Source organism: Streptomyces sp. NPDC045778 (assembly GCF_056431945.1).
This window is the reverse complement of record NZ_JBWKJZ010000019.1, coordinates 114,510-172,180: the sequence shown is the minus strand read 5'-3', so window position 1 is coordinate 172,180 and position 57,671 is coordinate 114,510. Positions and strand designations below refer to the sequence as shown.

Genomic DNA, 57,671 nt, shown 5'->3' with positions numbered 1-57,671 from the left:
CGGGCTGGCCGCCGACGGCCGCTGCAAGGCCTTCGCCGCCGCGGCCGACGGCACCAACTTCGCCGAGGGCGCGGGAGTCCTCGTCCTGGAACGGCTCTCCGACGCCCGGCGCAACGGCCACCGGGTGCTGGCCGTCGTGCGCGGCACCGCGATCAACCAGGACGGCGCGAGCAACGGCCTCACCGCCCCCAGCGGCCTGGCCCAGCGCCGGGTCATCCGCCAGGCGCTCGCCGACGCCGGAGTGACCGCGGCCGAGGTCGACGCCGTCGAGGCGCACGGCACCGGCACCCGCCTCGGCGACCCCATCGAGGCCCAGGCCCTGATCGCCACCTACGGCCGCGACCGCGCGCCCGGCGCACCCCTGTGGCTCGGCTCCGCCAAGTCCAACATCGGCCACACCGGAGCCGCCGCAGGCGCCGCGGGCGTCATCAAGATGGTCGAGGCCATGCGCCACGGAGTGCTGCCCGAGACCCTGCACGTCGACGAGCCGTCGCCGCACATCGACTGGTCCGCGGGCACGGTCCGGCTGCTGACCGAACCCACGCCCTGGCCGGAGACCGACGGGCGGCCGCGCCGCGCGGGCGTCTCCTCCTTCGGCGTCAGCGGCACCAATGTGCACGTCATCCTGGAACAGGCGCCCGCGGCCGACGAGGAGACGGCGGAGCCGCCCGCCGCCGAGTCCCCGCACGAACGCGGCGACACCCCGGTGACGCCCCTGGTGATCTCGGCGAAGAGCGAGCCGGCGCTGCGCGCCCAGGCCGGGCGCCTCGCGGACCTGCTCGCCGCCGGTGCCGCCCCGTCGCTGACCGACGTCGCCTACTCGGCGGCCACCACGCGCGCCGCGCTGCCCCACCGTGCCGCCGTGGTCGCCGCGGACCCCGCGGAGGCGCTGCGGGCCCTGCGCGCCACCGCCGAGGGCGCCGAGACGCCCACGGCGGCGCGCGGGACCGCGGGCCCCGGCAGGCTCGCCTTCCTCTTCACCGGGCAGGGCAGCCAGCGCCTCGCCATGGGCCGCGGGCTCCACCGGGTGAACCGGGTCTTCGCCGAGACGCTGGAGGAAGCCGCGGGCTACCTCGACATCCAGCTCGACGTCCCCCTCCTGGAGGTCCTGTTCGCCGCCGAGGGCACGCCCGAGGCCGCCCTCCTGGACGAGACGGCCTACACCCAGGCCGCGCTCTTCGCCGTCGAGGCGGCGCTGTCCGACGTGCTGAGGTCCTGGGGCGTCGTACCCGACTACGTGGCCGGTCACTCGGTCGGCGAGCTGGCCGCCGCGTACGCGGCCGGAGTGCTCTCCCTGGAGGACGCCGCCCTGCTGGTCGGCGCCCGCGGGCGGCTGATGCAGGACATCCCCGAAGCCGGAGCCATGGTCGCCCTGGAGGCGGCCGAGGACGAGGTGGTCCCGCACCTCACGGACCGGGTGAGCGTCGCGGCCGTCAACGGCCCGAACTCGGTGGTCCTGTCCGGCGACGAGGACGCGGTCGAGCGGATCCTGGCGCGGTTCGCCGGCCGCAGGTCCAAGCGGCTGCGCACCTCGCACGCCTTCCACTCGCCGCTGATGGAGCCGATGCTCGACGAGTTCCGGCAGATCGCGGAGGCCATGCACCACCGCGCGCCGCGCATTCCGCTCGTCTCCGACGTCACGGGCCGGCCCGTGACGCCCGACGCCGAGTACTGGGTCCGGCACGTGCGCGAGACCGTGCGCTTCCACGACTGCGTGCGGTGGCTGGAGGCGGAGGGCGTCACCACGTACCTGGAGCTGGGCCCGGACGCCGTACTGTCCGCCCTGGGCCGGGACTGCCTCACCGCCGACAGCGCGGACGCCCTGTTCGCGCCGGTGCTGCGGGCCGGCCGCGACGAGGAGCGCGAACTGGCGGCGGCGGTGGCCGCCGCCCACGTCCGGGGGGTGCGCGTCGACTGGGAGGCGTTCTTCGCCGGGCACGGCGCTCACCGGACCGAGCTGCCCACCTACGCCTTCCAGCGGCGACGGTACTGGATCGACGTGGGGACCGGCGGGGACGTCAGCTCGGCCGGGCTCGGCCGCCCCGACCACCCGCTGCTCGGCGCCGTGGTGGGCCTCGCCGGAGCCGACGGTGTGGTGCTGACCAGCCGCCTCTCGGTCTCCTCCCACCCGTGGCTCGCCGACCACGCCATATCCGGGGTCGTCCTGCTGCCGGGCACCGCCTTCGTCGAGCTGGCCGTCCGGGCCGGTGACGAGGTCGGCTGCGGCACGGTCGACGAACTGACGCTCCAGGCCCCGCTGACGCTGCCCTCCGGCGGCGCCCTCACCGTGCAGGTGGCCGTCGGACCCGCCGAAGGACCGGGCCGCAGGCCGGTCGACATCTACTCGCGCGCCGAGGACGGCGAGCCCTGGGTCCGCCACGCCACCGGCGTCCTCGCCCCCACCGAGGAAGCCCCCGCGGCCCCGCCGGCCGCGGCCGACTGGGCCGACCTCGCCTCGGCCTGGCCGCCCCCGGGCGCCCGCCCGGTCGACATCACCGGCCTCTACGCCGAACAGGCCGGGCAGGGCTACGGGTTCGGCCCGACGTTCCAGAACCTGCGCGCCGTCTGGAGGCGCGGCTCCGACGTCTTCGCCGAGGTCGCCTTCGCGGAACGGGCCGAATCCCAGGCCGAGCGGTTCGGGCTGCACCCCGCGCTCCTCGACTCCGCCCTCCAGGCCATGGCGTTCCTCGGCGACCGCGAGACGGACGGCGACGGCGAGGGCGAGGGCGACGGCGACACCAGGATCCCCTTCGCCTGGAGCGGCGTCTCCCTGCACGCCCAGGGGGCGTCCGCGCTCCGCGTGCGGCTCTCCCCGACCGGCCAGGACGCGGTCGCGGCCGTCATCGCCGACCCGACCGGCGCACCCGTGGCCACCGTACGTTCCATCACCGTGCGCCCGGTGAGCGCCGAAGCGCTCCAGAGCGCCCGGCAGTCCCGGTACGAGGCACTGCACCGGGTCGCGTGGGCGCCGGCGGGCCGGGCAGCGGACACCGGCCACGGCCGGCTGGCGGTGCTCGGCACGGCGGGTCCCGCCCTGGCCGGGGCGCTGGGCGCGCAGGACGGCGTACCGGCGTACCCGGACCTCGTCTCGGTCGGCGAGGCCGTCACGGCCGGTGCCCCCGTTCCCGACGTGCTCCTTGCCGCCTTCGGGCCGTCCGAAGGCGCTCCGCCCCAGGCCGCGCGGGACGCGGTCAAGCGACTGCTCGAACTGCTCCGCCAGTGGCAGGAGTTCCAGGCCGACGAGCGGTTCTCCACGACCCGGCTCGCCGTCGTCACCACCGGCGCGGTGGCCGCGGGACCCGGCGAGCGGGCCGAGCCCGGCAGCGCCCCCCTGTGGGGGCTCCTGCGCGCGGCCCGCGCCGAACAGCCCGACCGCTTCGTCCTGGTGGACCTCGACCCGGACGACAAGGGGGCCCCGGCGGGCCCGCTGCGCGGCGGACTCGCCTCCGGGCACCCCGAGTTCGCGCTCCGCGGCGGGACGGTCCTGGTGCCACGCCTTGAACGCGTGCCGGTGCCCGCGACCGTGGCACCCTCGCCCTGGGACGCCACGGGCACGGTGCTGATCACCGGCGGCACCGGAGGCCTCGGCGGCCACATCGCCCGCCACCTCGTCACTGCCCACGGCGTCCGCCACCTGCTGCTGGCCGGCCGCCGCGGCCCCGAAGCCCCGGGCGCCGACCGGCTGCGCGCCGAGCTGACAGACCTCGGCGCCGAGGTCGACGTCGTGGCCTGCGACGTCTCCGATCGTGACGCGGTCCGGCGGCTGCTGGCCGCCGTGCCCGCCGACCACCCCCTGACCGGCGTGGTCCACACCGCGGGAGCGGTGGCCGACGGCCTGGTGGGAACCCTGACCGACGAGCAGGTCGACACGGTCTTCGCCCCGAAGGCCGACGCGGCCTGGCACCTGCACGAGCTGACCCAGGACCTGGACCTGTCGGCCTTCGTGCTCTTCTCCTCGGGCGCGGGCGTCCTCGACGCGGCGGGCCAGGGCAACTACGCCGCCGCCAACGTGTTCCTCGACGCCCTGGCCCAGCACCGCCACGCGGCCGGGCTGCCCGCCCTCTCCCTGGCCTGGGGGCTGTGGGGCGGCGGCGACGGCATGGGCGGCCGGCTCGACGAGGCCACGCTGCGGCGCGCCGACCGGTCGGGCCTCGCCACGCTCTCCGCGGCCGAGAACCTCGCCCTCTTCGACCAGGCACTCGGCCTCGGCGGCGAGGCAGGGGCCGCCGTGCTGCCGATCCGGATCGACACGGCCGCCCTGCGCGGCCGCACCGACGGCGTTCCCGTGCTGCTGCGCGGCCAGGCCCCCGCGCCCACCCGCCGTACGACCGCCGCCGCGACGGCCGCGGACCAGGGCTCGTTCGCCCGGCACCTCGCAGGCCTCTCCGGGGCCGAACGCGACCGGTACGTACTCGATCTGGTGCGGGCCCGGGTCGCCGCGGTGCTCGGGCACGACGGCGTGGCGGCGATCGACCCCGGCCGGGCCTTCAGCGAGACCGGCTTCGACTCCCTCGCGGCGGTCGAACTCCGCAACGCGCTGAACTCCGCGACCGGGCTGCGGCTTCCCTCCACCCTGGTCTTCGACTACCCCACACCGCACGCCCTGGCCGACTTCATCCAGGCCAAGGCGCTGGACGCGGGTGCCGCCACCGCTGCGCCGCTCCCGGCGGTGCCCGGTGCCGACCTCGCGTCGGAGCCGGTCGCCATCGTCGGGATGGCCTGCCGCTACCCGGGCGGAGTCACCTCCCCGGAGGACCTGTGGCGTCTGGTGGAGCAGGGCGAGGACGGCATCTCGCTCTTCCCGGACGACCGCGGCTGGGAGGTCGAGAAGCTGTACGACCCCGAGCCGGGCACCCCGGGCAAGAGCTATGTCCGCGAGGGCGGATTCCTCCACGACGCCGCCGAGTTCGACCCGGCGCTCTTCGGGATCGGCCCCCGCGAGGCGCTGGCCATGGACCCGCAGCACCGGCTGCTCCTGGAGACCACCTGGGAGGCGGTGGAGCGGGCCGGCATCGATCCGACCTCGCTGCGCGGCAGCCGCACCGGCGTCTTCGCCGGTGTGATGTACCACGACTGGGCCACCCGGCTCGCGGCCGCTCCCGAGGAACTCACGGGCTATCTCGGGATCGGCAGCGCCGGATCCATGGCCTCCGGCCGACTCGCGTACACCTTCGGCCTTGAGGGGCCGGCGATGACGGTGGACACGGCCTGCTCGTCCTCGCTTGTGGCGCTGCACCTGGCCGTGCAGGCGCTGCGCTCGGGGGAGTGCTCGCTGGCCCTCGCGGGCGGTGTGACCGTCATGTCCACCCCGAAGACGTTCGTCGACTTCAGCGCGCAGCGCGGTCTGGCCGCGGACGGCCGGTCCAAGTCGTTCGCCGCGACCGCGGACGGCACCAGTTGGAGCGAGGGCGTGGGCATGCTCCTGGTCGAACGGCTCTCGGACGCCGAACGGCTGGGGCACCCGGTGCTCGCGGTCGTCCGGGGCACGGCCGTCAACCAGGACGGCGCCTCCAACGGCCTGACCGCGCCCAACGGCCCCTCCCAGCAGCGGGTGATCCGGCAGGCGCTGGCGGTGGCCGGTCTCGAACCGGGAGACGTGGACGCGGTGGAGGCGCACGGCACCGGCACCAGGCTGGGTGACCCGATCGAGGCGCAGGCGCTGCTCGCCACCTACGGCCAGGACCGGCCGCAGGACCAGCCGCTGTGGCTGGGCTCGATCAAGTCGAACATCGGCCACACCCAGGCGGCCGCGGGCGCGGCGGCGATCATCAAGATGGTCGAGGCGATGCGCCACGGCGTGCTGCCGAAGACCCTGCACATCGGAGAGCCCACACCCGAGGTGGACTGGTCCGAGGGCGCGGTGGAACTGCTGACCGAGGCGCGCCCGTGGCCGGAGCACGGCCGCCCCCGCCGGGCCGGGGTCTCCTCCTTCGGCGTCAGCGGCACCAACGCCCACATCATCCTCGAACAGCCCGCCGCCGCACCCGCCGACGAGCCCGGACCGGACGCCGCCGACCTCGGCAGCGCCGCGGGACCGGTGCCCTGGCTGCTCTCCGGCAAGACCGCCGATGCGCTGCGGGCACAGGCCGCGCGTCTGTGGTCGCACCTGGGCTCGGACGAGACGGACGTCGCCGCCGTGGGCCGGTCCCTGGCGACCGGACGCGCCGCGCTCGACCACCGCGCGGCCGTCGTCGGCACGACACGCCAGGACTTCGTCCGAGGCCTGGCGGCGTTGGCGGAGGGGGCGCCGTCGGCTGGTGTGGAGCGGGGCGTGGTGCGTGCTGGTGGTGCGACCGCGTTCTTGTTCACGGGGCAGGGTGCGCAGCGGGTCGGTATGGGCCGTGAGTTGTACGAGGTGTTCCCGGTGTTCGCCGAGGCGTTTGACGCGGCGTGTGAGGCGGTGGGTCTGGATCGTTCCGTCTTCCAGGACGCAGGTCTGTTGGGTCGTACGGAGTTCACGCAGTCGGCGTTGTTCGCCGTGGAAGTGGCGTTGTTCCGTTTGGTGGAGTCCTGGGGTGTGGTGCCGGACTTCGTGGGCGGGCACTCGGTGGGGGAGTTGGCGGCGGCTCATGTGGCGGGGGTGTTGTCGCTGGAGGATGCGGGTCGTGTGGTGGCGGCTCGTGGCCGGTTGATGCAGGCGTTGCCGCCGGGTGGGGCGATGGTGTCCCTGGTGGCCACGGAGGAGGAGGTCCGTGCAGCCCTGGTGGAGGGTGTGGATGTTGCCGCGGTGAACGGTCCGCGGTCGGTGGTGATCTCCGGTGACGAGGACGCTGTACTCGCCGTTGCGGCGGGGTTTGAGCGCTCGCGGCGCCTGGAGGTGTCGCATGCGTTCCACTCGGCGCGGGTGGAGCCGATGCTGGACGACTTCCGCGCGGTAGTGGAGGGGGTGTCCTTTGCGGCGCCTCGGATTGCGATGACGGGTGCGGTCACGGATCCGGAGTACTGGGTGCGGCACGTGCGGGAAGCAGTCCGCTTCGCGGACGAGGTAGCTGCGCTGCACGCTGAAGGAGTACGGACGTTTCTGGAGTTGGGCCCGTCGGGTGTGCTGACGGCGATGGTCCAGGACTGCTTGTCCGAGGTCGAGGGCACAGTGTGTGTCTCGGTGCTGCGCAAGGACGGCAGTGAGCCGGAAGCCCTGGTCACGGCGTTGGCCCGCTTGCATGTGAACGGGACCCGGGTGGACTGGGAGGCCTTCTACGCCGGGCGCGGAGCCCGGCGCGTGGATCTTCCGACGTACGCCTTCCAGCGGGAGCGGTACTGGCTGGACACCTCGGGTGCTGGTGGGGGTGATGTGGCGTCGGTGGGTCTGGATGCCGCTGATCACCCGCTGCTGGGCGCGGTGGTGGTCTCGCCGGGCGAGGGCGGGGTGGTCCTCACCGGGCGGCTCGCCACGGCCACGCACCCCTGGCTCGCCGACCACCAGGTGCACGGCCGGGTCCTGGTGTCCGGCACCGCGCTCGTCGAGCTGGCGGTCCGGGCGGGTGACCAGGTCGGCTGTGACGAAGTGGAGGAACTGACGCTCCAGACACCGCTGTTGCTGCCGGAGACCGGCGGCGTAGCGGTGCAGGTCGTGGTCGGGGACGCCGACGACTCCGGGCGGCGCCCGGTCACGGTGTACTCCCGTGACGAGGCGTCCCCCGCCGGGCAGGGCTGGATCCGCCACGCCGAGGGCACGCTGACGGCCGGTGCGGCGGAGGTCGACGCCGGACTCACCGAATGGCCGCCCCCCGGGGCGTCCGCCGTCGACGTCACCGGTGCCTACGAGCGGCTTGCCGGGCGTGGCTACGACTACGGCCCCGCCTACCAGGGCCTGCGGTCGGCCTGGCGGCGCGGCGACGACGTCTTCGCCGAGGTCGCCCTGGACGCCGAGACGGCCGAGGAGGCCGAGCGGTTCGGCCTGCACCCGGCGCTGATGGACGCGGCGATGCACGTGGAGGCGCTCCTCGACGAGGGCGGCCAGACGCTGCTGCCCTACGCCTGGGGCGGAGTCTCGCTGCACGCCGCGGGTGCCACCGCGCTGCGCGTGCGCCTGCACCGCGAACGGGGCTCCGACGTGGCGTCGATGCACCTGGCCGACCTGGACGGCAAGCCCGTGCTTACCGTGCGGTCGCTGGTGGGGCGGCCCGTGTCCGCGGGGCAGCTGGCGGCGCCCTCTGCACACGACAGCTCGCTGTTCCGGCTGGCCTGGGAGCCGCTACGGTCCGCCGGCCCCGGCACGGAGGACAAGGCGCTCAGCTGGGTGGGCGGACAGCCCGGTGCGGACGCGGCCGGGCACTTCCCCGACCTGTCCGCGCTGGCGGAGGCGGTCGCGTCCGGTGCTCCACAGCTCCCGCGCACCGTCGTGCTGACCTGCGCTCCGCCGGACTCCGGCGACGTCCCCGACCGCGTACGGGCCCTGACGACCCACGTGCTGGACACCGTGCGGGCGTGGCTGGACGACGAGCGGTTCGCGGGCTCGGAGCTGGTCGTGCTGACGCGGGGCGCCGTGGGGATCGACGGCGAGGGCGTCACCGACGTCGCGGGCGCCGCGGTGTGGGGTCTGGTGCGGGCCGCGCAGGCGGAGAGCCCCGGACGCCTGATCCTGGTCGACGCGGACGCCGACGCGGCGGGCTCCGACGACGGGGCCACCGCGCGCGCTCTCGCGCGCGTCGTGGCCTCGGGCGAGCCGCAGGCGGTGCTGCGCGACGGCGAGCTGTACGTCGCGCGGCTGCGGCCCGCCTCGTCGAGCAGCGGCCTGGTGCCGCCCGCCGGAGCACCGCACTGGCGCCTGGAGGCGACCGGCAGCACCCTGGACGAGCTGGCCCTCGTGCCGTCGGACGAACCCGGTGCCCCGCTGGGAGCCGGGCAGGTGCGGGTCGCCGTACGCGCTGCCGGGGTGAACTTCCGGGACGTCCTGGTGACCCTCGGCATGTACCCCGGCGGTGGCAAGATCGGTGGCGAGGGCGCCGGACTGGTCCTGGAGACCGGCCCCGGTGTGACGGGGCTGCGCCCCGGCGACCGGGTCATGGGCATCTTCACCAACGCCTTCGGGCCGGTCGCGACGACCGACCACCGGCTGCTGACCCGGGTGCCGGGCGGCTGGTCGTTCGAGCAGGCGGCCACCGTGCCCCTGGTCTTCCTCACCGCCTGGTACGGCCTGGTCGACCTGGCGGACACGCGTACCGGTGACCGCGTGCTCGTGCACGCGGCGGCCGGCGGCGTCGGCATGGCCGCCGTGCAGGTCGCGCGGCACCTGGGCGCCGAGGTGTTCGGCACGGCCTCGCCCGGCAAGTGGGAGACGCTGGCCGGCCTCGGCCTGGACGAGGCACACATCGCCAGTTCGAGGACGCTCGACTTCGAGGAGGCCTTCCGCGCGGCCACGGGCGGCCGTGGCGTGGACGTCGTACTGAACTCCCTGGCACGGGAGTTCGTGGACGGGTCGCTGCGGCTCCTGGCGGACGGCGGCCGGTTCGTCGAGATGGGCAAGACGGACCTGCGGGACGCGAGGGACGTGGCGGCACGGCACCCGGGCGCGACGTACCAGGCGTACGACCTCATGGACGCGGGCCCGGACCGGATCCAGGCGATGCTGACGGAGCTGATGGCGCTGTTCGAGGCGGGTGCCCTGCGCCCGCTCCCCGTCCGGGCGTGGGACGTACGACGGGCCCCGGACGCCTTCCGCCATCTCAGCCAGGCCCGCCACATCGGCAAGCTGGCGCTGACCGTGCCGCCGCGCCTGGACCCCGAAGGCACCGTACTGATCACCGGAGGCACCGGCGCGCTCGGCGGCCTGCTGGCCCGGCACCTGGTCACCCGCCACGGCGCGGGCCGGCTGCTCCTGGTGAGCCGGCGCGGCACGGCGGCGGCGGGCGCCGAGGAGCTGGTGGCGGAACTGACCGGGCTCGGCGCTTCGGTCACCGTGGCCGCTTGCGACGTCGGTGACCGCGCCGCGCTCGCCCGGCTCCTCGCGGACATCCCCGCCGGGCATCCGCTGACCGCGGTGATCCACACGGCGGGCGTCCTCGACGACGCCGTGTTCGCCTCGCTGACGCCCGAGCGGATGGACGCGGTGCTGCGGCCCAAGGCCGACGCGGCGTGGCACCTCCACGAGTTGACCCGTCACCTGGAGCTTTCGGCGTTCGTGCTGTTCTCGTCGGCGGCGGGGGTCCTCGACGGCGCGGGCCAGGGCAACTACGCGGCGGCCAACGCCGTCCTGGACGCCCTCGCCCAGCACCGGCGGGCGGCGGGACTGCCGGCCCAGTCGCTGGCGTGGGGCCTGTGGGCGGGCGACGGCATGGGCAGCGCGCTCAGCGAGGCCGATCTGCGGCGCATGGAGCAGCAGGGGGCCAAGGCGCTCACGCCGGAGCAGGGGCTCGACCTGCTCGACGCCGCCGGACAGATCGACGAGGCCACCCTCGTACCGGTGCCCATGGACCTGGGCGCGCTCTCCGCCGGCGGGGATCTGCCGCCGCTCTACCAGGGCCTGGTGCGGGTGCGCGCCCGAAGGGTCGTCGACACGTCCGAGGCGGTGGACGACGGCCAGTCGCTGACCGCGCGGCTCGCCGGTGTGCCGCACGACAAGCGCGGCGCCCTGCTCCTGGACCTGGTCCGGGAGCACGCGGCGGCCGTCATCGGCCACGCCGACGCGGGGGCGATCGACGCCGACCGGGCCTTCAAGGACATCGGCTTCGACTCGCTGACCACCATCGAGCTGCGCAACCGGCTCGGTGCGGCGACGGGCCTCAGGCTGCCCGCCACGCTCGTCTTCGACTATCCGGACCCGCAGGTCCTGGCCCAGTACCTGCTCACCGAGCTGGTTCCGGACGCGGAGCCGCCGTCCGCCGCCGACCAGGAGGAGGCGTCGATCCGCGAGATCCTGGCCGGCATCCCCCTGGCCCGGATGCGGGACACGGGTCTGCTCGACTCGCTGCTGAAGCTCGCCGACGGCGACGCGGGCGGCGCGGGCGAGGCGGACGAGCGGGCCGGTCAGGCCGAGGACCAGGTGGCCGCGCTGAAGAGCATGGACGTGGGCGACCTGCTCCGGGCTGCCCAGCGCACGACCTCGGGCTGACCGGGACAAGCGTCAGGGGCGGCTCCTCGGGGAGCCGCCCCTGACGCTTGTCGTGTCCGCGAAAGCGTGTCGCGGAGTGCGTTCCTCAGGCGAGGATCTCGCGGGCGATCGCCTCCACGTAGTCGGTGATGGTGATGTCCCGGTCGAGGTACGGGACGAGGGCCCGGGTCCTCTCGTACAGCTCGCGGGTGGCGTCCGACAGGCCCTCGCTGCCCCGGATGTCCACGGCCTGGCAGGCACAGAGGAGTTCGAAGGCCGCGACGTAAGTGGCGTTGGTGAGGACCTCCTTGGCCCGTCGCGCGGCCACGAACCCGAACGAGACGATGTCCTGGAAGTCACCCGTCGAGGTCAGGGACTGGATCGACATGGGCATCGACATCGCCCGGGTCTCCGCGGTCACCGACGCGGTCATGAACTGGCCCCCCATCAGGCCGAGGCGAAGGCCGGGGTTCTCCTTGCACAGGAACGGCGGAAGCCCGTTGCTGTTGGACCGGTCCAGGAAGCGGTCGACGCGGCGGTTGGACAGGTTGGTCAGGGTGGTCAGGGCGATCACGAGGTGGTCCATGGCCATGGCCACGTACTGCCCGTGGAAGTGCCCGTTGTGGAACACGTCGTCCTCGGAGGGGACGACGAGCGGGTTGTCGTTGGAGGAGTTCAGCTCGTCCTGGAGGGTGCCGCCGATCGTGTTGAGGCAGTCGAGCACCGGGCCGAGGATCTGCGGTGTGCAGCGGATCGAGTACGCGTCCTCGATGGGCTGCGAGCCCGCCTTGACCGACGCGTCCATCTCCTGGGCGAGGGCGGCCTCGGTGTCCTGCTCCAGGACCGCGAGCCGCGAGCTGCCGAGCGTCTCCCACAGCCGCCGCGCCACCTCCTGCTGGCCCCGGTGCGGCTTGAGCGCGTGCACCCGGGGGTCGAACGGCTTGGTCATGCCGCGCAGGCCCTCCACGGAGAGCGCGGAGATCAGCAGATAGGTGTCGAGCAGACGGCGGGCCCGCTCGTAGACGACGGTGCCGAGGCCGACCATCCCGGAGGTGCCGTTGATCAGCGCGAGGCCCTCCTTGAAGCTCAGCTTCATCGGCTCCAGGCCGGCGCGCCGCAGAGCCTCGCCGCCCGGCAGCGTCTCCCCCTGGTAGCGGGAGCGCCACTGCCCGGTGCAGCTCAGGGCGATGGCGGCGAGCGGGCCGAGGTCGCCGCTGGTGCCGAGCGAGCCCTTCTCCGGTACGCAGGGCGTGATCCCGGAGTTGTACACGGCTATCAGCTTGTCGAGGTTCTCCTCCGAGATGGCGGAGTTGCCCCGTGACAGCGAGACGATGCGCGCGAGCATGATGGCGCGCACCACCTCATCGTCGACGTAGTTGCCCACGTTGGTGGCGACCGCGTTGATGAGGTTCTCCTGGAGTTCCTGTGCCATCGTCACCGGCACCAGGTGGTCGACGAACCCGCCCATGCTGGTGTTGACGCCGTAGATGACGCGCCCGTCGCTCACGAATTTCTCAAGCGTCTCGCGCGACGTGCGAACCCGGTTCCTGACGCCCTCGTCCACGGCGACCGGAATCGACCCCCTGGCCGCCGTCTCGAATTCTTCCAGTTGCACGGTGCGGCCCACGGAGAGTGTGAAAGTCACGGTGTCCAGTCCCCATTTTCTGTCGATTTTGCTACTGGATTCGAATGCGCATACAGCATTCCGGGTCAACGCTGCGCCGCCCTATGGGGGACAACAACCCCTAACCTTTTGGGGTCGCCCCTAGCCGTCACCGGAGCCGATGTGGAGGCTCTTTTTCTAGGGGGATTCCGGGAGTTGTTAGGGGTGCTTCCCCCTGTTCTCCGGCGAGCGGTGGGGGCTTGACTGGCACCAGTGCGTCCGAGCGACGAACGTCTCACACGCATACCAACGGATGAGAGAGATGATGAGCCTTCTCGACCAGCAGATTCCGTTCTTTGCCCATCCTCATCTGGCCGGTTCACTGTGGCCGGAGCCCGTGCGCGACACGTTCGAGAGCCGGGTCGCCGCCGTCGCGGCAGTGGGGTCTCCCGGCATGGGCATGGGCGCCTACGAACTGGAGGAACTGCTGAAGACCCGGTCGATGGACAGCCTCCTCGGTGTCCTCGACGAGCACGGCGTGCGGGTCGGTGAGATCGAGCTGCTGCTCGGCTGGCACGCCGACGGCGAGGAGGGCGAGCAGGGGCGCCGCAGCGAGGAGCTGCTGTTCGGCTGGGCCGAGGCGTTCGGAGCCGATCGTGTGAAGACGTCCGCGGTGTTCATGCCGCCCGCCGAAATGCTGCCGCTCGACCTCCTCGTGGAGCGTTTCGCGGCCCTGTGCGACCGGGCCGCCGAGCGCGGTCTCATCGTGGAACTCGAACCGTTCGCCGTGTTCCCCGACTTCCACTACGGCGTCGCGGCGGAGGTCGTCATGGCGGCGGACCGCCCCAACGGAGGCCTGCTGATCGACGCCTGGCACCTCTTCCGGGACCCGCACGGCCCGGCGGCCCTGGAGAAGGTCTCGGCACGGCACATCACCGGCATCGAGCTGTGCGACGGAGCCGCGGAGCCGGTCGGCACCCTCCAGGAGGACTGCGTCAACGGCCGGAAGCTGCCGGGCGAGGGCGACTTCGACCTCGTCGGCCTGGTGCGCACCCTGGAGGCGAAGGGCGTCGACGTGCCGCTGTCCACCGAGGTCCTCTCGGCCGAGCTGCGCGAGCTGGCCCCCAAGGAGGTCGCCACCCGCACCGCCGCCGCCGTCCGCTCCCTGCTCGGCTCCGTGCGGACCTCGTGACCGCCGCCCCGCGCATCCCGGACCTCACCGGCTCGACGGCCCTGGTCACCGGGGCCAACAGCGGGATCGGCCTGCCGACCGCGGTGGAGCTGGCCCGGCACGGCGCCCGCGTCCTGATCGCCTGCCGCAGCACCGCCAAGGGCGCCGAGGCGGTCGCCCGGATCCGGCACGAAACGGGCTCGGCCCAGGTCGAGTCCGTCCCCCTCGACCTGGCCGACCTCGCCTCGGTGCGCGCCCTCGCCGACGCGCTCACGGGCCGGCTCGACGGGCTCGACCTGCTCGTCAACAACGCCGGCGTGGGAATGATCGCGCGCCAGGTCACCGCGGACGGGTTCGAGGCCCAGTTCGGCGTCAACCACCTCGGTCACTTCGCCCTGACCGGGCTGCTGCTGCCGCTCCTGCTGGCCCGGCCGGGCGCTCGCGTGGTCACCGTCTCCAGCGACAACCACGCCAAGGCGGACCTCGACTTCGACGATCTGAACGCCGAGCGCGGGTACAGCAGGAACGGGCAGTACGCGCGGTCGAAGCTGGCCAACCTGTTGTTCTGTCTGGAACTCCAGCGCCGGGCCGACGCCGCGGGCGTGGACCTGCTCAGCCTCGCCTCGGACCCCGGCACCACCGCCACCAACATCGGCGCCCTCCCGCGCCCGGTGAGCGCCCTGATGCGGCTGTTCCTCCAGTCCCCCGAGAAGGGCGCGCTCCCCTCCCTGCACGCCGCGACCTCACCCGACGTCACGGGCGGCGACTTCTACGGCCCCGGTCCCAAGCGCCTCACCCCGGCCGCGAACGCCCTGGACGAGGGGGCCGCCCGACGGCTGTGGGAGGTGTCGCAGGAGCTGACGGGCGTCCGCTTCGACAAGCTCGCCGGCTGACTCGCCGGCTGACTCGTCGGCTGACTCGTCGGCTGACTCGTCGGCTGACTCAAGGATGTCCCCCCACAACGGCCGGGCCGCACAGGCCCGGCCGTTCCCCTTGCCCCGGAATCCTGGAACGGCCCGCGCGCGAACGGCCGCGCAATCGGCCCCGTGATCGGCCGCGCCGACGGACTGTTGATGGACCTCAACTGTCCGTGTGCGTCACGATGGCAACCCCGGACACTTCTCGGCGGAAGGGGCTGGTACCCATGGGCCGGTCGTCGCGTGTCGTGGTCGTCGGCGGGGGCGTGATGGGGGCCTCCGTCGCGTTCCACCTGGCCGAGGCCGGGGTCCGGGACGTCGTGGTGGTCGAGCGGGGCACGCTCGGGTGCGGGAGTTCGGGCAAGCCGGTCGGCGGGGTGCGGGCGCAGTTCTCCGACCCGGTGAACATCGCCCTGGGCGCGCGGAGCCTGCGGGCCTTCGGGGACTTCGCGGCGCGGCCCGGCGGGGACATCGGCCTGGAGACGGTCGGGTACCTGTTCCTGCTCGACCGGGCGGAGGACGTAGCGGCGTTCGAGGAGAGCGTCGCGGTCCAGGCGCGGATGGGGGTGCGGGGCCGCATGGTCGGGCCCGACGAGGCGCGGGCGCTGTGTCCCTACGTACGGACCGAGGGGCTGCTCGCCGCCGCGTACTCGCCCGACGACGGACACGCCCGGCCGGCGGCCGTCGTCGCCGGATACGCCCGCGCCGCCGCCGCGGCCGGGGCCTCCTTCGTCACGGGGACCACCGTGACCGGGATGGACGTGACGGGCGGGCGCGTCACCGCCGTGCGCACCGACCGCGGCGCGATCACCTGCGACGCCGTGGTGTGCGCCGCGGGCGCCTGGTCCGCGGGCGTCGGGGAGATGGCGGGGGTGGCGCTTCCGGTGCGGCCACTGCGGCGGCAGATCGCGTTCACCACCCCGCTCGTGCCGCCCCCGCCCCGCACCCCGTTCACCATCGACTTCTCCTCCACGGCGTACTTCCACACCACCGGGCACGGGCTGTTGTTCGGGCTCGCGGACCCGGGGCAGGAGGAAGGGTTCGACACGACGTGGACCGAGGAGTGGGTGGAGCTGTTCCGGGACGTGATGCGGCGGCGCGCGCCCGCCCTCGCCGGCCTCGACGTCGTGGGCGGATGGGCCGGGCTCTACGAGGTCACGCCCGACCGCAACGCCCTCGTCGGCCGGTCCCGGGACGTGCCCAACTTCCTGTACGCCACCGGGTTCTCCGGGCACGGCTTCCTCCAGGCCCCGGCCGTCGGTGAGGTCGTACGCGATCTGTATCTGGAGCACTCGCCGTGCGTGGACGTGTCGTCCCTGAGCGCCGAGCGGTTCCGGGTCGGCGCGGGCGGCAGGCCGGAGGCGCATGTGGTGTGACGACCGCCGCCGCCCGGCCCCGTCCAGCCGGTACCGCCGAGAGGAGCCCGCATGACCGCCCCGCACGCCCCCCAGGCCGCCCCGTACGCCCCCTGGCAGCTCCGCGCCGCCTTCGCCGCGCGCCTCTCCGGCATGTACGGGCGCGAAGTGCCCGCGTACACCACCCTCGTCGACGTCACCCGCGAGGTGAACGAGGACGTCCTGCGCGAGCGCGGCGCCGCCGCCGAGCGGCTCGGGTCCATCGGCCGGGTCACGGCCGAGCGGCACGGCGCGATCCGGGTCGGCACCCCGGCCGAGCTTGGCCAGGTGGCGCGGATCTTCGGGGCGCTCGGGATGCGGCCCGTCGGCTTCTACGACCTGCGCGAGGCCGCCGCGAGCGCCGTGCCCGTGGTGTCCACGGCCTTCCGGCCCGTCGAAGGGGACGAGCTGGCCCGGAACCCGTTCCGGGTGTTCACCTCGCTCCTCACCCCCGCCGACCCGCGGTTCTTCGACGACGGGCTGCGGCGGCGCCTTGAAGACTTCCTCGCCGCGCGCGAGCTGTTCCCGCCGGAGCTGCTCGCGCTCGCGGACCGGGCCGGGGCCGAGGGCGGCCTGCCGGCCGCCGACGCCGAGCGGTTCCTCGAACTCGCCGTCGCGGCCTTCGAGTTGTCCGTCGAACCGATCGACAAGGCGTGGTACGAGGAGCTGGAGCGGGTCTCCGCCGTGGCCGCCGACATCGGCGGCGTACGCAGCACGCACATCAACCACCTCACGCCCCGCGTCCTCGACATCGACGAGCTGTACCGCCGGATGACCGCGCGCGGCGTCCGGATGATCGACACCGTGCAGGGGCCGCCCGCCTGGGACGGGCCCGACGTGCTGCTGCGGCAGACGTCGTTCCGGGCGCTCGACGAGCCGCGCGCGCTGCGCCTCGCCGACGGGAGCGTGGTCAGCGGGGCGCTGCGGGTGCGGTTCGGGGAGGTGGAGGCGCGCGGGATCGCCCTCACGCGGGCGGGGCGCGCCCTCTACGACGACCTCCTCGCCCGGGTCGACGAGCGCCTCGCCCGCCACGACGACTCACGCCCGCCCACCCCGGCCGAGCGCGCCGACACCGCCCGCGCGGTGTGGGCCGAGCACGTCCCGCGCACCGAGCGCGAGCTGGCCGCCCGGGGGCTCGGCCACTTCACGTACCACGTGGTGGCCGACCGGCCCCGCGACGGCGCCCCGCCGCCCGCCGCGCTCGACGACCTCCTCGACGCGGGGTGGGTGCGGGCCGAGCCCCTCGTCTACGAGGACTTCCTGCCCCGCTCCGCCGCCGGGATCTTCCAGTCGAACCTGGAGGGGGCCGGGGTGCGGCACGAGGGCCTGGAAGGCGCCGCGTACGACAGCGCCTGGCTGTCGGGGGCCATGGGCTGCGAGGTCCTCGACCCGTTCGACCTGTACGAGGCCCAGGAGCGGACCTCTCTGGAACGGGTGGCCCGTGAGCTGCGCCTGCCCCACCCGCCGGCCCCGCCCGCCGGTCCGCCTGTCTGCCCGCCCGCCCGCCCGTGACCGCACATCTCTCCGAAGGAGCCCCGTGGCCCCCACCCTCCCCACCACCGAAAGCCTCCGCCACCGCGCCCTCGACGCCCTCACCCGCGTCGGCGCCGAGATCCCCGAAGGCCGGGGGTGCCAGGCCCGTACGCCCCTCACCGGCGAGGGGCTCTTCGCGCTCGCCGCGGTCGCGCCCGGCGCCGTGGAGGAGGCCGTCGCCGCCGCGCACGAGGCGTTCCTGGAGTGGCGGACCGTGCCGGCCCCGCGCCGGGGCGAACTGGTGCGCCGCCTGGGCGAGTTGCTGCGTACCCACCAGGAGGACGTCGCCGATCTGATCACCATCGAGGCGGGCAAGATCCGCTCGGAGGCGCTCGGCGAGGTGCGGGAGATGATCGACGTCTGCGACTTCGCGGTGGGGCTCTCGCGCCAGCTCTACGGGCGGACCATCGCCTCCGAGCGGCCCGGGCACCGGCTCGCGGAGACCTGGCATCCGCTCGGGGTCGTCGGCGTGATCTCCGCGTTCAACTTCCCGGCCGCCGTCTGGTCCTGGAACACCGCCGTCGCCCTGGCCTGCGGCGACACCGTGGTGTGGAAGCCGTCCGAGCAGACGCCCCTGGTCTCGCTCGCGTGCGCGCGGCTGCTCGACCGGGCCGCCGACGACGTGGGCGCCCCGGCCGGCGTGCACCATCTGCTGCTCGGCGACCGGGCCGTGGGGGAGCGGGTCGTGGACGACCCGCGGGTGGCGCTCGTCAGCGCCACCGGATCCACGCGCATGGGGCGCGAGGTGGGGCCGCGGGTCGCCGCCCGCTTCGGGCGCTCGCTGCTCGAACTCGGCGGCAACAACGCCGCCGTGGTCACCCCCTCCGCGGACCTCGACCTCACCGTGCGGAGCGTGGTGTTCGCCGCGGCGGGCACGGCGGGGCAGCGGTGCACGACGCTGCGCCGGCTCATCGTGCACGAGGACGTCGTGGACGCGCTGGTGGGGCGGCTCACGGGCGCGTACGGGAAGCTGCCCATCGGCGACCCCTTCGACGCGTCGACGCTCGTCGGGCCGCTGATCTCGCTGTCCGCGCTCGACCGCATGCAGGAGGCCCTCGCCCGCGCCCAGGCCGAGGGCGGCAAGGTCCTCGCGGGCGGACAGCGGCGCCTGGCCGACGTCGCGCCCGACGCGGCGTACGTGGAGCCCGTCGTGGTGCGCGTCGCCGCGCAGACGGGCGTGGTGAAGGAGGAGACCTTCGCGCCGATCCTGTACGTGATGACGTACGGAGACTTCGACGAGGCCATCGCGCTGCACAACGACGTGCCGCAGGGCCTTTCGTCGAGCGTCTTCACGCGCGACCAGCGCGAGGCCGAGCTGTTCCTGTCCGCCGAGGGCTCCGACTGCGGCATCGTCAACGTCAACATCGGCACGTCGGGCGCGGAGATCGGCGGGGCCTTCGGCGGCGAGAAGGAGACCGGCGGCGGGCGCGAGTCCGGGTCCGACGCGTGGCGCGCCTACATGCGCCCGGCCACGAACACCGTCAACTACTCGGGCGGCCTCGCGCTCGCGCAGAACGTCAGCTTCCTGTAGCCCCGGGCCGGACGTCCGACCCGGTCAGGTCGCGTACGTACCGGACACCGGGGCGGCCGTCGAGGACGATCTCCCCGGTGGGTACGAAGCCGGTGCGGGCGAGCACGGCCTGCGAGCCGGGGTTGTCGGCCGTGGTCTCGGCCCGCAGCGACGTCAGGCCGTACTCGGTGGCGGCGAGGACGCACACCTGCCGCACCACCGAGGTGGCGAGCCCTTGGGAGGTGGCCTTCTTGGCGATGCGGTAGCCCAGTTCGGCCGTGCCGTCGGCCACGTCGACCAGGTTGACCCGGCCGAGGATCTCGCCGTCGCCGCCCACCACGACGTGGAAGTGGCACGCCCCCGTCTCCTGCTCGGCGAGCAGCGCGCGGTGGTGCTCGTCGAACGCGGCGAAGTAGGCGTCGCCGCGGTCCGGGACCGACGCGGCGAAGTAGGCGCGGTTCTCCCGCTCGAAGGCGAGCAGGGCCGGGGCGTGGTCTGCGCGCAGGCGCTGGAGTTCGGGCATGGGGCCACCGTACGTCGTGAGGGGGCGTCAGCCACACTGCTTAACGGCCTGTGAACAGGCGGCTCTTCGGGCTCCGGGGGCCCGGAGGAGGGGCTTCCGAGGGCGCTAGTCCCGCCTGGTGATCTCGTGGTCGAACGCCACCGTGCCCGGGTCGACCGCGCTCACGCCGCCGTCGACGGTGAGGGTGGCGCCGTTGACGAACGAGGCGGCGGGCGAGAGCAGCCAGGCGATCGCCTCGGCCACCTCCTCCGGCGTGCCGGGGCGGCCCGCGGGGATCAGCCGCGTCGCCTGCTCGTACGCGGCGTCCAGGCCCGCCGCGCCGTCGCCGAGGTCCGCCGCCTGTGCGAACAGGGCCATGCGCCGGTCCGCCATCTCCGTGCGCACCCAGCTGGGGCAGACGGTGTTGGCGCGCACACCGCGCGCCCCGTAGTCGACGGCGACGGAGCGGCACAGCTGGAGCAGCGCCGCCTTGGACGTGGCGTACGCGGCGTTGCCGACGCCGTTGCGCAGCGCGGAGACCGAGGCGACGGCGACGACCGAGCCACGGCTCTCGATGAGGTGCGGAAGCGCGGTGCGCAGCAGGTGGAAGGGGCCGGTGAGGTTGGTGGCGAGGACGGTCTCCCAGTCCTCGGGGGTCACGTCGCCCACGGCCCCCGGGCGGCCGGTCCCCGCGTTCAGGACGACGCCGTCGAGCCGTCCGTACGCCTCGACGGTGGCCGCGACGAGACCGGCGACGGCCTCGGGCTCTGCCGCGTCCGCCGGGTGGGCGAGCGCGCCGGTCTCCTCGGCGAGGCGGCGCAGCGGCTCCGGGCGCCGCCCGGATACGACCACGTGGTGCCCGGCGGCGCGCAGGTGGCGGGCGGTGGCGGCGCCGATGCCCGTTCCGCCGCCGGTGACGAGGACAACGCGGGTATCCGTCATGGTCGTTCGGCCTCCTGTGCCCCTCGGGTGTCCCGACCCCCAAGGGTCGCACGCGGCGCGCCGCGCCGCGTGCGCGGTCCTCGTCGCGGGTCAGTCGACGTAGACGCTGGTCCCGAACTCCGAGACCGACGACTCGCCGGGAGCGACGAGTTCGAGGAGTTCACCGGTGCAGTCGGGCCCCGAGAAGACGAGGGCGACCTCGTCGGTGTGGTTGTCCACGGTGAGCGGCCACATGTCCGTGTCGTAGCAGCCTTCCGGTTCGGCGTACGCGACGCCGCCGACGACCAGCACCCCCTCCGCGGCGAGCGCGGAGCCCGGCACCGCCAGGGCCAGCGTTCCGGCCGCGACGACGGAGCCGAGGGCGAGGGCGATACGACGCATGAGAGGTCCTCCTGCCTGCCGGGGCCGCCCGGCGCGACCCGCGAGGAAACCGAACGTACGCGATCGCGCACACACCGTCACCGGCGTGCGGAAGCTCCGGCCGCCGGACGGGGAGGGCCGTGCGCGCCAGGTCGTGTGCTACCGTGCGGACAGCACGTGTGTACGCCCCTCCTGGGCGCCGTGCCTTTCTTCTCCGACTCGGTGCGCTCTCTTCGCCCGGTCCGGACTCCCGCTTCGACCAGCCCGTCGTACGAGGCCATGAACCGTCGCCACCTGGTGTGCGCGGTCCCTCGCGACCGGCCTTCTCCGCGCAGCTCGCGCATGTCCCGCGTATACGCGAAAGGACCACCCACCCCATGAACCAGACCCTCCAGGCCACTCAGGCCACCCCCACGACCGACCTGCGGATCCACAGCGGCGTCCTTGACCTCGCGAAGGCCGACGGGCACCTGCGCGCCGAAGGCTGCCTGCCCGGGCCCGGCGACGTACTCGTCCCGGCTGCCCTCGTGCGCAGGCTCGGCCTGCGCGCGGGCGACTTCGTCGAAGGCACCTGCGGCGCGCGCCCACGCGTCCTCGCCGAGGTCACCCGCGTCAACGGCCGCGCGCCCCAAGGCCTGCGCGCCCGCCCCGAGTTCGCAGGGCTCACCCCGCTGCACCCGCGCGAGCGGCTGCGCCTGGAGACGGCCGGCGGCTCGCTCGCGCCGCGCCTCGTCGACCTGGTCGCGCCCGTCGGCAAGGGCCAGCGCGGCCTGATCGTCGCCCCGCCGCGCACCGGGAAGACCGTGCTGCTGCGGCAGATCGCGGAGGCCGTCGCCGCCAACCACCCCGAGTGCCACCTCATGGTCGTCCTGCTCGACGAGCGGCCCGAAGAGGTCACCGAGATGCGCCGCGCCGTGCGCGGCGAGGTGCTCGCCTCCACCTTCGACCGGGCTCCCAAGGCGCACGTCGCGCTCGCCGAACTCGCCGTCGAGCGCGCCAAGCGGCTCGTCGAGGACGGCAAGGACGTCGTCATGCTCTTCGACTCGCTGACCCGCCTGTGCCGCGCGTACAACAACACGGCGGCGAGCGGCGGCCGCACCCTCAGCGGCGGCGTCGACGCGGCCTCCGTGCAGGGGCCCAAGCGGCTCTTCGGCGCCGCGCGCCTGGCCGAGGAGGGCGGCTCCCTGACGATGCTCGCCACCGTCCTGGTGGAGACGGGATCGCGCGCCGACGAGTACTACTTCGAGGAGCTGAAGTCCACCGGGAACATGGAGCTGCGCCTGGACCGGACCCTCTCCGACCGCCGGGTCTTCCCGGCCGTCGACGTCACCCCCTCCGGCACCCGCCGCGAGGAACTCCTCGTCCCGGCCGAGGAGTTGGCGGCCGTACGCGGCCTGCGGCGGGCCCTGGCGCGGCGCGACGGGCGCGAGGGGACCGAGGCGCTCATCGACCAGCTCCGCAAGGCGCCCAGCAACGCGGCGTTCCTGCGCCAGGTGCGCCTGTCCGTGCCCGGGGCCGCGCCGCAGGCGTGAGGGGGGCCGCCGCCTCAGGCGCGGGTCACCAGGACGCGGTAGTTGCCGTCCAGGTCCACGCCCGCCACCTTCACCTTCACCCGGGCCTTGCGGTCCGTGAAGGTCTCGCCGAGGGTGAACGGCGCGTCCGACAGCTCCGCGTGCACGTTCGGGCTGCGGGTGCAGCCGCCGCTGTCGCGGGTGGAGTCGGTGACCGTGATGGGCCCGTGGCCGGTGTCGACGTCCGCGTCCACGCGGTACACGAGCACGCCCGGGCGGCACACCGCCTCGTCGTTGCCCGCGCGGGTGCGCAGCTCCACGGCGTAGCCCGTCTTCGCGTCGACGGGCACGAACACCAGCTTCGTGCCGCCGCGCCCCGCGAGCGGAGTGAGCAGGTGCTCCGTGGTGCCGCGCGCCGGGGCGCAGTCGACCTGGGTGTCGTCGAGCCAGCCGAGCTTCCACTTGTGCCAGCCGAGCAGGTCGTTGTTGGCGCCCCAGTCCTCGCTCATGATGTCCCAGTGCCCGACCGCGCCGCCGCCGCCCTGCGTGTAGAGGTCCGGCAGGCCGAAGACGTGGCCGTTCTCGTGCGGCAGGACCCGGTAGCCGGTCAGGTCGTAGCTGCCGGAGCCGTCGTCCTGGCGGCTGTAGACGAAGGAGGCGTTGGCGACCGGCACGCCGTCCGCGACCGGCGCCTCGTGGTTGCCCGCGAACGTCACCGACAGGACGGTGTCGAGCGCGGAGGGGCCCGCGTTCGGCGTGACGAGGACGTTGAGCAGGTCGTACGCGCGGAAGTCCACGTCCGGGTCGGCGGCGCTCACGATGTCACGGACCAGTTCGCGGTAGCCCGGGTCGAAAGGCGCGCCGCGCTCTATCCCGTACTTCTTGAACGGCTTCGGCATCCGCAGCCAGTCGGTCACCGGCACCTCGGGCCGGTAGTCGAGGCGGCCGTACGAGCTGGTGCGGAACCAGTCGGAGGTCTGCGGGAAGAACTCCCCGAGCCGGTCGAGCGCCGAGCCCTCGCCGGGCGCGTCGGAGAAGTCGACCATCAGGTTCAGGGCGCGCACGGTGCCGGTGGAGCGGGTGTAGCCGGGGCCCGTCGGGATGCCCTCCGACATCTGGACGCCGAGGTCGCCGCTGATCATGCAGGGGCCGAGCGCGGTGGACCGGGCCTGCGCGACGGGTCCTGCGGCCGACGGGGTGTCCGCGAGGAGGCGCCCGGTGCTCGCGGAGGTGGTGACGGCGAGCACGACCGCGGCGGCCGAGCCCAGGGCCACGGCCCTGGCGACCCGGTGGCGGCGCGGCCGTCCCGGCGCCCGGATCCCCGCGCCGCGGCCCCGGCCTATGCCCTTCCACCTCGGCTGCTGCATGCGTGGGCCTTCCGCTCCGCGGCAGCCGCCGGGTCCGGCTGCGCCCTGTGCGATCACCCTGTGCCGGAGGGTGCGCGGGCGCGCGCTGAGCGCGACCGATCGTGGGTTTCCCGAAAAGTTCCGGGGCCGCGCGGCCGGGGGTGTGACGCGGCCCGGGGCCCCCGTGAAATATGTGACGCAGGTCACGCGAGAGGGGGGAAATAACCGGGGAGTGCCTCCCCGTTTAGACGGGTGTCCGCGCGAAACGGGGATCCACTCCCCGGATCGCGCACCTCGGTTCCCACCGGGAAATTCGTTGGACCCGCTCCCCGCGGCCCTGCGAACCTGAGGCCTTTGACCGCTTCGAGGAGAGATCGCCCGTGTCCACCGCCACCGCCGCGCAGCGCCCCGCACCACGTCCGCGGGCCGACGCCCTGCGCAACCGGGAGCGGATCGTCGCCGCCGCGCGCGAGATGTTCGTGCAGCACGGTCCCGACGTACCGCTCGACGAGATCGCGCGCCGCGCGGGCGTCGGCAACGCCACGGTCTACCGGCACTTCCCCGACCGCGGCGACCTCGTGCACCACGTGCTGCTCTTCGTCACCGACCGGGTGTCGGTCCTGGCCGAGGAGGCGATCGAGGCCGTCGACGCCGAGCCGGACAGCGCCTTCGAGGCGCTGCGCGGCTTCGCGCACGCCGCGGTGGAGGAGCGCATCGGCGCCCTGTGCCCGATCGTCTCCGACGCCCTGGACCCCGACCACCCCGAACTGCACGCGGCCCGCACGCGCGTCGAGGGCGCGGTGCAGGGGCTCATGGACCGCGCCCGCGCGGTCGGTCAGCTGCGTCCCGACATCGGTGTCGCGGACGTGATGATCGCCCTGTCGCAGCTCACCCGGCCGCTGCCCGGGTCCGGCGGCTGCCTCTTGGACTTCGACCGGTTCGTGCACCGCCATCTCCAGCTGTTCCTGGACGGCCTCATGGCACCGGCCCGCTCACAGCTTCCTGGACACCCCGCGACCTTGGAGGACCTACGCCAGCAGGCCAACTGACCGCGACAGCCGCCCGTAGTCCCGGGGCCCCGGGGCCCGCCTGCGGACCGGGGACCAAAGGACGAGCCGGCCTCACGACCCACGGCTCATGCGCCGCCCCTGCCGCCCGGTGTCTCATCTCTCCGTGACCACGCCTGAACTCCGCAACCACGCCTGAACTCCGCAACCACGCCTGAATTCCACAACCGCGCCTGACTCAGCATCCGCCGACCACGTCTGAATCAGCACTCGCCTCTTCACTCCCCTGTCATTAGGTGGCTCCACCCATGTCTGCATCACCCGTCACATCACTCGCTCCGGACCCGAAGCGCTGGAAGGCCCTCGTCTTCATCGCGCTCGCCCAGCTCATGGTCGTCCTCGACGCGACCATCGTGAACATCGCGCTGCCCTCCGCCCAGGAGGACCTCGGCATATCCGAGGGCAACAAGCAGTGGGTCATCACGGCCTACGCCCTCGCCTTCGGCGGACTGCTGCTCTTCGGCGGCCGCATCGCCGACCTCTGGGGCCGTAAGCGCACCTTCGTCACCGGCCTCATCGGCTTCGCCGTGGCCTCCGCGCTCGGCGGTGCCGCGACCGGCGAGGCCATGATGCTCGGCGCCCGCGCCCTCCAGGGCGTCTTCGGCGCACTGCTCGCGCCCGCCGCGCTGTCCCTGCTCGCGGTGATGTTCACCGAGGCCAAGGAGCGCGCCAAGGCGTTCGGCATCTACGGTGCGATCGCCGGTGGCGGTGGCGCCGTGGGCCTGATCCTCGGCGGCTTCCTCACCGAGTACCTGAACTGGCGCTGGACGTTCTTCGTGAACATCCCGTTCGCGATCATCGCCGCCGCCGGTGCCTACTTCGTGATCCGCGAGCCCGAGGGCGGCCGCAACCGCTCGCCGCTCGACATCCCCGGCGTGGTCCTGTCCACGCTCGGCCTGGTCGCGCTCGTCTACGGCTTCACGCGCGCCGAGTCCGACGGCTGGTCGGACGGTGTGACCGTCGCGATGTTCGTCGCGTCCGTCGTGCTGCTCGCCGCCTTCGTCCTCACCGAGGCCAAGGTCAAGCACCCGCTGCTCCCGCTGCGCGTCCTGACCGAGCGCAACCGCGGCGGCGTCTACCTGTCGCTCGGCCTCGCGATCATCTCGATGTTCGGCCTGTTCCTGTTCCTCACGTACTACCTCCAGATCGTGAAGGGCTACTCGCCGGTTAAGACCGGCTTCGCGTTCCTGCCGATGATCGCGGGCATGATCACGGGTTCCACGCAGATCGGCACCCGCCTGATGCTCCGCGTGCCCCCGCGCTTCCTGATGGCCCCGGGCTTCCTGCTCGCCGCCGTCGGCATGCTGCTCCTGACGCAGCTGGAGGTCGACACCTCGTACGCCGGTCTGATCCTGCCCGCCCAGCTGCTGCTCGGCCTCGGCATGGGTACGGCGTTCATGCCCGCCATGTCCCTCGCCACGCACGGCGTCGAGGCGCGTGACGCGGGTGTCGCCTCCGCGATGGTCAACACCTCGCAGCAGGTCGGCGGCGCCATCGGCACGGCCCTCCTGAACACCATCGCGGCCTCCGCGACCACGGCGTACATCGAGGACCACGCGGCCTCCGCGACCACCCCGGCGGCGCAGAAGCTGCTCGCCGCGCAGTCCATGGTGGAGGGCTACACCGCCGCCATCTGGTGGGCGGTCGGCATCCTCGCCGCGGCCGCGCTGATCGCCGGGGTGCTCATCAACACCAGCGCCCAGAACGGCCAGGCGGCCTCCGGCGACGGCGAAGCCGCCGAGGACGAGCTGAAGATCCCGGTGGTAGCGCACTGACACGCGCCACGGTTCCCCCGCGCCCCTCCTAGGGGCGCGGGGAACTGCGCGACCAGCCACGACGGACCTGCGGGCGAACGACGGCCCAGCGTGGCAATTCCAGCGAAGCCAGGGCAGGCCCGCCCCGCTTCCTTCGGCCGAAGTCCCCTTTTGGGGGCGCGGGGAACTGCGCGACCAGCTACGACGGACCTGCGGACGATCGACGGCCCAGCGTGGCAATTCCAGCGAAGCGCAGAGCGCTCCTAGCGGAGCCAGGGCAGGTCCGCCCCCGCTTCCTTCGGCTGAAGTCCCTCGGCGATGATCCGCATGATCTCGCCGAGGGACTTCTGCTGCTGGGGGGTGAGCCGGTCGAAGAGCGACTGCCGCACCGCCTCCACGTGCCCGGGCGCGGTCTGCCGCAACACCTCCTGGCCCTCCTCGGTCAGGATCGCGAACTGCCCGCGCTTGTCCGTCGGACAGTCCTCGCGCCGCACCCAGCCACTGCGCTCCAGGCGCGCGATCGCGTGCGAGAGCCGGGACCGGGTGATCTTGGAGTCACGGGCCAGCTCCGTCATCCGCATCCGCCGGCGCGGCGCGGCCGAGAGCTGCACCAGGAGCCCGTAGTACAGATGGGGCATGCCCGCGTCGCGCTGGAGCTGACGGTCGAGGTGGTCCTCCAGGAGCGTGGAGGCGTGTATGTACGCGAGCCAGGTGCGCTGCTCCTCGTCGTCGAGCCAGCGCGGCTCGGCGGCGGCGCGCTCCCCGGCGGCGTCCCGTGCCGCGGTGGATGGCCTGTCCATGTAACCCACTGTACGAGGCTTTCCTGTGCCCCCGGCAGGGGCGCCCGGAGCCGGGCGAGCCGCCGCGGGGCCCGCGAACGCGCTCAGAGCGCGGGTGGGTTGAGCTGCACGCCCCGCAGCGCGGCCGCGCGCGCCCGCTCGTCGCCGACGTCCAGGGCGGTGTCCGCGAACTTGATCGTGTGGTCGTCGCCGTGCGCCGCGGCCCGCGCGAAGATCTCGTCGAAGCCGCTGCGCCGGGCCTCGTCGTACGCGGTGCGCAGCTCGTCGGCCGGTGCCGGGGCGGGCGGGGCGTACGCGGCGGTGACGGCGGCGCTCGCCGCCCAGGCCGCGTCGAGGGACGCGGGCCACAGCTCGCGGGGGAGCGCGGGCAGGGTGCGCAGGACGGCGTTCGGCGCGGTCGCCGCGTGCACCAGCATGATCGGCTCGGCGTGGCCGTGGGTGGCGTACCGGTGCACGGCGGCGGTGACGAGGTCGCCGAGGCGGGCGCGCGCGGTCTCCGGGTCCGTGGCCGGGACGGTGGGCCACACGGGCGCGGAGGCCAGCTGCGCGAAGCGGTCCGGAAGCCCCCCGTCCTGGACCGGGACGGGCTCGACGGCGGCGAGCGCGGTGGCCGCGTCGGCCGCCGACGGCAGGGTGCGGGGCGCGCGCGGCGGCAGCGGGCTGTGCCGGGCCGCCCAGTAGCCGAGGCCGTGCGCCAGCTCGGCGACCCGGGGCGCGGTCTCGCCGCCAGGGCCGGTGAGGGCGCGCACGGCGTGCCCGACGCGGATCACCGGGTGCGTGGAGCCGCCCGCGATGCCGGGGAGCAGCACCGGCCACCAGGTGGCGAGCACCTCGCGCCAGGGCCGCTCGGCGAGGGCGTGCGAGAAGAAGTCGATCCAGTCGGCGGCCCGGCGCGGCTCGCCGAGGGCCTCGCGCCAGTTCGCGTCGGTGATCGGGGACACGCGCGCGGGCATGTCCTCCAGCTTGTGGCGGTAGTAGTCGAGCCAGCGGTGCACGGTGCGGGCCTGGCCGTTGTGCACAAGCGACTCGACGGCCATCGGCCCGTGGTTGGTGAGGCGCACGACCCGCTCGGGGCCGCTCGCGTGCAGGCGCTGGAGAGCTTCGTCGAGGACACCGCTGGAGTCGGGGGCGGGGCCGGAGCCGGCCGGGGCCGCGCTGATCTCGTTCATGGCGGCACGCTAGGCGCGCGCCGCCCCCGCGGGTAACGGTCTGCGGGACTAGTCCCTAGGCCCTAGGGGCAGCTCGTACCAGGCCACGTCCCAGTAGCGGTGAAACTTCCGGCCGACCTCCGCGTACGTACCGATGTGCCGGAAGCCGAATCGTTCGTGCAGTCGCACCGAGGCCGCGTTGGGCAGCGCGATGCCCGCGTACGCCCGGTGCAGGTCCTCGCCCGCGAGGGCGGCGAAGAGGGCGCGGTAGAGCAGGGTGCCGACGCCACGCCCGGCCGCCCGCGGGGCGCAGTAGACGCTGACCTCCACGGAGGTCGCGTAGGCCGGCTTCGCCCGCAGCGGGCCGGACGTGGCATAGCCGAGAATGTCAGGTTTCCCCGATTTGCCAGCCTGGGCAACCATCAGGCGGTGCGGGCCGTCTTTGGGGTGGGAGAGCAGCCAGCGGCGTCTCTCTTCCGGCAGGAACGGGACGGTGTCGAATGTGACGGCTGTCTCACGGACGTAGTGGTTGTAGATCTCCGTGAGGGCCCCGAGGTCCGCCTCCTCGCCCGGTCTGACCTGCACGTCTGTGGGTTCCTGTGGCATCCGGCCTCCCCGTGTGGCGGGACAGGGTACTGCATGATCAGGAAAACAGAAGCGCCGGTTGGGAATTCTGTCCGGATTCCAGTCGTTGTATCCATCGGATGCGGGGCACCTGGGAGGGTGTGCCGTCCACCACAGGTCCACACCGGACCGCCCGGCCCGCCCGCCACCACGGGTCACAGCCGGACCGACCAGTGACAACCACGCAAGGGAGCACGCATGGCAACCCGTGCCGTCGCCCGTCGCAAGTCCGCCGACACCGGCGAGACCGTCGCGGCACGCAGTGTTCGCGCTTCAGGCGGCGAGATCGCCGACCGCGACCTGGTCGGCATGTATCTCGACGAGATAGCGCGGACACCTCTGCTCGACGCCGCGAAGGAAGTCGAGCTGTCCCAGATCATCGAGGCCGGCGTCTATGCCCAGAAGATCCTCGAGGGCGAGGTCGAGGAGAAGTCGGCCGTGACCGCGTCCGAGGACGAGCTGCGCGCCCTCGTCGCCGACGGCGAGCGCGCCAAGGACGTCTTCATCCGGTCGAATCTCCGCCTGGTGGTCGCCGTCGCCCGCCGCTATCCGCGCAGCGGCCTGCCCCTGCTCGACCTCATCCAGGAGGGCAACGCGGGCCTGGTCCGCGCGGTCGAGAAGTTCGACTACGCCAAGGGCTTCAAGTTCTCCACGTACGCCACCTGGTGGATCCGCCAGGCCATCACCCGCTCCATCGCGGACCAGTCGCGCACCATCCGGCTCCCCGTGCACCTCGTGGAGGAGCTGGGCCGGATCCGCCGCGTGCAGCGCGAGTTCAACCGCGAGCACGGCCGCGAGCCGGAGGCCACCGAGATCGCCGCCGAGCTGGCGTCGACCCCCGAGCGCGTCACGGACGTCCTCGACTGGGCCCGCGACCCCGTCTCGCTGAACATGCCGGTGGACGACCAGGGCGAGACCCAGTTCGGCGACCTCCTGGAGGACACCTCCGCGGTCTCCCCCGAGCAGTCCGTCCTCACGCTGCTCCGCAGCGAGGAGCTGGACGACCTCATCGGCCGCCTCGACCAGCGCACCGCCTCCATCATCAAGATGCGGTACGGCATCGACGACGGCCGCGAGCGCACCCTCACCGAGGTGGGCAAGGAGCACGGCCTGACGCGCGAGCGCATCCGCCAGATAGAGAAGCACGCCCTCCTCGAGCTGAAGAAGCTGGCGCGCGACACCGGCTTCGACGCGGCGGCCTAGCGCCCGCCGCCGAGCGGCACCGGGCGGGCCCGCCCCGCCCGCGCCCGCCGCCCCGCTCCAGGGCGGGTCTCAGCTTCCGGCGCGGTCCACCGCCGCGCTGAGCCTGCGCCCCAGCTCCCGCACGCGCGACACCAGCTCGTCGGGCCCGCGCACGGTGAAGTCGCACTCGACCCAGACGAGCCGGCCCGCCACCCACTCCACGGGCTCGGTCACCGTCCCGCGCAGCCGGCAGCGGTCGTCGCCGACCGCGGCCAGCTCACCGAGCGCGGCGGGCAGCCGCCCCCGCACCCGGTGCAGGGGCGCGTGGAACTCGACGTCCACCTCGTACGCCGAGGCCTCCGGCCGCCGCGCGAGCACGCTCCGGCGCACATAGGCGTCCGCGCTCCCGCCCGGCAGCATCCGCGGCGCGAACCGCACCGCCGTGGCGAACGGCTCCGACACCCGGTCCACGCGGAACGTACGCCAGTCCTGCCGCTCCAGGTCGAACGCGACCAGGTACCAGCGCCGCCCGGTGGACACCAGCCGGTGCGGCTCGGCCAGGCGCCGCGACGGGGTGCCGTCCTTGGCCTCGTAGGCGAACCGCAGCTGCTCGTGCGCGGCCGTCGCCGACGCGATCACCGTCAGCGTCTCCGGCGCGATCCGCGCGCCGTCCCCGCTGGTCAGCGACATCGTCGCGGCGCCGAGCGCGGACACCCGGTGGCGGAGCCGGGACGGCAGGACCTGCTCCAGCTTGGCGAGGGCCCGCACCGAGGCCTCCTCGACGCCCTCGACGGCGTGCCCGGCCCCGGCGCGCAGCCCCACCGCGATGGCCACGGCCTCCTCGTCGTCCAGGACGAGCGGCGGCATCGCCTTGCCCGCGACGAGCCGGTAGCCACCGCTCGCGCCCTGCGACGCCCGCACCGGATAACCGAGTTCCCGCAGCCGGTCGACGTCCCGGCGGACCGTGCGGCGCGAGACCCCGAGCCGGTCGGCCAGCTCGCCGCCGGGCCATTCGCGCGGGGTCTGGAGCAGGGAGAGCAGTTGCAGGAGCCGTGCCGGTGTGTCCGTGGTCATGAGGGGCCTCCCGCCGCCGTGGCTTCGTGTTCACCGGTCCACCGGGAACGTGACCCCATGATTCCGCAGAACTAGGTCATGACCTGACCTATACGACCCCTAGCCTGACGGCATGACTTCTCCCAGCACCCCCACCACGGCTGCTCCCTCCCCAGGGGCACCGTCCGACCGGCGCCGGTGGTTCGCCCTCGCGATCGTGATGACCGCCGCCTTCATGGACCTCGTCGACGTGACGATCGTGAACATCGCGATCCCCTCCATCCAGCGGGACGCGGGCGCCACGTTCAGCCAGATCCAGTGGATCACCGCCGGGTACGCTCTCGCGCTCGGCGCGGGCCTCATCACCGGCGGACGGCTCGGCGACATCTACGGCCGCAAGAAGATATTCCTCATCGGCATCGCCGGCTTCACCGTCGCCTCGGCGCTGTGCGGCTTCGCCGCGAACCCCGAGATGCTCGTCGCGTCCCGCATCCTCCAGGGCGCGATGGCCGCGCTGATGGTGCCGCAGGTGCTCTCGATCGTGCACGCCACGTTCCCGGCGCACGAGCGCGGCAAGGTCTTCGGCCTGTTCGGCATGGTGGTGGGGCTCGGCGCGGTGTCCGGGCCGCTGCTCGGCGCGCTCCTGACGGAGTGGAACATCCTCGGTCTCGAATGGCGCCCGATCTTCCTCATCAACCTGCCGGTCGGCATCGCTGGTCTGCTGCTCGGGCAAAGGTTCATCACCGAGTCCAAGGCGCCGCGCGCCCTGCGGCTCGACGTCGTCGGCGTCGTCCTGGTCACCGCCGGTCTGCTGATGCTCCTGTATCCGCTGACGCGCGGCCGCGAGCTGGGCTGGCCGCTGTGGGGGTACGCGATGATGGCGGGCGCGGTCGTGGTGTTCGGCGCCCTCGTCGCCTACGAGCGGCGCAAGGCCGCCCGTGACGGTTCGCCCCTCGTGGAGCTGTCCCTGTTCAAGGTGCGCAGCTTCGCCGCGGGCATCGCCGTGCAGACCGTGTTCGGCGTCTCGCTCGGCATCTTCTTCCTCGTCTGGACCATGTACATGCAGGTCGGCCTCGGCTGGAGCGAGCTGCGCGCGGGCCTGACCGGCGTGCCCTTCTCCATCGCCGTGTCCGTCGCCGCGGGCATCTCCGTGCAGAAGCTGGTGCCGCGCTTCGGCCGCAAGGTCCTCCAGGCGGGCGCCCTGACCATGGCCTCGGGCGTCCTCATCTACATCTGGGAGGCCGGCCGGTACGGCGCGGACATCGCTCCCTGGCAGATGGCGCTGCCCCTCGTGGTGATGGGCCTCGGCATGGGCCTCATCGTGGCCCCGCTGACGGACGCGGTCCTCTCCGAGGTCCCGCGCGAGCACGCGGGCTCCGCGTCCGGCCTCATCAACACCGTGCAGCAGATGGGCAACGCGCTCGGCCTCGGCCTGGTCTCCGTGGTCTTCTTCGGCGCCATGGACGAGCACGTGGTGCCGCAGCGGGTCGCCGACGAGTTCGCCCACGGGTTCCAGAACGCGCTGTGGTGGGTGTTCGGCGTCCTGGTCGTCATCTTCCTGCTGATGCTGGGGCTGCCGCGGCGCCCGGCGCAACACGTCGAAGGCGCGGCGGGCGCGGAGGGCGAGCAGGCCCCCGACGACGTCACCCGCAAGGACCGCGAGCCGGCCCTCACTTCCTGAGGCCCCTCCGTGGGGGCGGGCGCTGGGCCCGCCCCCACTCTGCTCAGGCCCCGCCAAGGCTGCCCCCACCTTGGCGGGGCCCGTTTGTGTCCACCCTGCGCCCGATTCTGTTTACTTCCGCCCGGAGTCTCCGTACGATCCAAGAGAACCCACACACCCGGGCACAAGCGGGAGGCCCCAAGTCATGTACGCGCCAGAGCGGCAGCAGGAGATCCTGCGCCTGGCCCGAGAGGGCGGCCGCGTCGACGTCCTCTCGCTCGCCGCCGAGTTCCAGGTCACCGCCGAGACCGTCCGGCGCGACCTGAAGGCCCTGGACCGCGCGGGCCTCCTGCGCCGGGTGCACGGCGGCGCGATCCCGGCAGGCCGCCTGGACTTCGAGCCGGACCTCGCGGAGCGCGAGGGCACCGCCGCCGAGGAGAAGGACCGCATCGCCCGCGCCGCCCTCGCCGAGCTGCCCGCCGACGGCGACGGCACGGTCATCCTCGACGCGGGCTCCACCGTCGCCCGCCTGGCCGCCCAGCTCCCCCTGGAGTCCGCCCTCACCGCGGTCACCCACAGCCTGCCCACCGCCGCCCGCCTCGCCGACCACCCGGGCATCCAGCTCCACCTGGTCGGCGGCCGCGTCAGGCACCGCACCCGCGCCGCCGTCGACGCCTGGGCCCTGCGCGCGTACGCGGAGATCCGCGCCGACGTCCTCTTCCTCGCCGCGAACGGCTTCTCGGCCGCGCACGGCCTGACCACCCCCGACCTCGCCGAGAGCGCCGTCAAGCGCGCCGCCGTCGCCGCCGCCCGCCGCGTCGTCCTGCTCGCCGACAGCGGCAAGTACGGCCAGGAGCACTTCGCCCGCTTCGGCGACCTCACCGACGTGGACCTGCTGATCACGGACACGGGCCTCAGCCCCGACGACGCCGCCGCCATCGAGCGCGCGGGCACGGAAGTGGTGCGCGCATGATCCTCACCGTCACCCCGAACCCCTCCCTCGACCGCGCGTACGAGGTCCCCGCCCTCACCCGCGGCGAGGTCGTCCGCGCCACCGGCGACCGCATGGACCCGGGCGGCAAGGGCGTCAACGTCTCCCGGGCACTCGCCGCCGCCGGCGTGCCCACCCTCGCCGTGCTCCCGCTCGGCGGCGCCCCCGGCGCCCTCGTCGCCCGGCTCCTCGACGAGCAGGGCATCGATGTCGCCCCGGTCCCGGTCACCGGCCCCACCCGGTCGAACATCTCCGTGGCCGAACCGGACGGCACCCTCACGAAGATCAACGCCCCGGGCCCCGAACTCACCGCGGCGGAGAGCGAGGCCCTGCTCGCCGCCGTCGCCGCGCACTCCGCCCGCGCCGACTGGATCGCCTGCTGCGGCAGCCTCCCGCGCGGCCTCCCCCCGTCCTGGTACGCGGACCTGGCCGACCGCTGCCACGCCGCCGGGGCCCGGCTCGCGCTCGACACCTCGGGCCCGGCCCTCCTCGCCGCCCTCGCCGGGCGCCCGGATGTCGTCAAGCCGAACGCCGGGGAGCTGGCCGAGGCCGTCGGCCGCCCCCTCGCCACCGTCGGCGACGCCCTCAAGGCCGCAGGTGAACTGCGTGAGCGCGGCGCCCGCGCCGTCCTCGCCAGCCTCGGCGCCGACGGTCAACTCCTCGTCGACGACTCGGGCACGTACTTCGGGCACGCCCGCGTCGACGCCGTTCGCAGCACCGTGGGCGCGGGTGACAGCTCCCTCGCCGGCCTCCTCGTGGCGGGCGGCACCGGGCCGCGCGCCCTCGCCGCCGCCGTCGCGCACGGCGCCGCCGCCGTCCAGCTCCCCGGCAGCCTGATGCCCACCCCGGCCGACCTCGTACCGGACGCCGTCACCGTCACCGACCGGGTCCCGCTCGACCTCGTCCTGACCGAGCCCGCCGCCTGACCCCGTCCCCTCTCCCGCCCGTGTCCCCGGGCCGCCCGCGTGCAAAGGAGCCCGCGATGAGCGAGAACCACGCCATCATCACCGCGGAGTTGGTCGACCTCGACCTCGACCGGTCCGCCGACACCAAGGAGGCGGCGGCCCGCGCCCTCGCCGAGCGCATGGTGGCCCTCGGCCGCGTCACCGACCTGGACGGCTTCCTCGCCGACGTGGCCGCCCGCGAGGCCCAGATGCCCACCGGCCTCGACGGCGGCATCGGCATCCCGCACTGCCGCAGCGCCCACGTCACCGAGCCCACCCTGGCCTTCGGCCGCAGCGCGCGGGGCATCGACTTCGGCGCCCCCGACGGCCCCGCCGACCTCGTCTTCCTCATCGCGGCCCCCACCGGCGCCGACGACGCCCACCTCACGATCCTTTCGTCCCTGGCACGACAGTTGATGGACGCCGATTTCACGGCGGCGCTGCGTGCCGTGGACGCGGCGGCGGACGCGGCGGCGCTGGTCCGGGGCGACCGGGCCCCCACGGCGGCGGGCGCCGGGCCCTCGGACAGGGGGCCTCAGGCGGACGAGGCACCGACGGGTGAGGCCCCGGCGGGCGTGCCTTCGGTGGGCGCGCCTTCGGCGGATGCGCCTTCGGTGGGCGCGCCTTCGGCGGATGCGCCTTCGGTGGGCGCGCCTTCGGCGGATGCGCCTTCGGTGGGCGCGCCTTCGGCGGACGCGCCCGAGGCGGGTGAGCCTTCGGCGGAGGGCGGGACCGAGCGCTTCCGCATCATCGCCGTCACCTCCTGCCCCACCGGCATCGCCCACACCTACATGGCCGCCGAGGCCCTGGAGAAGGCCGCCCGCGAGGCAGGCGTCGTCCTCACGGTGGAGACCCAGGGCTCCGCGGGCTTCACCCGCCTCGACCCCGAGACCGTCGAACGGGCCGACGCGGTGATCTTCGCCCACGACGTCCCCGTACGCGACAAGTCCCGCTTCGCGGGCAAGCCCACCGTCGACGTGGGCGTCAAGGCGGGCGTCAACCGCCCCGCCGAACTCATCGCGGAAGCGCGGGAGAAGGCCGCCCGCGGCGAGGTCACGGCCCCGGCGCGCCCAAGCCCCGTGGACACCGCGGGCGACAGCGGCGACAGTTACGCCACCAAGCTGCGCAAGTGGCTGATGTCCGGCGTCAGCTACATGGTGCCGTTCGTCGCCGCGGGCGGCCTCCTCATCGCGCTCGGCTTCGCCATCGGCGGCTGGAAGATCGACAAGGCCCCGTCCGTGGCGGAGCACTTCGCCTGGACCGACCACACCAGCTGGGCGGCCCTGCTCTTCCAGACCGGCGGCCTCGCCTTCGCCTTCCTGGTCCCCGTCCTCGCGGGCTACATCGCGTACGGCATGGCCGACCGGCCGGGCCTCGTGCCGGGCTTCGTCGGCGGCTCGGTCGCCGTCACCATCAAGGCGGGCTTCCTGGGCGGCCTCGCGGCGGGGCTGCTCGCGGGCGCCGTCGTCCTGGGCATCCAGCGGATCCGCGTCCCCGCCGTGCTGCGCGGCATCATGCCGGTGGTCGTGATCCCGCTGGTCTCCGCCGCGGTCGTCGGCTTCCTGATGTTCCTCGTCGTCGGCAAGCCCATCGCCTCGCTCCAGAGCGCCCTGACCGACTGGCTGGAGGGCCTGTCCGGCGCCAACGCCGTCATCCTGGGCGTGATCCTCGGCCTGATGATGTGCTTCGACCTCGGCGGCCCGCTCAACAAGGTCGCGTACGCCTTCGCCGTCGGCGGCCTCACCCACCCCACCGACGGCTCGCTGAAGGTGATGGCCGCCGTGATGGCCGCGGGCATGGTGCCGCCGCTCGCCCTGGCCCTCGCGACGACCGTCCGGGGCCGCCTGTTCACCCCGGCCGAGCGGGAGAACGGCAAGGCGGCATGGTTCCTCGGCGCCTCCTTCATCACCGAGGGCGCGATCCCCTTCGCGGCCGCCGACCCGCTGCGGGTCATCCCCGCGTCGATGGCGGGAGGCGCGGTCACGGGCGCCCTTTCGATGGCGTTCGGCTGCACGCTGCGCGCCCCGCACGGCGGTGTCTTCGTGGTGCCGCTCATCGGCCGGCCCCTGCTCTACCTGCTCGCGATCGCCGCCGGCGTGTGCGTGTCGGCGGCCGTGGTGGTGCTGCTCAAGAGCGCCCGGAAGACGCCCGTCACCCACGGGCCGGGCGCGGCGGACGCAGCCGTGGACGAGTCACCGGTTCCGGCCGCCGTCTGATCGGACGTTCCCCGGCCCCCTCCGCGTGGGCATACTGCTGGTACTGCGGCAGGGGCGCCCGGGAGCGGGCCACACCCGTGGGGGCCACCGTGAGTCAGCTTCAGCAGAGTCACCTCAGCAGCCTGCTCGGCATGGTCACCGACCTCACCGAGCAGGCGCGGGCCGGCCTCGTGCGGCCCACGGAGTCCGACCGCGTCTTCCTCGCCGTCTACTCCGGCTTCCTCATCGAGACCGGCGCGGGCATCCGCTGGCTCCTCGAACCCGCCCTGATCGAGCACGCCACGCACGTCATCCACCGCCAGGCCCCGGCCGCGAGCGAGGCCCGCGCCGACGCCGCCGCCCGGCTGCTCGCGACCTTGTGGGCATCCTGCCTGCTCGCGGGCATCGACACCGAGGACTGGGACCTCGAAGCCCCCGAACTCCCCGCGATCTGCGTGCGGATGGCGGGCCTCGTCACCGGCGAGCGAGAACCGGAATCCTGACGCCCGGATCGCCCCGCCCGATGGGAGATGCGTCACTTCAAGGCCAAAGTCCCATAAACGCCCCTGTTGTTCGGCTGGCGGCTGTTGTCTACTGAGCGACATGTTCGACGGTGCTTCGATCGTTCAGCAGACAACTGTGGCGCTGTTCGCCGCCGTGACCACCCTCTGGGCCGTGACCTTCCTGCGCGCACGCCGTGCCCGGGGGGCCGGACCGCAGCCATCGGGCGGTGCCGCGCTGCGCTCGCTGCCCGTCCAGTCGGGCCCGCCGGGCGCGGAGTCCGTGCAGCTGACGGCGGCCGAGCGGGATGCTTTCGCCGGACTGGTCCGGCAGTTCGGCAAGGGGCGCGACTAGACCCCGGCCTCGGCCCCGGCCCCGGGCATGGGTGCGCCGGGGCGGCTAGCGGCTGCGCGTCACCGGGAACGCCCGGGCCCGCCGCTCCATCGCCGCGCGCGCCGCGGGCTCGCTCACATACACCTCGCACATGTGGCGGCCGTCGGTCGTCGCCGTGTGCTCGACCTCCCACAGGCTGACTTCCGAGCCGTCGAAGAGCAGGAAGGCGTGCTCGTACAGCGAGAAGCCGAGCCGGGCCTCGCCCGTGAGCCCCGAACGGCCGAAGGCCTGGGTGATCTGGTGGGCGAAGGCCGAGCGCAACAGGCGCGCCATGTCCTTGCCGGGCCGGTCCCCGCCCGCGGGGTTCTCCGCCCGGCGCAGCAGCCGGCGCGCGTGGTCGGCCGAGTCGTCCGGCACGTACGTGTGCCGGGGCCCGTGCGCCGTGGTCAGCTGGAGGACGACCGGCAGGTCCCCTGCCGGGGTGTCGGGCGGCAGCGGTAGGCGCGCGGTGGCGACTCCGGCCTCCTCCTCGTCCAGATACAGCTCGTACTGTGCCTGGCTGCCCGGGCCCGCGTTGTGCACCAGCTCCCACAGGGTGAGGGCGCTGCCGTCGGCGAGCAGCCAGGTGTGGCGGTACGTCTCGCGGTGCAGGCCCGCGCTGTGGTGCGCGGAGTGCAGCGAACTGTCGTAGGCCAGGGACCGCTCCAGGCGCCGGACCGTGTCGTCCGGCAGGTCGAAGGAGTTCAGCGCGCGGCTGAGCAGTCGCTCGAGGTGCTCCTCGGGACTGAGGGGCTCGGGCGGCTCTGGTGGTTCGTACGCGGTCTCGTACGGCACGCTCACGGATACTCCCGGATGCTTCCGGCGTTGCTGCATGTCACCTTGTGCGTGCATACCGTAGCCCCTGGGTCCGACATCATGTCCGGGAACAGGAAAACGATCGAGCCGCACGGCAAGTTCCCGTGCGGCTCGCTCCGTTGGCGCCCCGAGTGCGCCCTTCGGGGCGTCACGCGCGCCCCTTTTGTGGTGATGTCGGTCAGGTCCGCGTCACTCGGCGCTGCCGGCCGTCCACTGGCTCCACGACATGTTCCAGCCGTTCAGGCCGTTGTCGGGGGCGATGGTCTTGTCCGGCGAACCCTTGACCGTCACGATGTCGCCGATCAGCGAGTTGTCGTAGAACCACTTGCCCATCGTGTCGCCCTGCGCCCCTTGCACATCCTGGAGCCCCACACAGCCGTGGCTGGTATTGGTGCTACCGAAGATGGAGGGCGAACTCCAGTAGTTGCCGTGGATGAACGTGCCGGACGTCGACAGACGCATGGCATGCGGTACGTCCTTGATGTCGTACTCGCCGCCGAAGCCGACCGTCGAGCCGTTCATCCGCGTCTGGACGAACTTCTCGGAGATCACCATCTGGCCGTTGTACGTGGGGTTCTGCGGGCTGCCCGCGGAGATCGGCACGGACTTGAGGACCTTGCCGTCCCGCTCGACCGTCATCTTCTTGGCGCCCACGTCGACGGTGGAGACCTGCTTGCGGCCGATGGTGAAGGTGACCGTCTTGTTCTGGACGCCGGTGATGCCGTTACCGCCCTTCACACCGTCCAGGGCGATCTTCATCGTGACCTTGGAGCCGGCCTTCCAGTAGTCCTGCGGCCGGAAGTCCAGGCGCTGGTTGCCGAACCAGTGGCCGACGACCTTCTGCCCGCTGCTGGACGTGACCGTGATGTGCGACTGCACGTCCTTCTTGTTGGTGATCGCCTTGTCGAAGTTGAACGACACCGGCATGCCCACGCCGACGGTGGTGCCGCCGTCCGGCGCGTACGAGCCGATGAAGCTGTTCGCCGACGACACCGTCGTGAACGTCGCGTTCTCCGTCGCCGGGCGGCCGTCACCGTCCTTGGCGTTGGCGGTGACCTTGTACTTCGTGCCGCGCTCCAGCTGCGCCTTGGGCTTCCAGGTGCTGCCGTCGGCGGATATGGAGCCCTCGACCGCGGCGCCGGACGTCACCTGCGTCATCTTGACGCTGGTCAGCTTGCCGTCCTTGACCTTCACGCCGGTGGCGTTGATCGAGGCGTCGGTCGCGCCGTCCTTGGAGGAGATGGATATCTGCGCGCCGGACGCGTCCTTCGCCGAACCGGACTTCTTGTCGTCCTTGGCGTCGGCGTCACCACCGCAGGCCGTGAGGGTCAGCGCGCCGACGGCCGCGAGCGCGGCGGTCGCCAGCATGACCCGCCGACGGCGACGGTGCTGAGGCTGCGCTGCAAGGTCCGGCGTTGTCACGGGCTGCTCCCATTCGGTCTGCGTTCAGCACGTTCTCGGTAGTACGTGGTCTGATCCAGTACGGGTAAGGAGTCGTCCGGCGGAAGAATGGTTCCGGGGCACGGATGTGAGCGCTGGCACATGGCTGCGCCCGCGGCTGTTTTCAAGGTCCTTTGCCTTGGCGGCACTTGGGGTGCTGTGGGCTATATATGGGGCTTCGCCCCTTTCCCCCTCTTTTTGGCGCTTCGCGCCTCGTCCTCAAACGCCGGACGGGCTGGGATCACCGGCTTCGCCGCGCTCGCCGTTCGGACTGGATGGGTACAGACTTCGGTAGGACGGGAAGGTGCCGCCCGGGGTCTCCACCGGCTCGGCCGCCAGCAGGGCCCTGACGATCGCCCGGGTCACCATGTCCGCGCCCGCCGCCAGGACCTCGTTCAGCGCGAGGGGGTTCGCGGCGTCCAGCTGATGCTCGCCGGTGGCCAGGGCGAACACCGTGTCCCCGTCGTTCAACAGGTGCACCGGGCGCACCGCCCGCGCCATGCCGTCGTGCGAGGTGCCCGCGAGCTTCTGCGCCTGGGCCTTGCTGAGCTGGGCGTCGGTGGCGACCACCGCGAGCGTGGTGTTCAGCGGAGGACGGCCGTTGCGCGCCGCCACCTCGGCGAGGCGCCGCCGGGCCGCCTCATGGACCTCGGCCGCGGGCAGCTCGACCGGCGCCCCCTCGAAGAACCGCCCGTACAACGCCCCTGTCGACGGATCCACCCCCGACCCCGCCGCGTTCGCCACCACCAGGGCGGCCACCGTCACGCCCGAGTCGAGGACCGTGCTCGCCGTGCCAATGCCGCCCTTGAGCTGGCCCACCACCGCGCCGGTGCCCGCGCCCAGATTGCCCTCGGCCACCGCGTGGCCGCTCGCGCGCGCCGCCGCGTCCTCCGCCGCCGCCCGCCCGAACGCCGCGTCAGGCCGCGCCCGGAACGTGCCGCCGCGCCCCAGGTCGAACACGCACGCCGCGGGCACCACCGGCACCACGTGCGACGGCTCAGGCCCCACCCGCACACCGCGCTCCTGCTCCTCCAACCAGGCCATCACCCCGGTCGCCGCGTCGAGGCCGTACGCACTGCCGCCCGTCAGGACGATGGCCTCCACCCGCTGCACCAGGTTCCGCGGGTCGAGCGCGTCCGTCTCCCGGGTGCCCGGGCCGCCGCCGCGCACGTCCACGGCCGCCACGGCACCGCCCTCCGGCGCGAGCACGACGGTCGTCCCGCTGAGCCAGCCGTCTCCCATCCGGCCCGCGTGCCCCACCCGCAACCCCGCGACGTCGGTCAGCGCCCCGGCCGACTTGTCCCGCGTCCCTGCCTCATGTCCAGGTGCGTCAGATGTCGTCATGCGGCATGCGTATCACGAGCTTCGCGAGCGCGGGTGTCCCCCGGGGGCACGGGCTTCGCCGGGAGGGGGCCGGGCGCTCCGAGCAGGTCGGCGCCCCGTCGCGGCCGCTGTCAGGCGGCGCGCTCGGACCGCACCATCCGGGACGTCAGCGTCACCCCGACCACCACCGCCAGCGCCGCCACGACTCCCGCCGCGAGCACCGCCCAGCGGCCCGCGAACGTGCACGCCAGGATCGCCACCGCCGTGACCGGAAGCACCAGTTGCTGGGCGAGTCCCACCTTGAAGTGGCGCGAGTGCAACAGCCACACCGTGAACAGATACACCGCCGCCGGGATCGTCACCGCCGCCGACGCCGCCGTCTCCGAGATGTGCGCCTTGCCGACCGCCTGCTCCACCGCCACCTCGATGCCCGCGCCGATCGCCGCCGCCGAGCCGAAGATCACGTAGTGGCCGTAGCCCCACAGGAACGCCTGCTGGTTGGAGCGCAGATGGCCGTGGATCGGCACCACGAAGTAGATCCACCACGCGGCGAAGATCAACAGGAGGCCTCCGACGGCGATGGGCAGCAGTTCCCCGAGCGCGTCGTTCTCGTCGATGGCCGACTTCACCGCGATCGTCGCCGCGGCGATCGTCTCGCCGAGCATGATGATCGTGAACAGGCCGTACCGCTCGGCGATGTGGTGCGGGTGCCACGGCGTCGTCCGCGCCCGCTCCGCGAGCGTCGGCACCGCCATCTCGGCGACCGCCATCACCAGGAACGTCCACGGCCGGGCCCCCTCCGGCAGGACCAGGAGGCCGAGCCAGCCCACCTGGCACAGCGCGACCCCGGCCGCATAGCGCAGGGCCGTGCGCCGCTCGTCGCCCGTCGTGGACGCCGCCGCCCGCAGCCACTGCGCGATCAGCGCGAGCCGCATGATCAGGTAGCCGAGCCAGACGGCCAGGAACTGATGGTCCTCGAAGGCCTTCGAGACCCCGGCCGCGAGCACCAGGACACCGGCGATCTGGAGGAGGGTCACGACGCGGTAGAGCGAGTCGTCGTTGTCGTACGCCGAGGCGAACCAGGTGAAGTTCATCCAGGCCCACCACACCGCGAAGAACACCATCGCGTAGTTGAGGACCCCGTCGCCCGGGTGTCCCTCGGCCACGGCGTGCACCAGCTGCACCCCGGCCTGGGCGACCGCGACCACGAAACACAGGTCGAAGAAGAGTTCCAGCGGTGTCGCCGCGCGGTGGGCCTCCTCCCGCCCGCGGGCGACCATCGGGCGCAGTGGCGGGGGAGGGGCGGCGGGAGCCGGGTTCGCGGCGGAAGGAGTGGGCGTCATGGGGCAAGGACAGCAGAGCCAGGCGGCCCGACGGCCCGGGCCGGGCCGTGTCGGGGAGGGAGCACCCGGGTGGGCGGCGGCCCTCCGCCGCGGGGCGGGGGCGGCCGGGGCGGACGTACGCTGGAAGCATGAGTACCGCCCCCGCCCCCGAACCGCGTGATCCCCAGGACGCGAAGCCCCGGCAGGCCCCCAAGAAGCCGGCCGGCGCGCTGATCTTCGACGATCCCCTGTCGCAGCAGTCCTCGGACGATACGGATCGCGGGTGGGGCGAGCGGCCGACGGCGGGCGGCGACAGCGCCGCCGACCTCGCCCGCTTCCTGGACGAGAAGCCGCCCCACCACATCTGAGCCCGCGCCGCCGCCCGTGCGACGAGGGCCCCCGGCCCCGCTAGCGCACGCCGCCTCCGGGCTGCCCTGTCTCCGGCCCGGGGCGCTCGCCGCCCCCGCCCGCGCCGGTCCGGCCCGTCTCGCCGGGGCCCGCGTCGCGCTGCGCGACCAGGGCGTCGCGGATCTCCTTGAGCACCTCCAGCTCCGTCACCTCCATGACCTCCTGCGTGCCCTCCTTGGCCGCCTGGCGCGCGGTCTGCTTGGCCAGGTACTTCGACATCGGCAGGACCATGAGGAAGTAGACGACGGCCGCGGTGATCACGAAGCTGAGGGTGGCGCTGAGCACCGAGCCCCACATGATGGGGACGCCCTCGACGGCCTCGCCGTTCTTCACCACGCACGGGCCCTTGAGACACGAGGCGTAGTGGTCGAGGTCCTTCGTCCCGAAGGCGCCCACCAGCGGGTTGATGACGCCCTTCACCACGGAGTTCACGATGTTCGTGAATGCGGCGCCGATGACGACAGCTACCGCCAGGTCGACGACGTTGCCGCGGGTCAGGAAGGCCTTGAAGCCCTGCCAGACGCTCGGTTCCTTCTTCTCGCTCACCACTAGGCCTTTCGTTGCAAATGCGGGTTGTGCGGCAAACCGCTTCGCAACCTACGGCAGCGCCTGGCAGCCCTGTCCACTTCCGTAACGCGAACGAGCGACTTGACAGGGCGTCAACCGTCTGAGCAGCCATGCGGCTCATCGCAGCGTCACCGCCAGGCGCGCGGTGGCGCTCGCCCCCGCGAGCCGCGCCGCCGTCCCTCCCGGCACGGCGAGGACGACCAGAGCCCCGCTCTCGGCCGTCGCGTCTGCGGTCTCGGGCACCTCGGCCACCCGAGCGTTCGACGCGATCACCCGGGGCGGGCCGCCCCGGCCCGTCGCCGGGTCCTGGGCCGCGACCACGTCCACGCGGTCGCCCGGGCGCAGCAGGCGTGCCGTCGCCGCGTCCGCGATCCGGACCGGGGCGGTCACCGGGCGGGCCGCTCGCCGCGCCCGCTCCCGCCCGTCTTCCGCGCCCTTCGCGGCCACGGACGCCGTGGAGTCCCCGGTGTGCGATGGCGCGGCGTCCCCCGGGCCGGCTGCCGCGAGGGCGGCGGCGGTCATCGCGAGCCCCACGGCCACCGCCCGCCTGCGGTGCCGGGCGAGCCGCCGCAGCCGCTGCCGCCCGCCGCGCACGTGCAGCGGGGAGAAGTGCGGCAGCCGGCACGGCGGAGGCGGGGCGCCACCGCCGCCACCCCCGCCGGGCCCGGGCGGCGCTGCCCGCGTGCCCGGCTTCGGCCGTGCCCCGGACGCGTACGACGCGGTCCGTGGACCGGGCCGGGCTCCCGTGCGCGTACCGAAGTGTGAAGCGTCCTGCGTCATGACGACCACCGCCCGCCGTGAGGAGTTCGGACCGAGGAGTTCGGGTTCCGATCCCACGATGCGGGCCCGCGGCCGATCCCGCCGAGCCCCGTGCGCTACTGCCCGGTTGTGGACAACTCCCTCACCCGAAGGGCAAGTTCCGCTCCCCTCCGCCAAGGGCCCGCAGCCAGCACCCGGGCCGCGACAGCCACCGCTTGGCCCCGCCGGGGCCGCGACCCCGGCGACTGCCCGCTACCCCGACGGCCGCCCGCGACCCCAGTGGCTGCCCCGGCCTCGGCGGCCGCCCCCGGCCCCAGCAGCCGCCCCCGGCCCCAGCCGCCGCCCCCGCCTACGGCAGCTCGAACCCCGGATCCATCCCACCCAGCGCCCCCACGCACAAGCAGTCCCGCGCCCCCGTGTCCGGAAGCCCCGCCACCGCGTCGAAGAGCACCGTCCGCAACCGGTCCACGTTCGCGGAGAACACCCGCAGGACCTCCTCGTGCGAGACCCCCGCGCCCGACTCCGCGCCCGCGTCCAGGTCGGTGACCAGCGTCAGCGAGGTGTAACACAGCTCCAGCTCCCGGGCGAGCGCCGCCTCGGGATGGCCGGTCATGCCCACCACGGACCAGCCCTGTGCCGCGTACCAGCGCGACTCCGAGCGGGTCGAGAACCGCGGCCCCTCGATCACCACGAGCGTCCCGCCGTCCACGGGCTCCCAGTCCCGGCCCCGCGCGGCCTTCAGCGCGGCGGCCCGTCCTGTCGGGCAGTACGGGTCGGCGAGGGACACGTGCACCACGTTCGGTACGGAGCCGTCGGGCAGCGGAAGCCCGTCGAAGTACGACTGCGGGCGCCCCGACGTACGGTCCACGAACTGGTCGGGCACGAGCAGCGTCCCCGGCCCGTACTCCGGCCGGAGCCCGCCCACCGCGCACGGGCCGAGCACCTGGCGCACGCCCATGGAGCGCAGGGCCCACAGGTTGGCGCGGTAGTTGATGCGGTGCGGCGGCAGGTGGTGGCCGCGGCCGTGGCGGGGCAGGAAGGCCACCCGGCGGCCCGCTATGTCGCCGAGGAAGACGGAGTCGCTCGGGGCGCCGTAGGGGGTGTCGACGTGCACTTCGGTCACGTCGTCGAGGAAGGAGTAGAGGCCCGATCCGCCGATGACGCCGACATCGGCCTGCTGCGCGTTCGCCGTGTTCACCATGGCCGCACAGTAGCCGCAGGGCGAAACGGCCGGGATTACGCCGAAGGCCCCGCCGTCCCGGGGACGGCGGGGCCTCGCGAAGGCGGAGGTCCGGCGCGCTACGCGGCCGAGGAACTCGACGAGGCGGTGCTCGACGCCTTGGAGTCCGAGGACGACGAGGAGGAGGCCGACGACTTCGAAGAGGCCGTCGAGGCCGCCGAAGAGGACGACGCCGAAGAGGACGACGACGCCGCGGGCGAGCTGCTCGACGACGAGCCACGGCTGTCGTTGCGGTAGAAACCGGAGCCCTTGAAGACGATGCCGACCGCCGAGAACACCTTCTTGAGGCGTCCGTCGCAGTTCGGGCACACGGTCAGGGCGTCATCGGTGAACTTCTGCACCGCCTCGAGGCCCTCGCCGCACTCGGTGCACTGGTACTGGTACGTCGGCACTTGCTTCCTCCTGGCACTCTCACTCGATGAGTGCTAACGACGGTCCATAGTGACGTATTCCGCGGGTTCAGTCCACCGTCACCGGTACGCGGTGACCCACGCCACGTGCGACGGTCCTGCCCGTGCCGGGAGGAGTGAGCCGCGAGCGCAGGACCAGCAGCACGGCCAGGGCGAGCAAGGTGCCGCCGAGCGGCACCAGGAATCCGGCGCCGTCCCAGAGGCGGTCCTCCAGCTGCCCCGCGACCGTCACGGCGGCAGCCTGCCCCAGTGCGACGGCGCCGGTGAGCAGGGTGAAGGCCTCCGTGCGCGCGGTCGGCGCCACCAGGCTGTCGACCAGCGTGTAGCCGGTGATCAGGGCGGGCGCGATGCAGACGCCGACGAGCAGGCCGAGCCCGGCGAGCAGGAGCACGGACTGCGCGGCCCACAGGCCCGAGGCCATCAGGGTCAGCGCCGTGTACCCGACGACGAGCCGCCGCTGCGGGGAGACCTTCCAGGCGATGGCGCCGCAGACGATCCCGGAGAGCATGTTGCCCGCGGCGAAGGTGCCGTACAGGACGCCGTTCAGGCCGGGCCGGTCGATGGACTCCGTGAAGGCGGCGAGGGCGACCTGCATGCCTCCGAAGACCGTGCCGATGCCCAGGAAGGTCACGATCAGTACGCGCACACCGGGCACCCGGAGTGCCGAATCGTGCTTCACGCGCGCGTGGCCCGCCGCGGCCGGCTGCGGCTGGGTGCTCTTCTGGGCGGCGAACAGCAGGCCGCCGACCAGGGTCAGACCGGCCTCCGTGAGCAGCCCGGCGGCCGGGTCGACGCCCGTGCACAGCGCGGTCGCCACCAGGGGGCCGAGGACGAAGGTCAGCTCGTCCGTGACGGACTCGAAGGCGGCCGCCGTCTGCGCGAGCGGCGAGCCCTGGAGCTTGACGCCCCAGCGGGCCCGCACCATGGGGCCGATCTGCGGCGTCGAGGCACCCGTGGGCACCGCGGCGACGAAAAGGGCCCACAAGGGGGCGTCGGACAGCGCGAGCACGGTGAGGGTGACACCGGACGCCGCGTGCACGAGGACGCCGGGCAGGAGCACGGCCCGCTGCCCGAACCGGTCGGCGAGCTTGCCCGTGAAGGGGGCGAACAGCGCCATGGAGACGCCGGTGGCGGCCGACACGGCACCGGCGGCGCCGTACGAGCCGGTGGTGTGCTGCACGAGCAGCACGATGGAAATGGTGAGCATCGCGAACGGCTGCCGCGCGGCGAAGCCGGGGAGCAGGAACGTCCAGGCGCGGGGGGTGCGCAGCAACTGCCCGTAGCCCGGGCGGGAGTCAGTGACCGTGGACGCCACGGCCCATGCCTTTCTGCTGCCTGGTAGCGCGCCCGTGCGGGGGCGCCGAGAGCTGTCCTCTAGCGCAGAACTGCGGTAGATACCGGGCAGCCCACTGCGAGGGCGCCGCGGCCGCCATACGGTCGCGCCAGCTCTGCGTCAGACAGAGTTGGTTCGATCTGTGTCGGTGCGTGGGTCTCGGTACGCGCTCCGCCGACGCCTTGCAGCGCGCTGACGGGACGTGCCGAGTGCGCCTTCATCGTACAGGTACATCACAAATGAGGCCTGTGATGGCGAGATGTGAGACCGATGACACCTGGGATTCCCTGGCCACCGCCGCCGGCCCCGCACCGGCCACCGCCGCCGGCCCCGCACCGGCTACCGGGCCGGCCCCGCACCGGCTACCGCCGCCCGCCCTGCACCCCCAGCCACCCCGCGAGCTTGCCGCCCTGGGCCACCGCGCGCAGCCGCTTCTCGGCCGCGTCCCGCGCCGGCTCGGTCGCCACCACCAGGAGTTCGTCGCCGTGCCTGAGGACCGTGGTGGGCAGCGGCACGAAGGAGGTGTCGTCCCGTACGACGAGGGTGACGGCCGAGCCCGCGGGCAGCCGCAGCTCGTTGATCTCGACGCCGTGCAACCGTGAGCCCTCCGGTACGGGCACGGACAGCAGATGGCCGCGCAGCCGCTCCAGGGGGGCCGATTCGATGCCGAGGTCGGAGGCCGCCGTGCCCTTGCCGAGGCCGAGCACCTTGGCGAGCCCGGGCAGGGTGGGGCCCTGCACCAGGGTGTAGACGACGACCAGGACGAAGACGATGTTGAAGATCCGCTCGCTGTTCTCGACCCCGTTCACCATGGGGATCGTGGCGAGGATGATGGGCACGGCGCCGCGCAGGCCGGCCCACGACATCAGCGCCTTCTCCTGCCAGGGCATCCTGAAGGGCAGCATGCTCACGACGACGGAGACGGGCCGCGCCACGACCGTCAGGACCAGGCCGATGATCACGGCGGGCCAGATGTCGTCCAGCAGTGTGTGCGGCGTGACCAGCAGGCCGAGCAGGACGAACATGCCGATCTGCGCGATCCAGCCGAGCCCCTCGGCGAAGCCGCGGGTGGCGGGCCAGTGCGGCAGCTTGGCGTTGCCGAGGACCATCGCGGCCAGGTAGACCGCGAGGAAGCCGCTGCCGTGGGCCATGGCCCCGGCCGCGTAGGAGGTCACGGCGATGGCCATGACCGCGATCGGGTAGAGGCCGGACGCGGGCAGCGCCACGTGCCGCAGGCCGTAGGCGCCGAGCCAGCCCACCGCGAGGCCTATGGCGGCGCCGATGGCCAGCTCCAGGGCGATCTCGCCGATGAGGACGTACCACTCGTCCACGGGGCCCGCCGCCGAGAAGGCCACGACGAGGATCACCACGGGCGCGTCGTTGAAGCCGGACTCGGCCTCCAGGACGCCGTTGACCCGGGAGGGGAGGGGGACCCTGCGCAGGACGGAGAAGACCGCGGCCGCGTCCGTCGACGAGACCACCGCGCCGATGATGAGGGCCTGTCGCCACTCCAGCCCGACCAGGTAGTGCGCGCCCGCAGCGGTCACGCCGACGCTCGCGGCGACGCCCACGAGCGCCAGGGACGCGGCTGCGGGGAGGGCCGGTTTGATCTCGCTCCACTTGGTGCCGAGGCCGCCCTCGGCCAGGATCACGACGAGTGCCGCGTAGCCGATCACCTGGGTCAGCTGTGCGTTGTTGAACGTGACGTTGCCTATGCCGTCCTGGCCCATGGCCACGCCGATGCCGAGGTACAGCAGCAGGCTGGGCAGTCCGCTGCGCGAGGAGATGCGCACGGCGACCACCGCGACGAGCAGGACGAGCGAGGAGACGAGCAGGAGCTGGTTGAGGTCGTGGACAGACAGGGGCGTTCCTTCCGTCGTGCGAGCCGTGGTGCTTCGTTACTTTACCTAAGTTTTAACGCTTCCTTGACGGAGGTCCCCGTACTTCGTCCACATTGAGCGAACTTTCGTTCGTTGTCGGTTTCCGACTCCGCGTCCGGGGCCGTCCCGCCCTGCGCCTATGGTTGCTCCCAGCACTCCAGGACCCGCCCAAGCCCCGAACTGCCGCTCGCGAAGGACAGCAAGGACAGCGATGCCCTCCAACACCACCGCCCCTTCCGGCGCCAAGCCCGGTAAGAAGAAGGGGCGCCGAGCCCGACTGATCGTGATCCTCCTGGTCCTGGCCGTCGTCGGCGGCATCGGCTTCGGCGCGTACTGGAGCATCAGCACCGTCCGCGCCTCCTTCCCGCAGACCAAGGGCACCATCGACCTGAAGGGCCTCAAGGGCCCGGTCGACGTCAAGCGCGACGGCAACGGCATTCCGCAGATCTACGCCGACTCCCCCGAGGACCTGTTCATGGCCCAGGGGTTCGTGCAGGCGCAGGACCGCTTCTGGGAGATGGACGTCCGCCGTCATATGACCTCCGGGCGGCTCTCCGAGATGTTCGGCAAGAGCCAGGTCAAGACCGATGAATTCCTGCGCACCCTGGGCTGGCACCGGGTGGCCGAGAAGGAGTACGACTCCAAGCTCTCGCCCGCGACGAAGAAGTACCTCCAGGCGTACGCCAAGGGGGTCAACGCCTATCTCGACGGCAAGGCGGGCAAGGAGATCTCCCTCGAGTACGCGGCGCTCGAGTTCGAGAACGACTACAAGCCCCAGAAGTGGACGCCCGTCGACTCGGTGGCCTGGCTCAAGGCCATGGCCTGGGACCTGCGCGGCAACATGCAGGACGAGATCGACCGCTCCTTGATGACGAGCCGCCTCGGCCCGTCCCAGATCAAGGACCTGTACCCGGACTACCCGTACGACCGGAACAAGCCGATCGTCCAGGAGGGCGGGTACGACTCGGTCACCGGCAAGTTCAGCGGTGACGCCCCGGACAGCTCCCAGTCGGGCACCGGCACCGGCACGGGTACCGGCACTGGCACTGGCACCGGTACGGGTACCGGCACTGGCACGGGTACCGGCACCGGTACGGGCACGGGCACCGGCACCGGCACGGGCACCGGTACGGGTACCGGCACCCGCACGGGCACGGGCACCGGCACCGGCACAGCGGGCACCGGCGTCGCGGGCGGCGCCCAGACCCCCAGCGGCCTCCAGTCGCAGCTCTCCGGCCTCTCCGACGTGCTCGACGAGGTCCCGGACGCGGGCCTCGGCTCGAACGGCAACGGCATCGGCTCCAACTCGTGGGTCGTCTCCGGCGCGCACACCATCACCGGCAAGCCCCTGCTGGCCAACGACCCGCACCTGGCGCCGCAGCTGCCGTCCGTCTGGTACCAGATGGGCCTGCACTGCCGCTCGGTCTCGGCGAAGTGCCAGTACGACGTCAGCGGCTACACCTTCTCCGGGATGCCCGGCGTGGTCATCGGCCACAACCAGGACATCGCCTGGGGCATGACGAACCTGGGCGCGGACGTCACGGATCTGTACCTGGAGAAGTTCACCGCGGACGGGTACCAGTTCGGCGAGAAGGTGCTGCCGTTCACCACCCGCAAGGAGAAGATCAAGGTCGCGGGCGGCAAGACCAAGACGATCACCGTCCGGGAGACCAACAACGGCCCGCTGATCTCCGACCGCGACGACGAACTGGTCAAGGTCGGCAAGCGGGCCCAGGTCGACACCGCGGCCCCGGACCGCGGCGAGGGCTACGGCATCGCGCTGCGCTGGACCGCGCTCACGCCGGGCAAGTCCATGGACGCCGTCTTCGAGCTGAACCGGGCCAAGGACTTCAAGAGCTTCCGCAAGGCGGCGGCCACCTTCGAGGTGCCCTCGCAGAACCTCATCTACGCCGACACCAAGGGCAACATCGGCTACCAGGCCCCCGGCAGGATCCCCAAGCGCGGGAAGGGCGACGGCTCGCTGCCCGCACCCGGCTGGGACCCGAAGTACCGCTGGAGCGGCTACATCGACCAGGACGAGCTGCCCTACGAGTACAACCCCAAGCGCGGCTACATCGTCACCGCCAACCAGGCCGTGATCAGCGACAAGTACCCGTACAAGCTCACGACGGACTGGGGCTACGGCGCGCGCAGCCAGCGCATCGAGGACCTGATCAAGGCCAAGACCAAGAACGGCGGCAAGATCTCCACGGAGGACATGCGGCTGATGCAGACCGACAACAGCAGCGAGATCGCACGCCTGCTCGTGCCCAAGCTGCTCAAGGTCGACATCAAGGACAAGCACGTCCGTGAGGCGCAGAAGCTCCTGGAGGGCTGGGACTACACCCAGGACGCCGACTCGGCGGCGGCCGCGTACTTCAACGCCGTCTGGCGCTCGATCCTCCAGCTGTCCATCGGCACCAAGCTGCCCAAGGAGCTGCGCGTCAAGGGCCAGTGCCTGTGGGTGGACCACGCCAGCGACACCCGGCCCGCCGACGAGGACAAGAAGGTCCGCGAGTGCGGCGAGCGCGACGCGGACTCGGCGCAGCCCGACGGCGGCGACCGCTACTTCGAGGTCATCCGCAAGATCCTCAACGACGAGGACAACGACTGGTGGAAGACCCCGGGCAACCGCACGGACAAGGAGACGAAGAACCGCGACCAGCTCTTCGCCCGTGCCCTCGCGGACGCCCGCTGGGACCTGACGGCCAAGCTCGGCAAGGACATCGACACCTGGAACTGGGGCCGCCTGCACCGCCTGGAGCTGAAGAACCAGACGCTCGGCACCGAAGGCCCCGGCTGGCTCCAGTTCGTGCTCAACCGCGGCCCCTGGAAGCTCGGCGGCGGCGAGGCCACGGTCAACGCCACCGGCTGGAACGCGGCGGGCGGCTACGACGTCATCTGGGTGCCGTCGATGCGGATGGTGGTGAACTTGAAGGACCTCGACAAGTCCCGGTGGATCAACCTCACCGGCGCTTCGGGCCATGCCTACAGCGACCACTACACCGACCAGACGAGCAAGTGGGTCAAGGGCGAGCTGTTGCCGTGGTCCTTCTCCAAGAAGGCCGTCGAGGACAGCACGAGCGACACCCTGGTGCTGAAGCCCTGACGGTGACGGGCGGCTGAGCGGAAGGGCCCTCCACGCGCACGCGTGGAGGGCCCTTCCGTCTCTCCGGAAACCGGGGCCGGTTCCGGCTTCCGGTCCTCAGCCGAAACGCCGCACCCCCGAAGGCGTCACGACGGCGCGCACCGGGCGGTCGTGCGCCTCTCCGGGGATGTGCGCGACGACTTCGGTGTCGTACAGGAGCACGACGAGCGCCGGGTCGGCCCTCGCACGCTCCAGACGCGCCAGGACCCGGTCGTACGAGCCGCCGCCGCGTCCCAGACGCGTCCCGCGCCCGTCCACCGCGAGCCCCGGCAGCAGCACCGCGTCGGCCTCCAGGACGGCGTCCGGGCCGAGTCGCGGCCCGGAGGGCTCCAACAGGGCCATCTTCCCCGGGTGTTGCACACGGGCCAGCGAGCCGGCCCCGTCGTACGCCGCCCAGTCCAGGTCGTTGTCCGGGAGCAGCACCGGCAGCAGGACGCGGGTCCCGCGCGCGTGGAGGGTGTCGAGGAGCGCGTGGGTGCCCGGTTCGCCGCCCACGGAGACGTACGCGGCGACCGTGCGGGCCGTGGCGAGTTCGGGAAGGTCCAGCGCGTGCTCGGCGAATCTCCCGGCCGCCTCGCGCGCGTCATCTGGCGGCAACCGCTTCCTAACCGCCAGGATCTCTCTCCGCAATGTGCGCTTGATTCCCTTGCCGGAGTCGGGGTGTTCCATGGCGAACTCTTACATCCTTCCTATTGTGCTCACATGTGGGCGAATATTCCGGAGCCGCAGATTCTTCGCATAGGCACCGGATATGGTGGCGGGCATGACTGAGTCTCACCCCAAGATCACCAAGGCTGTCATCCCCGCAGCTGGTCTTGGCACGCGCTTCTTGCCCGCCACCAAGGCCACGCCCAAGGAGATGCTGCCGGTCGTCGACAAGCCGGCGATCCAGTACGTGGTCGAGGAGGCGGTCGCCGCGGGCCTGGACGACGTCCTCATGGTCACGGGTCGCAACAAGCGTCCCCTGGAGGACCACTTCGACCGCAACTACGAGCTGGAGTCCGCCCTGGAGAAGAAGGGCGACGAATCCCGGCTCGCGAAGGTCCAGGAGTCCAGCGACCTGGCCACCATGCACTACGTCCGCCAGGGCGACCCCAAGGGCCTCGGTCACGCCGTCCTGTGCGCGGCGCCGCACGTGGGCCGGGAGCCCTTCGCGGTGCTCCTGGGCGACGACCTGATCGACCCGCGCGACCCGCTGCTCGCCCGCATGGTCGAGATCCAGGACCGGTGCGGCGGCAGCGTCGTCGCGCTCATGGAGGTCGCGCCGGAGCAGATCCACCTCTACGGCTGCGCGGCGGTCGAGGCCACCGACGAGAGCGACGTCGTGAAGGTCACCGACCTGGTCGAGAAGCCGGACGTGGCGGACGCCCCCTCGAACTACGCCATCATCGGCCGGTACGTCCTCGACCCGCATATCTTCGACATACTGCGCACCACCGAGCCGGGCCGCGGCGGCGAGATCCAGCTGACCGACGCGCTTCAGCAGCTCGCCGCCGACGAGAAGGTCGGCGGCCCGGTGCACGGCGTGGTCTTCAAGGGCCGCCGCTATGACACCGGCGACCGCGGCGACTATCTGCGTGCCATTGTCAGACTCGCGTGCGAACGTGAAGACCTGGGCCCGGACTTCAAGGCCTGGCTTCGCAGTTACGTCACCGAGGAGATGTAGCACTTGAGCAGCAGCGGCACGACGCACGACGGCACAGGGGCGCACCGCGGGCAGGACACCGGCCAGGAGCGCGTGTGGTCGGTGGACGAGCACCTGGAGGACGTCCTGGCGGCCGTCCGCCCGCTGGAGCCCATCGAGCTGCAGCTCCTCGACGCCCAGGGCTGCGTCCTGGTCGAGGACGTCACGGTGCCCGTGTCGCTGCCGCCCTTCGACAACAGCTCCATGGACGGATACGCGGTCCGGGCAGCCGATGTCGCGGGCGCGGGCGAGGAGTTCCCCGCCGTCCTGACCGTCGTCGGGGACGTCGCCGCCGGGCAGGGCGAGCAGCCCACCGTCGGCCCCGGCCAGGCCGCCCGCATCATGACCGGCGCCCCGCTGCCGCCCGGCGCCGAGGCCGTCGTGCCCGTGGAGTGGACCGACGGCGGGCTCGGCGGGGGCCCCGTCTCCGGGATGCGGGCCCACAGCGCGGCCCCCGAGGGCGCCTCCGGAGAGGTCCGCGTCCACCGCCCCGCCAAGGCCGGCGCGCACGTCCGCGCGCGGGGCAGCGACGTGCGGGCGGGCGACCGCGCCCTGGCCGCGGGCACGGTCATCGGCGCCCCGCAGATCGCCCTGCTCGCCGCGATCGGCCGGGCCACGGTCATGGTGCGCCCGCGCCCGCGCGTGGTCGTCCTGTCCACCGGAAGCGAACTGGTCCAGCCCGGTGAGGAACTGGCCGAGGGTCAGATCTACGACTCCAACAGCTTCTCCCTCACGGCCGCCGCCCGCGGGGCCGGCGCGATCGCCTACCGGGTGGGGGCCGTCGCCGACGACGCGGAGACGCTGCGCTCCACCATCGAGGACCAGCTCATCCGCGCCGACCTCGTGGTCACCACGGGCGGCGTCAGCGTCGGCGCGTACGACGTCGTCAAGGAGGCCCTGTCCGCCATCGGCGACCCGGACGACGAGAAGGGCCTCGGGGCGGGCGGCGGCGTGGAGTTCCGCAAGCTCGCCATGCAGCCCGGCAAGCCGCAGGGCTTCGGCTCGATCGGGCCCGACCACACCCCGCTGCTCGCCCTGCCGGGCAACCCCGTGTCGTCGTACGTGTCCTTCGAGGTCTTCGTGCGGCCCGCCGTGCGCACCCTGATGGGTCTGCCGGACGTGCACCGGCCCACCGCCCGGGCCCGCCTCGGCGGCGGTGACGCGCTCACGTCGCCGACCGGGAAGCGCCAGTTCCTGCGCGGCCGCCACGACGCCGAGGCAGGCACGGTGACTCCCGTCGGCGGCAGCGGTTCGCACCTCGTCGCCGCCCTCGCGCACGCGGACGCGCTGATCGTCGTCCCCGAGGACACGACGTCGGTCGAGCCGGGCGCGGAGGTCGACGTGGTGCTCATCGGCTGACGGCCGGCCCGGCGGGGAAGGGGCCGTCCGGCTCGGGTGGCGCGACCGCGCGCCACGGCCGGGCGGTACGGTGTCGCGCACAGCAGGCCGCGCGCCCGCGCGGGGTCCGGACCAGGAGCGCCACAGCACATGAGCACCCAGCAGGGACTGACGCACATCGACGAGGCGGGCGCCGCTCGCATGGTCGACGTATCGGAGAAGGACGTGACCGCGCGCAGCGCGCGGGCGAGCGGACGCGTCCTGGTCGCGCCACGCGTGATCGAGCTGCTGCGCGGCGAGGGCGTCCCCAAGGGCGACGCCCTGGCGACCGCCCGGATCGCGGGCATCATGGGCGCCAAGCGCACGCCCGACCTGATCCCGCTGTGCCACCCGCTGGCCGTCTCCGGGGTGAAGCTCGACCTGTCCGTCGCCGACGACGCCGTGGAGATCACCGCCACCGTGAAGACGACCGACCGCACGGGCGTGGAGATGGAGGCCCTCACGGCGGTGAGCGTCGCCGCGCTCACGGTCGTCGACATGGTGAAGGCCGTCGACAAGGGGGCCGTCATCACGGACGTACGGGTGGAGGAGAAGACGGGCGGCAAGTCCGGCACCTGGAGCCGTGAGGGGGCGGGCGCGTGAACGCCGCCGCCGGAGCGGACCCGGGCTCCCCGGCCCCGTACCGCGCCCTCGTCGTCACCGCGTCCAACCGCGCCGCCGCCGGTGTCTACGCCGACACGGGAGGCCCGATCCTCGCCGAGGGGCTCGCCGCGCTCGGCTTCGCCGTCGACGGGCCGCAGGTGGTGCCCGACGGTGACCCCGTGGCGCGGGCCCTGCGCGCCGGGGTGGAGGCCGCGTACGACGTCATCCTCACCACCGGGGGCACCGGCGTCTCGCCCACCGACCGCACGCCCGAGGCGACCCGTGGAGTCCTCGACCACGAGGTGCCGGGCATCCCGGAGGCGATCCGGGCGTACGGCCGCGAGAAGGTGCCCACGGCCGCGCTCTCCCGGGGCCTCGCCGGGGTCGCGGGCCGCACCCTGATCGTGAACCTGCCCGGCTCCAGCGGCGGCGTCCGCGACGGCCTCGCGGTCCTGGGGCCGCTGCTCAGGCACGCCGTGGACCAGCTGCGCGGCGGCGACCATCCGAGAACCGACGGGGGTGCGAGCTGAACAGCCCCGGCTGGCCCGCCGAGCTGACGGACGGCGACGTCACCCTCCGCCCCATAAAGCTGCGTGACCAGCGGGCCTGGCGCGAGGTCAACCGGCGCAACCGCGACTGGCTGCGCCCCTGGGAGGCCACGATCCCGCCGCCCACGCCCGCCGGCCCGGTCGCGCACCGGCCCACGTACCGCCAGATGGTCCGGCATCTGCGGGCGGAGGCGGGCGCGGGCCGGATGCTGCCGTTCGTCATCGAGTACCAGGGCCGGCTCGTCGGGCAGTTGACGGTCGCCGGGATCACCTGGGGCTCGATGTGCTCCGGGCACGTCGGGTACTGGGTGGACGAGTCCGTGGCGGGGCGCGGTGTGATGCCGACCGCCGTGGCGCTGGTCGTCGACCACTGCTTCCGGACCGTGGGGCTGCACCGCGTCGAGGTCTGCATTCGGCCGGAGAACGCGCCGAGCCGCCGGGTCGTGGAGAAACTCGGATTCCGCGAGGAGGGGCTGCGTCCACGATATCTTCACATCGATGGGGCCTGGCGGGACCACCTCGTGTTCGCGCTCACCGTGGAGGAGGTTCCGGAGGGCCTGCTGCATCGCTGGCACCGGGCGCGACCGCGGCACACCGCGTAGCGGAGCGTGCGCGCGGCGCGCGGGTGACGGGGCGTCGGGAGCCGGCGCGCGGGTGCTCACCAGGGCGCTTCGGCGCGCGGACGCGCCGAGTTGGCGCCCCCC

The 57,671-nt window shown here is 73.2% G+C and carries 43 protein-coding genes (1 of these 43 only partly in view); 23 read left to right on the top strand and 20 right to left on the bottom strand.

The features are described from left to right. A protein-coding gene (locus tag AC07GB_RS24365; RefSeq protein WP_478848778.1) for an SDR family NAD(P)-dependent oxidoreductase crosses the window boundary here: on the top strand, window positions 1–11,050 show its 3' portion. Its footprint begins 977 nt before the window's first position; the window shows 11,050 of its 12,027 coding nt (coding positions 978–12,027); its start codon lies beyond the left edge, outside the window; the stop codon is at window positions 11,048–11,050. A gap of 85 nt (window positions 11,051–11,135) precedes the next feature. Here the strand turns inward: AC07GB_RS24365 and AC07GB_RS24360 are convergent, their stop codons facing one another. After that, window positions 11,136–12,674: a phenylalanine aminomutase (D-beta-phenylalanine forming) gene (locus AC07GB_RS24360; RefSeq protein WP_478848776.1), complete on the bottom strand. Its 1,539-nt coding sequence runs from the start codon at window positions 12,672–12,674 to the stop codon at window positions 11,136–11,138. Window positions 12,675–12,957: 283 nt separating this feature from the next. On the opposite strand from AC07GB_RS24360, the gene AC07GB_RS24355 reads away from it, so the two are divergent. The 5 genes from AC07GB_RS24355 (at window position 12,958) to amaB (ending at window position 19,178) form a co-directional block, all read left to right on the top strand. Next, window positions 12,958–13,824, top strand: coding sequence for a sugar phosphate isomerase/epimerase family protein (locus tag AC07GB_RS24355; protein ID WP_478848774.1), 867 nt, complete (start codon window positions 12,958–12,960; stop codon window positions 13,822–13,824). Further along, complete coding sequence (locus AC07GB_RS24350) at window positions 13,821–14,696, top strand: oxidoreductase (protein ID WP_478848772.1); 876 nt, start codon at window positions 13,821–13,823, stop codon at window positions 14,694–14,696. The genes AC07GB_RS24355 and AC07GB_RS24350 overlap by 4 nt, the downstream gene beginning before the upstream one ends. 251 nt (window positions 14,697–14,947) lie before the next feature. Beyond that, window positions 14,948–16,096 carry an NAD(P)/FAD-dependent oxidoreductase gene (locus AC07GB_RS24345; RefSeq protein ID WP_478848771.1) on the top strand — a complete coding sequence of 383 codons (1,149 nt, stop codon included), beginning with the start codon at window positions 14,948–14,950 and terminating at the stop codon, window positions 16,094–16,096. 51 nt (window positions 16,097–16,147) lie between these two features. Next, on the top strand, window positions 16,148–17,626 hold the full coding sequence (gene hglS / locus AC07GB_RS24340) for a 2-oxoadipate dioxygenase/decarboxylase (protein WP_478848769.1): 1,479 nt from the start codon (window positions 16,148–16,150) through the stop codon (window positions 17,624–17,626). 25 nt (window positions 17,627–17,651) lie between these two features. Beyond that, complete coding sequence (gene amaB / locus AC07GB_RS24335) at window positions 17,652–19,178, top strand: L-piperidine-6-carboxylate dehydrogenase (RefSeq protein WP_478848767.1); 1,527 nt, start codon at window positions 17,652–17,654, stop codon at window positions 19,176–19,178. Here amaB and AC07GB_RS24330 read toward each other — a convergent pair. The 3 genes from AC07GB_RS24330 to AC07GB_RS24320 form a co-directional block, all read right to left on the bottom strand. Then, window positions 19,165–19,680: a GNAT family N-acetyltransferase gene (locus tag AC07GB_RS24330; RefSeq protein WP_478848765.1), complete on the bottom strand. Its 516-nt coding sequence runs from the start codon at window positions 19,678–19,680 to the stop codon at window positions 19,165–19,167. The genes amaB and AC07GB_RS24330 overlap by 14 nt on opposite strands. Window positions 19,681–19,785: 105 nt before the next feature. Next, window positions 19,786–20,601 carry an SDR family NAD(P)-dependent oxidoreductase gene (locus AC07GB_RS24325; RefSeq protein WP_478848763.1) on the bottom strand — a complete coding sequence of 272 codons (816 nt, stop codon included), beginning with the start codon at window positions 20,599–20,601 and terminating at the stop codon, window positions 19,786–19,788. Between the two features lie 90 nt (window positions 20,602–20,691). After that, window positions 20,692–20,982, bottom strand: coding sequence for a hypothetical protein (locus tag AC07GB_RS24320; RefSeq protein ID WP_478848761.1), 291 nt, complete (start codon window positions 20,980–20,982; stop codon window positions 20,692–20,694). A gap of 356 nt (window positions 20,983–21,338) precedes the next feature. Here AC07GB_RS24320 and rho point away from each other — a divergent pair, with 356 nt between their 5' ends. After that, the gene (rho, locus tag AC07GB_RS24315) at window positions 21,339–22,493 is read left to right on the top strand and encodes a transcription termination factor Rho (protein WP_478848759.1); all 1,155 of its coding nucleotides are present in this window, start codon (window positions 21,339–21,341) and stop codon (window positions 22,491–22,493) included. Window positions 22,494–22,507: 14 nt separating this feature from the next. Here the strand turns inward: rho and AC07GB_RS24310 are convergent, their stop codons facing one another. After that, window positions 22,508–23,839, bottom strand: a complete 1,332-nt coding sequence (locus AC07GB_RS24310; RefSeq protein WP_478848757.1) for a M6 family metalloprotease domain-containing protein — start codon at window positions 23,837–23,839, stop codon at window positions 22,508–22,510. 359 nt (window positions 23,840–24,198) lie between these two features. Between AC07GB_RS24310 and AC07GB_RS24305 the strand changes: the two genes are divergently transcribed. Together AC07GB_RS24305 and AC07GB_RS24300 are read left to right on the top strand one after the other, a co-directional pair. Next, a complete protein-coding gene (locus tag AC07GB_RS24305; RefSeq protein ID WP_478848755.1) occupies window positions 24,199–24,867 on the top strand; it encodes a TetR/AcrR family transcriptional regulator in 669 nt (222 codons plus the stop codon). 266 nt (window positions 24,868–25,133) lie between these two features. Further along, the gene (locus AC07GB_RS24300; RefSeq protein ID WP_478848752.1) at window positions 25,134–26,660 is read left to right on the top strand and encodes an MFS transporter; all 1,527 of its coding nucleotides are present in this window, start codon (window positions 25,134–25,136) and stop codon (window positions 26,658–26,660) included. Between the two features lie 242 nt (window positions 26,661–26,902). Here the strand turns inward: AC07GB_RS24300 and AC07GB_RS24295 are convergent, their stop codons facing one another. From AC07GB_RS24295 to AC07GB_RS24285, 3 genes are all read right to left on the bottom strand, one after another. Further along, window positions 26,903–27,439, bottom strand: coding sequence for a MarR family winged helix-turn-helix transcriptional regulator (locus AC07GB_RS24295; RefSeq protein ID WP_478848750.1), 537 nt, complete (start codon window positions 27,437–27,439; stop codon window positions 26,903–26,905). Between the two features lie 83 nt (window positions 27,440–27,522). Further along, window positions 27,523–28,608, bottom strand: coding sequence for a questin oxidase family protein (locus tag AC07GB_RS24290; RefSeq protein ID WP_478848748.1), 1,086 nt, complete (start codon window positions 28,606–28,608; stop codon window positions 27,523–27,525). Window positions 28,609–28,656: 48 nt separating this feature from the next. Further along, a complete protein-coding gene (locus AC07GB_RS24285) occupies window positions 28,657–29,193 on the bottom strand; it encodes an N-acetyltransferase family protein (protein ID WP_478848746.1) in 537 nt (178 codons plus the stop codon). Window positions 29,194–29,409: 216 nt separating this feature from the next. On the opposite strand from AC07GB_RS24285, the gene AC07GB_RS24280 reads away from it, so the two are divergent. Further along, window positions 29,410–30,414, top strand: coding sequence for a sigma-70 family RNA polymerase sigma factor (locus tag AC07GB_RS24280; RefSeq protein ID WP_478848744.1), 1,005 nt, complete (start codon window positions 29,410–29,412; stop codon window positions 30,412–30,414). 69 nt (window positions 30,415–30,483) lie between these two features. Here the strand turns inward: AC07GB_RS24280 and AC07GB_RS24275 are convergent, their stop codons facing one another. Further along, window positions 30,484–31,467, bottom strand: a complete 984-nt coding sequence (locus AC07GB_RS24275; protein ID WP_478848742.1) for a helix-turn-helix transcriptional regulator — start codon at window positions 31,465–31,467, stop codon at window positions 30,484–30,486. Window positions 31,468–31,579: 112 nt separating this feature from the next. Here AC07GB_RS24275 and AC07GB_RS24270 point away from each other — a divergent pair, with 112 nt between their 5' ends. The 6 genes from AC07GB_RS24270 (at window position 31,580) to AC07GB_RS24245 (ending at window position 38,091) form a co-directional block, all read left to right on the top strand. Next, complete coding sequence (locus tag AC07GB_RS24270) at window positions 31,580–33,127, top strand: MFS transporter (protein ID WP_478848740.1); 1,548 nt, start codon at window positions 31,580–31,582, stop codon at window positions 33,125–33,127. Between the two features lie 184 nt (window positions 33,128–33,311). Continuing rightward, entirely contained in the window at window positions 33,312–34,079 is a 768-nt protein-coding gene (locus AC07GB_RS24265; RefSeq protein WP_478848738.1) for a DeoR/GlpR family DNA-binding transcription regulator, read from the top strand. Then, window positions 34,076–35,023, top strand: a complete 948-nt coding sequence (gene pfkB, locus AC07GB_RS24260; protein WP_478848736.1) for a 1-phosphofructokinase — start codon at window positions 34,076–34,078, stop codon at window positions 35,021–35,023. Before AC07GB_RS24265 ends, pfkB begins: the two co-directional genes overlap by 4 nt. Window positions 35,024–35,079: 56 nt before the next feature. After that, window positions 35,080–37,257, top strand: coding sequence for a PTS fructose transporter subunit IIABC (locus AC07GB_RS24255; RefSeq protein ID WP_478848734.1), 2,178 nt, complete (start codon window positions 35,080–35,082; stop codon window positions 37,255–37,257). An 89-nt stretch (window positions 37,258–37,346) separates the two neighbouring features. After that, on the top strand, window positions 37,347–37,739 hold the full coding sequence (locus AC07GB_RS24250; protein WP_478848732.1) for a hypothetical protein: 393 nt from the start codon (window positions 37,347–37,349) through the stop codon (window positions 37,737–37,739). A 100-nt stretch (window positions 37,740–37,839) separates the two neighbouring features. Beyond that, the gene (locus AC07GB_RS24245; RefSeq protein ID WP_478848730.1) at window positions 37,840–38,091 is read left to right on the top strand and encodes a hypothetical protein; all 252 of its coding nucleotides are present in this window, start codon (window positions 37,840–37,842) and stop codon (window positions 38,089–38,091) included. A 45-nt stretch (window positions 38,092–38,136) separates the two neighbouring features. Here the strand turns inward: AC07GB_RS24245 and AC07GB_RS24240 are convergent, their stop codons facing one another. The 4 genes from AC07GB_RS24240 to AC07GB_RS24225 form a co-directional block, all read right to left on the bottom strand. Next, complete coding sequence (locus AC07GB_RS24240) at window positions 38,137–38,910, bottom strand: DUF6227 family protein (protein ID WP_478848728.1); 774 nt, start codon at window positions 38,908–38,910, stop codon at window positions 38,137–38,139. A gap of 204 nt (window positions 38,911–39,114) precedes the next feature. Next, window positions 39,115–40,347, bottom strand: a complete 1,233-nt coding sequence (locus tag AC07GB_RS24235; RefSeq protein ID WP_478848726.1) for a L,D-transpeptidase — start codon at window positions 40,345–40,347, stop codon at window positions 39,115–39,117. Window positions 40,348–40,584: 237 nt separating this feature from the next. Then, entirely contained in the window at window positions 40,585–41,709 is a 1,125-nt protein-coding gene (locus AC07GB_RS24230) for a P1 family peptidase (RefSeq protein ID WP_478848724.1), read from the bottom strand. A gap of 110 nt (window positions 41,710–41,819) precedes the next feature. Beyond that, on the bottom strand, window positions 41,820–43,031 hold the full coding sequence (locus AC07GB_RS24225) for a low temperature requirement protein A (RefSeq protein ID WP_478848722.1): 1,212 nt from the start codon (window positions 43,029–43,031) through the stop codon (window positions 41,820–41,822). A 128-nt stretch (window positions 43,032–43,159) separates the two neighbouring features. On the opposite strand from AC07GB_RS24225, the gene AC07GB_RS24220 reads away from it, so the two are divergent. Continuing rightward, the gene (locus tag AC07GB_RS24220; protein WP_478848720.1) at window positions 43,160–43,378 is read left to right on the top strand and encodes a hypothetical protein; all 219 of its coding nucleotides are present in this window, start codon (window positions 43,160–43,162) and stop codon (window positions 43,376–43,378) included. Between the two features lie 40 nt (window positions 43,379–43,418). Here the strand turns inward: AC07GB_RS24220 and mscL are convergent, their stop codons facing one another. From mscL to AC07GB_RS24190, 6 genes are all read right to left on the bottom strand, one after another. Next, window positions 43,419–43,967 carry a large conductance mechanosensitive channel protein MscL gene (gene mscL / locus AC07GB_RS24215; protein WP_478848718.1) on the bottom strand — a complete coding sequence of 183 codons (549 nt, stop codon included), beginning with the start codon at window positions 43,965–43,967 and terminating at the stop codon, window positions 43,419–43,421. A gap of 135 nt (window positions 43,968–44,102) precedes the next feature. Then, on the bottom strand, window positions 44,103–44,765 hold the full coding sequence (locus tag AC07GB_RS24210; protein ID WP_478848716.1) for an RcpC/CpaB family pilus assembly protein: 663 nt from the start codon (window positions 44,763–44,765) through the stop codon (window positions 44,103–44,105). Between the two features lie 328 nt (window positions 44,766–45,093). After that, a complete protein-coding gene (locus AC07GB_RS24205; RefSeq protein ID WP_478848714.1) occupies window positions 45,094–45,945 on the bottom strand; it encodes an S-methyl-5'-thioadenosine phosphorylase in 852 nt (283 codons plus the stop codon). Between the two features lie 98 nt (window positions 45,946–46,043). Beyond that, window positions 46,044–46,376, bottom strand: coding sequence for an FmdB family zinc ribbon protein (locus AC07GB_RS24200; protein WP_478848712.1), 333 nt, complete (start codon window positions 46,374–46,376; stop codon window positions 46,044–46,046). A 67-nt stretch (window positions 46,377–46,443) separates the two neighbouring features. After that, a complete protein-coding gene (locus AC07GB_RS24195) occupies window positions 46,444–47,709 on the bottom strand; it encodes an MFS transporter (RefSeq protein WP_478848711.1) in 1,266 nt (421 codons plus the stop codon). 380 nt (window positions 47,710–48,089) lie between these two features. Beyond that, window positions 48,090–49,589 (bottom strand): potassium/proton antiporter, encoded by a 1,500-nt coding sequence (locus AC07GB_RS24190; RefSeq protein ID WP_478848802.1) that lies wholly within the window; start codon window positions 49,587–49,589, stop codon window positions 48,090–48,092. A gap of 229 nt (window positions 49,590–49,818) precedes the next feature. On the opposite strand from AC07GB_RS24190, the gene AC07GB_RS24185 reads away from it, so the two are divergent. Further along, on the top strand, window positions 49,819–52,716 hold the full coding sequence (locus AC07GB_RS24185; RefSeq protein WP_478848710.1) for a penicillin acylase family protein: 2,898 nt from the start codon (window positions 49,819–49,821) through the stop codon (window positions 52,714–52,716). A gap of 96 nt (window positions 52,717–52,812) precedes the next feature. On the opposite strand, the gene AC07GB_RS24180 is transcribed toward AC07GB_RS24185, so the two are convergent. Next, entirely contained in the window at window positions 52,813–53,424 is a 612-nt protein-coding gene (locus AC07GB_RS24180) for a 5-formyltetrahydrofolate cyclo-ligase (protein WP_478848709.1), read from the bottom strand. 94 nt (window positions 53,425–53,518) lie between these two features. Here AC07GB_RS24180 and galU point away from each other — a divergent pair, with 94 nt between their 5' ends. The 5 genes from galU to AC07GB_RS24155 all read left to right on the top strand — a co-directional run bounded on the left by galU (window position 53,519) and on the right by AC07GB_RS24155 (window position 57,569). Continuing rightward, window positions 53,519–54,421 (top strand): UTP--glucose-1-phosphate uridylyltransferase GalU, encoded by a 903-nt coding sequence (gene galU / locus AC07GB_RS24175; RefSeq protein ID WP_478848707.1) that lies wholly within the window; start codon window positions 53,519–53,521, stop codon window positions 54,419–54,421. A gap of 72 nt (window positions 54,422–54,493) precedes the next feature. Next, window positions 54,494–55,798, top strand: coding sequence for a molybdotransferase-like divisome protein Glp (glp, locus tag AC07GB_RS24170; protein WP_478848800.1), 1,305 nt, complete (start codon window positions 54,494–54,496; stop codon window positions 55,796–55,798). 129 nt (window positions 55,799–55,927) lie between these two features. After that, entirely contained in the window at window positions 55,928–56,419 is a 492-nt protein-coding gene (gene moaC / locus AC07GB_RS24165) for a cyclic pyranopterin monophosphate synthase MoaC (protein ID WP_478848705.1), read from the top strand. Beyond that, on the top strand, window positions 56,416–56,949 hold the full coding sequence (locus AC07GB_RS24160; protein ID WP_478848703.1) for a MogA/MoaB family molybdenum cofactor biosynthesis protein: 534 nt from the start codon (window positions 56,416–56,418) through the stop codon (window positions 56,947–56,949). The genes moaC and AC07GB_RS24160 overlap by 4 nt, the downstream gene beginning before the upstream one ends. Beyond that, window positions 56,946–57,569 (top strand): GNAT family N-acetyltransferase, encoded by a 624-nt coding sequence (locus AC07GB_RS24155; RefSeq protein ID WP_478848798.1) that lies wholly within the window; start codon window positions 56,946–56,948, stop codon window positions 57,567–57,569. The genes AC07GB_RS24160 and AC07GB_RS24155 overlap by 4 nt, the downstream gene beginning before the upstream one ends. Window positions 57,570–57,671: the final 102 nt, after the last annotated feature.

Coding starts and splice junctions, on each gene's coding strand:
- AC07GB_RS24345 (WP_478848771.1), top strand. CDS start 14,948: ATGGGCCGGTCGTCGCGTGTCGTGGTCGTCGGCGGGGGCGTGATGGGG.
- AC07GB_RS24230 (WP_478848724.1), bottom strand. CDS start 41,709: ATGACGACATCTGACGCACCTGGACATGAGGCAGGGACGCGGGACAAG.
- galU (WP_478848707.1), top strand. CDS start 53,519: ATGACTGAGTCTCACCCCAAGATCACCAAGGCTGTCATCCCCGCAGCT.
- AC07GB_RS24205 (WP_478848714.1), bottom strand. CDS start 45,945: ATGGTGAACACGGCGAACGCGCAGCAGGCCGATGTCGGCGTCATCGGC.
- AC07GB_RS24210 (WP_478848716.1), bottom strand. CDS start 44,765: ATGACGCAGGACGCTTCACACTTCGGTACGCGCACGGGAGCCCGGCCC.
- AC07GB_RS24275 (WP_478848742.1), bottom strand. CDS start 31,467: ATGACCACGGACACACCGGCACGGCTCCTGCAACTGCTCTCCCTGCTC.
- AC07GB_RS24300 (WP_478848752.1), top strand. CDS start 25,134: ATGTCTGCATCACCCGTCACATCACTCGCTCCGGACCCGAAGCGCTGG.
- AC07GB_RS24225 (WP_478848722.1), bottom strand. CDS start 43,031: ATGACGCCCACTCCTTCCGCCGCGAACCCGGCTCCCGCCGCCCCTCCC.
- AC07GB_RS24255 (WP_478848734.1), top strand. CDS start 35,080: ATGAGCGAGAACCACGCCATCATCACCGCGGAGTTGGTCGACCTCGAC.
- AC07GB_RS24265 (WP_478848738.1), top strand. CDS start 33,312: ATGTACGCGCCAGAGCGGCAGCAGGAGATCCTGCGCCTGGCCCGAGAG.
- AC07GB_RS24285 (WP_478848746.1), bottom strand. CDS start 29,193: ATGCCACAGGAACCCACAGACGTGCAGGTCAGACCGGGCGAGGAGGCG.
- AC07GB_RS24355 (WP_478848774.1), top strand. CDS start 12,958: ATGAGCCTTCTCGACCAGCAGATTCCGTTCTTTGCCCATCCTCATCTG.
- AC07GB_RS24290 (WP_478848748.1), bottom strand. CDS start 28,608: ATGAACGAGATCAGCGCGGCCCCGGCCGGCTCCGGCCCCGCCCCCGAC.
- AC07GB_RS24280 (WP_478848744.1), top strand. CDS start 29,410: ATGGCAACCCGTGCCGTCGCCCGTCGCAAGTCCGCCGACACCGGCGAG.
- AC07GB_RS24325 (WP_478848763.1), bottom strand. CDS start 20,601: ATGACGGATACCCGCGTTGTCCTCGTCACCGGCGGCGGAACGGGCATC.
- hglS (WP_478848769.1), top strand. CDS start 16,148: ATGACCGCCCCGCACGCCCCCCAGGCCGCCCCGTACGCCCCCTGGCAG.
- AC07GB_RS24320 (WP_478848761.1), bottom strand. CDS start 20,982: ATGCGTCGTATCGCCCTCGCCCTCGGCTCCGTCGTCGCGGCCGGAACG.
- moaC (WP_478848705.1), top strand. CDS start 55,928: ATGAGCACCCAGCAGGGACTGACGCACATCGACGAGGCGGGCGCCGCT.
- AC07GB_RS24330 (WP_478848765.1), bottom strand. CDS start 19,680: ATGCCCGAACTCCAGCGCCTGCGCGCAGACCACGCCCCGGCCCTGCTC.
- AC07GB_RS24295 (WP_478848750.1), bottom strand. CDS start 27,439: ATGGACAGGCCATCCACCGCGGCACGGGACGCCGCCGGGGAGCGCGCC.
- AC07GB_RS24220 (WP_478848720.1), top strand. CDS start 43,160: ATGAGTACCGCCCCCGCCCCCGAACCGCGTGATCCCCAGGACGCGAAG.
- AC07GB_RS24245 (WP_478848730.1), top strand. CDS start 37,840: ATGTTCGACGGTGCTTCGATCGTTCAGCAGACAACTGTGGCGCTGTTC.
- AC07GB_RS24185 (WP_478848710.1), top strand. CDS start 49,819: ATGCCCTCCAACACCACCGCCCCTTCCGGCGCCAAGCCCGGTAAGAAG.
- AC07GB_RS24180 (WP_478848709.1), bottom strand. CDS start 53,424: ATGGAACACCCCGACTCCGGCAAGGGAATCAAGCGCACATTGCGGAGA.
- AC07GB_RS24310 (WP_478848757.1), bottom strand. CDS start 23,839: ATGCAGCAGCCGAGGTGGAAGGGCATAGGCCGGGGCCGCGGCGCGGGG.
- rho (WP_478848759.1), top strand. CDS start 21,339: ATGAACCAGACCCTCCAGGCCACTCAGGCCACCCCCACGACCGACCTG.
- AC07GB_RS24270 (WP_478848740.1), top strand. CDS start 31,580: ATGACTTCTCCCAGCACCCCCACCACGGCTGCTCCCTCCCCAGGGGCA.
- pfkB (WP_478848736.1), top strand. CDS start 34,076: ATGATCCTCACCGTCACCCCGAACCCCTCCCTCGACCGCGCGTACGAG.